Here is a 55384-nt window from a genome sequence, read left to right as displayed (position 1 = left end):
CCTGCTGGTGGTGCCGTGCGTGAGCCCCTGGGCGTACGAGCGGTTTCAGCGCTGGAACTTTGACGCCATCGACCCCAACCGGTCGTTCCGCGAGGGCTCGCCCGCGCAGGAGTCTGCGGCCCTCATGCGCCTGGTGGCGCCACTACACGGCCAGTTTGCCGCCCACATCGACCTGCACGAAACCACCGACACCGACGAATCCGAATACCGCCCCGCCGTCGCCGCGCGCGACGGCAAGGTGTTTGAGCCCGGCAGCATCCCCGACGGCTTTTACCTGGTGGACGACACCGACAACCCGCAGCCCGCCTTCCAGCAAGCCATCATCGAGGCCGTCAGCCGCGTCACGCACATTGCGCCTGCGGACGAGAAGAACGAAATCATCGGCTCGCCCGTGGTGGCGCCGGGCATCATCCACTACCCGATGAAGCAGTGGGGCCTGTGCGCGGGCATCAGCGGCGCGCGCTACACCACCACAACGGAGGTCTACCCCGACAGCCCCCGCGCCACGCCCGAGCAGTGCATTGAGGCGCAGGTGGCAGCTGGCTGTGCGGCGGTGGAGTTTGTGTGTGCACGGGCGCGTTAACGCCGTTGGCTGATCGTTTCGGTGTCAAATAGGTCTGTAGCGCTTGATGGGTAAGCGCTAGAAGCTACTAAATATGTAGCGGTTCTGCGCCGGAAACTGAGCGCTAAAAAGGCATGGCTCCGCGAGCCGCTACTGCGTCTCGAAATCACAGAGGCCCATGTCAAGCGTCAGGCACCACGCGCCGCAACGCCCGTACCTTTTGCCACAGCACCGCCTTGGGCATCTGCATGGCCATGGCCTGCATGCAGCGTTCCAGCCAGCCGGTGCGGTTGTGCAGCCGGTCAATCGCCTTGCCCAAGTCGCGTGCCACCGAGGGGCCATAGGCCTCGGTGGCTTTTGCCAGCGCGGCGCGCAATGCGGGCAGTTGCAAGTTCATCATGGCCAGGTCAATCACGTCGCGGCTGAAAACACCATCGTCGGCTTGCCGGTCCGAGTTGGCCAGCAGCTTTGAGGCTGCCAGGTCGAGGGATGTCAGGGTGCTTACGCCGCACAGGGTGTCATCAGGACCTGGTGCTTCCAGTGCGATGCGCGCCTCGCGCACGATCTCCAGCTTGATCGCCTGTCCATCCATCTGCACCTGGGTGCGAATGCCGTACTGGTCGGCCCGGATCTCGCGCAGCACCACCAGCGGCGGGGCGTGCAAGTGCGTAATGGCGGCCAGCCCATCGGGGCCGGTCAGCAAATGGCGCAACTCGCGGTAGCCCGCTGCGTCAGACACCAAAAAATCAATATCTACCGACTCTCGGTACTCGCCATGGCGCAGCGCAATGCACGTGCCGCCCCCAAACAGGCAGCCATGCTGCACAAGCGTTTCGCCGTTCAGCGCGCTCAGCACATGCGCAATGCGCTGGTGGTGCGGGCGTTCAAACTGCATCGCTGGCCCCTGTGCTTTGGGCTGTGGGCGGCAGCGCCAGCCGCAAGGCATCCAGCAGCGTCTTTTCGTGCGCGGGCATGGCCTCCATGTCCAAGTGCCGCGCATTGCGTTCGTAAATGCCCAGCGCTTCGGCAGGTGTGAGGATGTCCGTGCCGTGTACCTGCCACGCGAGCGCACGCAGTTGCGGGTAGTCCGCCAGCGCCACCCGCGCTGGAATCCATCCAGCGCGGTCGGGCGCCGCAGCGGGCGTCTCTTGCGTGCCCGTGCGTGCTTGCAAATCCATGCCCAGCGCCGCCATGGCATTGCACCACGCACCCATCGTCACCGAGGGCTCGCCCTTCTCAATGCGGTGCAGCGTCACCCGCGACAGCCCTGCCGCCTCTGCCGTCACCGTAGCGCTCAGCCGCAGGGCCTTGCGCTGCGTGCGAATTTGCTCACCCAACGCTTTCAGTTGGGTTGTGCACTGCTCGGGGCTAATAGGGGCTTGTGATGGCATAGTGTTTCTCATTATTGGCAAAATTGCGTTTTTGTCAAATATGAGAAACGCTTTTCATCTAGGCTATGAAGGACGCCGAAGTGCGATGGGCTCAACATTTATGAGTCATATCCGACTCCTGCGCCTTCAGTACAAACGCAAGCAGCTATAGAAATTGAAGCGAATTGGCTAGAAAAGATTCAAGCCGATACGTCCGGCCCATCGGTCAGCGCCCCCAGCAGCCTGGCGCTGACCTCGGCCTCATCGAGCGCGGCAAACGCCGTGTTGTGCTGCTCCGTCAGCGGCCCGTGGCCCGGCTCCATGCGGCCAGCGGCGTCGTAGCCCATGGCCTTGAACTTCCACACCCCGCCGACCAACTTGAGCGAGCCCACATGCGCGCCATCGGCCGTGTGCACGGACACCACGGCGGCGTTGATGGGCACCAGCTGCAACGGGCCAGCCACCTGGCCAGGCGGCACATGGGCAAAGGTGGGGGTGAACGGAGGCTTCATGGATGGGCGTTGGTGGTGCGGCAGCTTTTGGATGAAATTTGCCTCTAGCGCTTGATGGATAAGCGCTAACAGCTATCGAAATAGAAGCGACCTACAGCAAGAGCGCTGCTACTTGCGCCCTGAACGCTGGCAGGTCCTTCTGCACGGTTTGCCAGACGATTGCCAGGTCCACAGTGAAATAGCCGTGGGCCAGTGCATTGCGCATTTCATAAGCAAAGCCCCACGGCACATGAGCATGTTTCTGCGCAAAGTCGGGGTGGTTCTTGGCCACGTTGTTGCAGGCCTCGCCAATCACTTCCAGGTTGCGAATCACGGCATCGCAGGTCTTGCGGTCTGCCAAGAATGCTGCCAAATCCATGCCAGCCGTGTAGTCCTGAATGTTGCCGATAGCCTCCAGGATGTGCTGCAAGTAATCCGCCACCCGGAGCGGGTGCGCCCGGCTCATACGGTGATCGCCTCGCGCAGTACCTGATCCCGAAAGCTGGCGGGCAGGCTGTTGGGGGTGAGCACATCCACTTCCATGCCCAGCAGCTGCTTCAGTTCAAATCGGATCGCGCCAATGTCCATCAGCGTGGTTTGCGCGGTGGGCTCTACCAACAGATCCAGATCGCTGTCGGCTGTGTCGTCCCCATGCAGCGCCGAGCCAAAAACCCGCACGCTGCTCACGCGGTGGCGCAGTGCGATCTCGCGGATTTGCGAGCGGTGCAGTGAAAGGGCTTCGGAGGGGCGCATGGTTTGAAGTTTAGCGGCGCTGCGTGTTTACGAGCCAAATTGGCATCTAGCGCCTATAGGGATTGCGCCAACAGCTACAAAAAAGATAGCTAATCTTCGGCGGAAAAGATGATCGCGCGTTGCTGGTTGATGCTGGCCAGCACATAGGGGTTGCGCACCGCGCCCGGCTCTACCAAATCTACGCCCCGGCCCAGTAGGGCTTCCAGATCGGCTTTGGCTCCAAAAAAGGAGTTGAGCCCTGGCTCAACGCCCGGAGCAAACTCCACCAGAAAGTCGGCGTCGCTGTGGGCGGGGTCAAAGTCACTGGCACGTGCCGCCGAGCCAAACACCTCCAGCCGCCGAATGCCGTAGCGCTGGCAGATAGCGGCAATGCCGGAGCGGTATTGGGCGATGGCGGGATGCATGGGCGCAGTTTAATCGAGCACCTCATTGACCGCCATATTGGCCTGTAACGCTTGTTTGATAAGCGGGAAGTGCTATGAAGAATATAGCGAAATGGTGCGATGCCTAAAACGACGACCCCGGCTCGCTCAAAAACGCCAGTTCTTCGACCGTGGAGGTGCGGCCCAGCACCGCGTTGCGATGCGGGTAGCGCCCAAAGCGGTCGATGATGGCCTTGTGCCGGCGCTCAAAGTCCAGGTTGTTTTCCATGCCCGGCTGCGCAAACAGCTTGAGGGCTTGCTCATGAATCACGGCAGATTCGCTGTGCATGAACGGCATGTAGGCAAACACGCGCTGCGCCGTAGGCAGGCTGCGGTCCTGCCCGCTGGCCACCAGCTCTTGCGCCAGGGCGAGGGCCAATGCGTCTTGCGCAAAGGCGCGGGCGGTGTCGCGGTACACATTGCGCGAGAACTGGTCCAGCACCAGGATTTCTGCCAACCGGCCTTCTGGAGTGGCGCGCCAGGGGAACAGTTCACAGCGGGCTGCGGCATCCAGCGTGGGGCCGAAGCGGGTGCGGATGGATTCGTCGAGGGCAGCGTCTTTGACGAAGTGCTGCTGGGGAGTGAGTTCGGTGAACCAGAAGTGGATGACGGACTGCGGAGGCATGTTCAGACCAGACGGAAGTCTTGCGGCCATAAGAAATACGGGCCAAAGCGCGATTTGGCAACGAACTCCACGCCTGCTTTTTCGCCCTTAGGCGTGATGGTGTGTTTGTCGTCATCCGCTGCCAGATAACCCAGCTCTGTTGCGCGGTCCAAGAACTGTGCCGTTTTTAAGCCCAGCCTTTGCCCAATCTTGGAGGACGTTAGCTTGTCTGTTGGCGTATCGGTCGCACCTTTATCGTCGTCTTTGCCACTCGCATCGCTATCACTGGTAACTCGTTCCAACGAAATGCGCACTTCATCGCTGATGCGAATGATGCGCTGTGCCTCTTCATAAGCGTCTTTGTAGAGCTGCCCGTCGTCGCTGCGCTGAATCAGGATGCCCATCTCGTTGTTATTCACCTGGCTGAATTCGTACAGATTCAGGCTGGTGATGATGCACATCTCTTCGTTCATGTAGCACTTGGCATGCAAGTTCTTGCAGAAGCTGGTGCGAATGTAGTTCAGGCTGCGCAGCCATTCAATCTCTTGCGGCTGCAACTCGCTTTTGCCGTAGACGATCCGGACGTCGATTTTCAGACGGTTTTTATCGGCCAGCAGTTCCTTCATCCGGTCGTTGAGCTTGAGGAAAGGGCTGATCAGTATCAAGCGGTCAGATGCGCATTTGATCAGTTCTTCAAGGTGGTAGTTGGTACCGGTGGTGGATAGAAACTTAGCCATATACGTATTGCCTGATGAACTTGCTATTTCGTGTTGTCAGCTTGTTGCATTCACGACTTGCCGCTTAGCACCATCCAACGTTTGTCCTTTGTCTGTTTTCCACTCCATCCAACCATTGGCTGAGCGCCCGAGCACAGCAATTGCTGCCATGCTGGGACTAGTGAATAAATAGTCTCGGGTGAATACATATTGCGTGCCTTGCAGCTGTAAGACACCGTCGGTCACTAGTTGCTCTCGGAAGCGTTCTTGCGAGGAGCCCTGAATGGATGCCACGTTACCAACGCGAGCCGTCGAGCCCTTGAGCACAACAAAGCCTTCAGACGTGTATTCACCTACACCATTGGCATCAGGGCCCTTGCAGTAGAACAGCTCGACGGGTTGCGGTTTGCCGTTGCTCGTTGTGGTTGTTTGAGTCAGCGGTTCAAACACCGGCTGGCCGAGTGTGGCCAGCAGAGTAGCTGCTGTCTCGTGAATCTCGTAGCAATCGGCTTGAAGCGGCGCAGGGGTGTAGGGCTGTGAGCCCGTATTGCCATTCTCCAAACTGTAGCGTCCAGCTTTGGTTGCCTCAGCGATGGCGAACCATTCCAGAAACATGGCATGTGTCTGGGTAAGACTGTTTGTAAGGGAGATAACTACAAGTGCGCGGTTCCAGAAATCTTTGTTCTGGTTGTGTTGTACCAGCCGGTTACCAACATTGCCAGATTGACCAACGTATGCGCGAGGCAGGCCAGCGTCTGATAGATCGCCCATCAAAAAATAGACGCCGACCTGTTGCGATTCTGGCAGCTTAAGAAAGTCTGCCAATTGGCTGCGCGGTACCTCGACTACCCGAACAATGCGGGTAGTGATCTCTGCCACACGCATGCCACGCGGGTCTCCCGTAGGCAGGAAAATCTGGATGGTTTGAGGGCGCGACATCACTTGCCCCAAGAATCCTTCAACCCCACCGCCAAGTTAAACACCGGTTTCTCCGCCCGGTGATCTACCCGGTCCGCCACAAAGTACCCATGCCGCTCAAACTGAAACTTGTCATCTGGCTTGGCGTTGGCCAATGACGGCTCCACGATGGCGGTCACTACCTTCAGGCTGTTCGGGTTCAGGCTTTCGATGAAGTCCTTGCCGCCCGCGTCGGGGTGGGCGTCCAGGAACAGGCGGTCGTACATGCGCACTTCGGCGTTCACGCCGTCGGCCACACCCACCCAAGTGATGGCGGCTTTAACCTTCACGCTGTCGGCGCCGGGGGTGCCGCTCTTGGTGTCGGGCACCACGGTGGCCAGCACTTCGGTGATGTTTCCATCTGCATCTTTAGTGCAGCCGGTGCATTCGATGACGTAGCCGCCCTTCAGGCGCACCTTGTTGCCGGGGAAGAGGCGCTTGTAGCCCTTGGGGGGCACTTCTTCAAAGTCCTCGCGCTCGATCCACACTTCCTTGCCGATGGTGAAGTGGCGCGCAGGGCTTTCCACACCCTCAGGCGGGTGGGGCAGGGCGGGCAGGCTGCAGGGCTCCAGGTGGCCTGCGCCCATCACGTCGTCCCAGTTGGTGAGCACCAGCTTGACGGGGTTGAGCACGGCCATGCCACGGTGGGCCTTCAGCTCCAGGTCTTCGCGCAGGCAGCCTTCCAGGGTGCTGTAGTCGATCCAGCTGTCGGATTTGGTCACGCCAATGCGGTCGGCAAAGGTCTGGATGGCGGCGGGCGTGTAGCCACGGCGGCGCAGGCCCACGATGGTGGGCATGCGGGGGTCGTCCCAGCCGCTGACCTTGTGGTCGTACACGAGCTGGGCGAGCTTGCGTTTGCTGGTGATGACGTAAGTGAGGTTCAGGCGCGCAAATTCGTACTGGCGGGGGGGCGGGCTGGCCAGCAGGCCGCCTTCGGTCAGGCGCTCCAGCAGCCAGTCGTAGAAGGGACGCTGGTCTTCAAACTCCAGCGTGCACAGGCTGTGGGTGATTTGTTCCAGCGCGTCCTCGATGGGGTGCGCGTAGGTGTACATGGGGTAGATGCACCAGGTGTCGCCCGTGTTGTGGTGCGTGGCGCGGCGGATGCGGTAGATGGCCGGGTCGCGCATGTTGATGTTGGGGCTGGCCATGTCGATCTTGGCGCGCAGCACCATCGATCCGTCTTCGTGCTGGCCGTCCTTCATCTCACGGAAGATGCGCAGGTTCTCTGCCGGCGTGCGGCTGCGGAAGGGGCTGTCCACGCCGGGCTTGCTGAAGTCGCCCCGGTTCACGCGCATTTGTTCGGCGGTCTGTTCGTCCACGTAGGCGTGACCGGCTTCGATCAGGTATTCGGCTGCCCGGTACATGAAGTCGAAGTAGTCGCTGGCCTGGTAGGGGGCAGCGCTGCCGGGGGCCTGGCCGATCTGTGTCCAGTCAAAACCGAGCCACTTCACGGCGTCGATGATGCTGTTGACGTATTCGGTGTCTTCTTTTTCGGGGTTGGTGTCGTCAAAGCGCAGGTGGCACACGCCGCCGTAGTCACGCGCCAGGCCAAAGTTGATGCAGATGCTCTTGGCGTGGCCCACGTGCAGGTAGCCGTTGGGTTCGGGCGGGAAGCGGGTGCGGATCTTGGCGGGGTCGGGCTCGCCCTGGGCGTGGTGGGCGGCGTCGCCGGGGGTGCCGGCCCAGCGGCGGGTGGCGTAGGTGCCTTTTTCCAGGTCGTGTTCGATGATCTGGCGCAAAAAGTTGCTGGGCTTGACGGTTTCAGCGGCCGCAGAAGTGGCAGTGGCGGCGGTATTGGCGGGGGAGGGGGTGCTCATCCAGCCATTTTAGGCGGCGGTTTCGTGACGGTTTACGCATTAAAACCAGCGCGTGTACGTTCAGACACAACGTAAAGACGATTTTGTGCCATCCTTTTAGGCACTTGGTGCGTTGTGTACCGGTGAGGCGTGTCCTTTTGGCTGGCCGCCCTCATTCACTAGGAGATTTCCATGACGAAAACCCGTTCTGTTTCTACTGCGGCCGCTGTGGCGGGTGTGGCGCTGGCCCTGTTGGCCGGTGCTGGCTCCGCCCAGGCCCGCGATGTCAATTGGTCCGTGGGCATTGGCGTGCCCGGCGTGGTGGTGGGGGCAAGCAATGGCTACTACGCCCCCGCCCCGGTGTACGTGGCACCGCCCCCACCGGTGTACTACGCTCCCCCTCCACGCCCTGTGTACTACAACGCTCCCCCGGTGTACTACACGCCACCCCCGGCGGTGTATTACGGCGGTTATGGCTACGGCCATCGCCACCACGGGCACGGCCACGGTCGCCACTGGGACCGTTGATCAGCCCCCAGCGGCTGGTTTGTCACCAACCTCTTGGGCGCGAGTCGCTCACAGGCAGCGTTGCACAGGCTGCCTTTTACAGCGGTCCTTCGGGGCCGCTTTTTTATTGGGGCGGCCCCTGCGCTGTGGCGCCGCATAATCCCGCACTTTGGCCTGCCAGCGTGGCAGGCGCATTGCCCCGGAGACTTTGTCTGTGACTGCCAATAAAACCGTTTTTGTCCTCAATGGCCCCAATCTGAACCTGCTGGGCACGCGCGAGCCTGCCGTTTACGGCGCGGCCACCCTGGCCGATGTGGAAAAGCTCTGCACCGACGCCTGCCACCGCCACGGTTTTGCGCTGCGTTTTCACCAAAGCAACCACGAAGGCGCGCTGGTGGACTGGATTCACGAGGCGGGCCGCCTGCACGCAGCGGGCGAACTGGCGGGCGTGGTCATCAACGCCGGGGCCTACACCCACACCAGCATTGCGCTGCACGATGCCATCAAGGGCACGGGCATCACCCTGATCGAGCTGCACATCAGCAACGTGCACGCGCGCGAGGCCTACCGCCACCATTCGTACATGGCTGCCGCTGCCAAGGCGGTGATGTGTGGCTTTGGCGTGCTGGGCTATGGCCTGGCGATTGACGGGCTGGCGCAGTTGCTGGCCCAGCAGCCAGCGGCCTGATGGCTGGGCGCGGGGGACTCCACGGCCATGGCCCCGCTGCCCCTGCAGGTCTCTGAGGACGAGGTTGATATCACCGCCATGCGCGCGCAGGGCGCGGGCGGGCAAAACGTCAACAAGGTGTCCAGTGCCGTCCACCTGCGGTTTGACGTGGTGGCGTCGTCGCTGCCCGAGGGTGTGAAGGAGCGCTTGCTGGCCCTGCGCGACACCCGCATCACGCAAGACGGTGTGCTGGTCATCAAGGCCCAGCAGTACCGCAGCCAGGAGCAAAACCGTGCCGATGCCCTGGAGCGGCTCAATGCGCTGGTCAACAGCGTGGCCGTGCCGCCCCGCGTGCGCCGGGCCACCAAGCCCACCTATGGGTCGAAACAGCGGCGCTTGCAAAGCAAAACGCAGCGGGGCGAGACCAAGGCGCTGCGGGGCAGGGTGCGCGACGGCTCCTGACCTGCGGGCCAGAGCAGGCCTGCGTAGGGGCTGGTGGGCGTTGCTTGCTGTGCGCCAAGGGGCTGTCAATGTTTGATTGGCATCATCCGTAGAACAATCTGTCTGCTTTGCAGGGCTTGGTATCACGGGCTATCAGTCCTACATTCATGGTGTTCCTTGTTGGAGTTGTCATGTCTGCCTCTGCCCAAGCCCCCGTTCCTGTTTCTGCCGCAGTCCCTGCGCTGTTTGTGTCGCATGGTGCGCCCTTGTTTGCGCTGGATGCGGGCACCACCGGCCCGGCGCTCACGCAATGGGGCCAGAGCCTGAAGTCGCAGTACCCCGGCCTGCGTGGCGTGGTGGTCATGTCGCCACACTGGATGGCGCGCTCGGCGCAGGTGATGACCGGGCCGCAGCCTGCCACCTGGCACGACTTTGGCGGATTCCCTCCCGCGCTGTACCAGCTGCAGTACCCCGCTCCGGGCTCACCCGCTTTGGCGCAAGAAGTTCTGGGTCTGTTGCAGGCCGCTGGCGTGGCGGCCCAGGGCGACGCCGCGCGTCCCTTTGACCACGGCGCCTGGGTGCCGCTGATGCACTTGTTCCCGCAGGCCGACGTGCCTGTGGTGCAGGTGGCGCTGCCCGTGGGCGCAGGCCCGGCCGAGGTGTATGCACTGGGAGCCGCCTTGCGCAGCCTGCGCAGCCAGGGCGTGCTGGTGGTGGGGTCGGGCAGCATGACGCACAACCTGGCCGAGTTTTTTGGCGGCGAGCGCGCGCCCGCGCCCTATGTGCTGGAGTTCAGCCGCTGGATCGAGGACGCTCTGGCCCGTGGGGACATGGCAGCACTGCTCAACTACCGCAGCCAGGCGCCTCACGCCCACCGTGCGCATCCGACCGAAGACCACTTTTTGCCGATCTTCTTTGCACTGGGTGCAGCAGGCGACGACCTGCACGCAAACTACTTGAGCCGCGAGGTGATGTACAGCATGCTGTCGATGGACGCTTTTGCCCTGGAGCCGGCGCACTGACACGGAACTCCTTGCATTCCACCCGTTTTTGGCCCTAAACCATTCGAGGCGCACATATATGCTTACCTTGCCGCTCACATTTTTGCAGCGTCCCGCTGCCGCCACCGCACCCCGGCCCTGGCTGCTGGTGCTGATGCATGGCGTGGGCAGCAACGAGCAGGACCTGTTCAGCCTGGCCCCGCAGATCCCGGACCGGTTTCATGTGCTGAGCCTGCGTGCGCCGTTTCGCATGGGGCCGGGCTCACACGCGTGGTTTGATTTCTCCATCGAGCCCAGCGGCGAGCGCACCATCAACGAAGAGCAGGAGGCGCAAAGCCGCGCCCTGGTCGCCCAGGCGGTCGAGTCTGCTGCCGAGCAGCTGGGCATTCCGCCCGAGCGGGTGGTGGTGGGCGGCTTCAGCCAGGGGGGCATCATGGCGCTGTCGCTGTTGCTCACCCGGCCCGCGTTGATGCATGCGGGCCTGGTGTGGCACAGCCGCCTGCTGCCGCAGGTGGTGCCGCTCACCGCACCTGCCGATGCGCTGCGTGGCAAGCAACTGTGGCTGAGCCACGGCACCCACGACAACGTGATCCCGCTGGCCAACGCTCAGGCCATCGCCCACCACATGGCACCACTGCCGGTGACGGTGACTTACCGCGAGTTTCCCAGCGCACACGAGATTCGCCCCTCCGAGTTGGCCGCCACCGTGGCCTGGCTGGAGTCGCTGTCCACCACGCCCACGGCGTTTTAGGCAGATTTGTGGGCGGGCCAGCCCGATGCTGGCTACATCGCGTTACCAGGGCCTGGGCGTGTGGCGATCCAATCGGGCAAGTCGCCTTTGGGGGGACTGGCAGGGAACGCCTGACGCTGCATAGGCTCGGACAAGGGTTGTTCCTGTGTTGAAGGAGAGCCCATGCCCGATCAAGACACCGCAGAATTCCGCCCCGCGCCAGAGCGCACCTCCCCCGCACTCTGGGTCTTGCTGGCCACGCTGGTGTGCGCCGTGGCGGCTGGCGCGGCATGGTGGTTCTGGCTGCGGCCAGTGGAGCTCGCATTGGCGCCACCCCCGGTAGTGGCCGCTCCACCAGCACCGGCAGCGCCCACGCCCGCTCCCGAGGCGTCGGGGCCGCAGAACCCGGTGGATGCGCTGGCACCGCCCGACGCTGCCTTGCCTGCGCTGGCCGAGTCTGACCCTCGGGTTGCAGAGCTGTTGGCCGAGCTGCTAGGCCGCGACAAGCTGGCGATGTTTCTGCAGACCGACGGTTTTGTGCGTCGTGTGGTGGCCACGGTGGACAACCTGGGCCGCGCCCACGCGCCATCGCGCATTTGGCCGGTGCAGCCCACGGCGCAGCGGTTTGTGGTGGATGGCACTGGCAACGCGCCCACCACCATCGCAGCGGCCAATGCCGCACGCTACAGCGCCTTCTTTGCGTTTGCTGAAGCGGTACCGATGGAGCCCGCCGTGGCGCTGTACGCGCGGCTGTACCCGCTGTTTCAGCAAGCGTATGAAGAACTGGGCTACCCCCGGCGCTACTTCAACGACCGCCTGGTGGCGGTGCTGGACCAGCTGCTGCAGGCGCCAGAGCCCGCTGGCCCGCTGCAGGTCAAGCTCACGCCCGTGAATACCGACGTGCCCAACCTGCGCCCCTGGGTGCGCTACGAGTTTGTGGACCCCGCGCTCGAAGCGCTGCCCAGCGGCCAGAAGATCCTGCTGCGCATGGGCCCTACCAATGAGGCACGTGCCAAGGCGCTGATCCGCGAGCTGCGCAAGCGGGTGGCCACGAGCGGCGTGGCGCGCAAGTAAGGCCCTCTAGCCTGTCATGGGGTGGGAAGTGGCAGAGCCGTCTTGTAGCGCACCTGCTTGAGTGCAAAGCTCGACCGGATCTTCTCGACGCCCGGAATGGGCGACAGCTGCTCCAGAATGAAACGCTCCAACGCCCCAATGTCGGCAAGCGCTACGCGGATTAGGTAGTCGCTGTCGCCGCTCATCAGGTAGCACTCCATCACCTCATCGTGCTCGGCAATGCGGCGTTCAAAGTCGGCCAGGGCTTCCTTGCTTTGCGCCTTGAGGCTGATGCTGATGAACACATTCAGGCCCAGCCCCAGCGCCGCCGCATTGGCCAGCGCCACATAGCGGCTGATGACGCCTGCCGCCTCCAGTGCCTTCACCCGCGCCAGGCAGGGCGAGGGCGACAGGTGCACGCGCCGCGCCAGTTCCACGTTGGACAAAGATCCATCGGCCTGCAGCTCGGCCAGAATGCGCAAATCGAGGGTATCCAGTTTCATATGCCGCAGTTTATGGCTTTGGCGGCATAAAATGTCATAGGCGTGCGTCGCGAAAGGCAAAACGGCAACTCATTTGGAGCCAGCCTCGCTACAGTGGCCTCCATGAACGCCCTCACACCCCACGCCCTGCTGCAACAAGCCACCGGCGCCCCCCTGGACGCCGACCCCGAAGAAACCGCCGAGTGGCGCGATGCCTTCCTGGCGCTGGTCGCCACCGAAGGCCCCGAGCGGGCGCGGCACATGCTGCAAGAACTGGTGCGCATGGCACGCGCACATCGCATTGGCTGGCAGCCCGACCTGAACACGCCGTACGTGAACACCGTGGCGGTGCAGGACCAGCCTGTGTTCCCGGGTGACCTGGCCATCGAGGAGCGCGTGGCTTCCATCGTGCGCTGGAACGCGCTGGCCATGGTGGTGCGGGCCAACCAGGCGTATGGCGAGCTGGGCGGTCACATCGCCAGCTACGCCAGTGCGGCGGATCTGTTTGAGAGCGGCTTCAACCACTTCTTCCGCGCCCGCGAGGGCCTGGGCGAAGGGCAGCACCGGGGCGACCTGGTGTTCTTCCAGCCGCACAGCGCGCCGGGCGTGTATGCGCGGGCGTTTCTGGAAGGGCGCCTGTCCGAGCAGGACCTGATGCACTACCGCCAGGAGCTGACGGCGCCGGGCGCGGGCGCGCAGGGCCTGTCGAGCTACCCGCACCCCTGGCTGATGCCCGACTTCTGGCAGTTCCCCACGGGCTCGATGGGCATCGGCCCTATCAGCAGCATCTACCACGCGCGCATCATGCGCTACCTCACGCACCGCAACCTGCTTAACTGCGAGGGCCGCAAGGTGTGGGGCGTGTTTGGCGACGGCGAGATGGACGAGCCCGAGAGCATGAGCGCCCTGACCCTGGCCGCACGCGAGGGCCTCGATAACCTCGTCTGGGTGGTCAACTGCAACCTGCAGCGCCTGGACGGCCCCGTGCGTGGCAATGGCCGCATCATCGACGAGCTGGAGCGCTTGTTCGCCGGCGCGGGGTGGAACGTGGTCAAGCTGGTGTGGGGCAGCGACTGGGACGGCCTCTTCGCCCGCGACCTGACCGGTGCACTGGTGCGCACGCTCGAAGGCACGGTGGACGGCCAGATGCAGACTTTTGCCGCCAAGGACGGCCGCTTCAACCGCGACAACTTCTTCGGTCAGAACCCTGAGCTGGCGGCCCTTGCGCAGGGCATGACGGATGAGCAGATCGACCGCTTGAAGCGCGGCGGACACGACCTGGTGAAGATCCACGCCGCCTACGCTGCAGCTAGCGCCCACAAGGGCCAGCCCACGGTGATACTGGCTCACACCAAGAAGGGCTACGGCATGGGCACTGCCGGCCAGGGCAAGATGACCACGCACAGCCAGAAGAAGCTGGATGAGACCGACCTCATCGAGTTTCGCAATCGCTTCAACCTGCCGCTCAGCGACGAGCAGGCCACCAGCCTGGCCTTCTACAAACCCGCCGAAGACAGCTCGGAGATGCGCTACCTGCGCAGCCACCGCGACGCACTGGGCGGCTACCTGCCGCGCCGCGAGACGGCGTGCGACGCGCTGCCCGTCCCGTCCATCGATAGCTACGCGCAGTTCGCGCTGCAGGCCGATGGCAAGGAGATGAGCACCACCATGGCCTTCGTGCGCATGCTGGGCACGTTGCTCAAGGACGCCACGCTGGGCCCGCGCATCGTGCCCATCGTGGCCGACGAGGCGCGCACCTTCGGCATGGCCAACCTGTTCAAGCAGGTCGGCATCTACAGCAGCGTGGGCCAGCGCTACGCGCCCGAAGACATCGGCTCGGTACTGAGCTACCGCGAGGCGCTGGACGGCCAGATTCTGGAAGAAGGCATCAGCGAGGCGGGCGCCATCGCCAGCTGGACGGCGGCCGCCACCAGCTACAGCGTGCACGGCCTGGCCATGCTGCCGTTCTACATCTACTACTCCATGTTCGGCTTCCAGCGCGTGGGCGACGCCATCTGGGCTGCGGCGGACCAGCGTGCGCGGGGCTTCCTCTTGGGCGCGACCTCGGGCCGCACCACACTGGGCGGTGAGGGCCTGCAGCACCAGGACGGCAGCAGCCACCTGGTGGCCGCCACCATTCCCAACTGCAAGGCCTACGACCCGGCCTATGCGGGCGAGATGGCCGTCATCATCGACGCCGGCATGCGCGAGATGGTGACCGAGCAGCGCGACGTTTTCTACTACGTCACGCTGATGAACGAGAACTACGCACAGCCCGACCTGCCCGCCGGTGCGGCAGAAGGTGTGCTGCGTGGTTGCTATGTTTTCAGGAGCTATGCAGGCAATATGTACCAGCGCGACAGCGCGATTTCGTCTAAAAGCGTCACCCTGATGGGCTCTGGTGCCATCCTGACCGAGGTGGTCAAGGCCGCAGAACAACTTGCCAGCGAGGGCGTGGATGTGACCGTGCTCAGCGTCACCAGCTGGAGCGAACTGGCCCGCGACGGCGTGGCCTGCGAGCAGCGCTGGCTGGCGGGCGATGCCCAGCCTGCTCCCGCATGGCTGACTCAGCAACTGGCCTCAACCCGTGGACCGGTGATCGCCGCCACCGACTACGTGCGCGCCGTGCCCGAGACGGTGCGCGCCTTCATCCCCGAGGGCCGCAAGTATGTGACCCTGGGCACGGATGGATTTGGACGCAGCGACACGCGGGCAGCGCTCCGGCAGTTCTTTGGGGTGGATGCAGCCAGCGTGGCCCAGGCCGCGCGGCGAGCGCTGGCCGCCGGCTGATGGGGGCGGCGGGCGAGCGCAGGCGCCTGCCGTTGTTTTACCGTGCCTCCGCTCTGTCGCCTGATGGCAGCGGGGGTGGGGTGAACGCCATTGCCCAATTTCGCGCAGGCTTCCTACAATGGTCCAGCAACCGTGAGAGGGCGCCATGGCACATGTCATCTGGGACCATAACCCGCCGACCACCTGGATAGCCAACGTGGACGGGCAAGCACTTTGCTCCATCAAGCGCAAAGACATTGGCGGGTGGACCGCCGCCTGGGCAGACGACCGCCTGTGGCCGCCGCCCGCCCATTTGCCCAAGGCCATGCCGCAACCCACCCAGTTTTTCAGTAGTCTGGAAGAAGCCAAGCAGGCGGTGGAAAACGCGCTGGGCGCGTGAAGGCTGTGCGGTGGGGTGCTGCTGCAGCCTGAGTGACTGCAGGGATGGCTGGCCTGTGGCCTGCCACCGTACAAAAAGGGGCGGTGGCCCCCCCATGTGTACTGCCAGGCTCAGCTTGCAGGGCGCTGGAAGAACGCATCCAGCACCGGCATCAGCCCCGGAAACTCCTGGGCAAACCGTTCGCGATTCACAAAGTACGCCTCGCAGGCCACGGCAAAGAACTCGGAGGGCGAGGTGGCGCCGTACGCGTCCAGCCAGGGCCGTTCGGCGCCGAAGCGCTCGGCCATGATCACGCGTTCGCGAAACTGTTCGTAGGCGGGCTCCCAGGCTGCCCACCATGCCTCATACGCCGCACGGCCGGTGCGTGTGCCCATGAAGCCTGCGGGCAAGGGAGGGCAGCCGTTGGGTTGGCCGTTTTTCATGTCGAGCTTGTGCACGAACTCGTGCACCACCACGTTGTGGCCGCGCGCCGTGTTCTCGGTGGCGTTGGCCACGTGCTGCCAGCTGAGCATGATGGGGCCGCGCTCCATGGCCTCGCCCAGCAGCACCTGGGTGTGCTCGTGCACCACGCCCGCTTCGTCCGTTGTCTGGCGGCGGGCCACGGCCTCGCCGGGGTGCAGCACGATGCCCACAAAATCGTCGTACCAGTCGAGTGCCTTGGCGGGGTCGCCCCAGTGCAGCAGGGGCAAGCAGGCCTGGGCGGCAATGTCGATGGCCATGGCGTCGGTCACCACGAGGCCGTGGGCGCCGTGGAATTCCTTGTGGTGCAAGAAGAGGGCGCTCAGCACGCGCAGCTTGGCCTGGTCGTGCAGCGACAGTGTGGCCAGGAACGGGTAGCGCTGGATGGTCTGCAGCCACAACGTGGCGGAGATGTCCGGTACCGGGGCCACGGTGGCGCGCACGCGGCGCCAGAGGCGGTTGAGCAAGGGGGGCATGGCGATCGGGCTGCGGGAGGTGGGCCCGCTCAGTTCATGACCGCTGTTACTTGGGGGCCAGGGGCAGCCGTTCCAAGCCCGCGCTGGACAAACGCAGTGTTTCCAGCCGGGGGGGCGATGCTGCGGCATCCCAGTCGCTCAGCACCACGCGTTGCAGACCCGGAGCCAGCACATGGTCGGCCGGCCGGTGGGTGTGGCCGTGGATGAGGGTGTGGGCGCCTGCGGCCTGCAGCCAGGCGATGGCGGCGGGGCTGTCCACATCGGCGTACGTGGCCCCAGACTGCTTGCGCGCCTCGCTTTCCTGGCGGATGCCGCGCGCCTGCCCGCGGCGCGTGGCCAAAGGCTGGGTCAGAAATTGCTGCTGCCAGGCGGCGCTGCGGGCCTGCAGGCGAAAACGCTGGTAGTCCACATCGTCCAGGCACAGCAGGTCGCCGTGGCTCAGGACATACCGCTGGCCACCAAAGACCAGGACTGTGGGGTCTGCCAGGCCGGTGATGCCGCACCCAGCCAGGAAGGCAGGGCCCGCCAGGAAGTCGCGGTTGCCATGCATGAAGTACACCGGCAGGCGCTGCGCGGCGGCCCGAAGGAGGGCGCAGCCCCGGGCTTCGAAGCTGCTGGGCTCGCTCATCGCATCGTCGCCCACCCACACTTCGAACAGGTCGCCCAGGATAAAGAGGGCGTCTGCCGTGGTGCCTTCCAGATACTGCTGGAATGCGGCCACCGTGGCGGGCTCGCTGGCCTGCAGGTGCAGGTCCGAAATGAAATCGACCGTGCGCCAGTACGGTGGAGCAACAAGCTCCTCGAACGGGGGCACGGTCGTCAACGGGGCGGCAGTCAAGGCCCGGGTCAGGCGGTGGAGTTAAAGGGCCACGGCCTTGTCGATCACGACGGCGTCAAAAGGCACGTCGTCATGGAAGCCCTTGCGGGTGGTGCGCACGGCCTTGATGGCGTCCACAACGTCCTGGCCCTTCACGACCTTGCCGAACACGGCGTAGCCCCAGCCTTGTGCGGTGGGCGAGCTGTGGTTCAGGAAGGCGTTGTCCACCGTGTTGATGAAGAACTGCGCGGTAGCGCTGTGGGGGTCGCCAGTGCGGGCCATGGCCACGGTGTACTTGTCGTTCTTCAGGCCGTTCTTGGCTTCGTTCTCGATGGGGGCCTGGGTTTCCTTTTGCTTCATGTCGGCCGTCATGCCGCCGCCCTGGATCATGAAGTTCTTGATCACGCGGTGGAACACGGTGCCGTTGTAGAAACCGCTGTTCACATAGCTCAGGAAGTTGGCGGTGGACTTGGGGGCTTTCTCGGCGTCCAGTTCCAGGGTGATCACGCCCTGGGTAGCGGTCTCGGCCACGTTGATGGTCACGTGGAGTTCAACTTGTGGATTGCTCATTGCAGTGCTTTCTTCAAAAAATTACTTCACCACGGTGGCGGAGTTGATGGTGATAGGGGTGTTGGGCACGTTCTGGTGCGGGCCCTTGTTGCCGGTGGCCACAGCCTTGATCTTGTCCACCACGGCGGTGCCTTCGACCACCTTGCCGAACACGGCATAGCCGTGGCCGTCGGGGCTGGGGGCGTTGAGCATGGCGTTGTCCTTCACGTTGATGAAGAACTGCGAAGTGGCCGAGTTGGGATCACCGGTGCGCGCCATGGCGATGGTGTAGGTGTCGTTCTTGAGGCCGTTCTTGGCTTCGAGCGGAATGGGTGCCTTGGTGGGCTTTTGCTGCATGTCGGGGGTGAAGCCGCCGCCCTGGATCATGAAGCCGTCGATCACACGGTGGAAGATCGTGCCGTCGTAGTGCTTGCTGTTCACATAGGCCAGGAAGTTCTCGACCGTCTTGGGAGCCTTGGCCGCATCGAGCTGCACGACGATGTCGCCCATCGACGTGGCCAGCTTGACCTTGGGGGCATCTTGGGCCTGCGCCGGTGCTACTGTAAACATAGCAGCCAGGGCAATACTTGCTAGCGCTACCGTCGAATTTCTTCTGGAAATCATCCAATCACTCCTTCGAAAAATATCTGCCATTGTTGGCCGCGGCGCGTCCAGTACTGGCGCTTGACCGGCCCCGTGCGTGCGCCTTCGGCGACTTCGCCGAACGTTACCACCATGGTGTCGGCCGAGTCTGTCCACCGCAGGTAAGACTTGTCCTTGAGCTGGAGTTCCCGTCCCTTGAGGGCGCGGGCCTCGGCCTGCAGCACCTGGGTCCACTCCTCCAGCGGCTTCTTGCGGTAGCTCTGGAAGTCGGGCGCATAAAAGCCCAGCAGGCGCTTCATGTCGCCCTCGGTCTTGGCGGTGCGCCAGGCGTTGAGCACCGCGTCGAACGATTTGCGGTCGGCCGCCACGCTGTGGGGCTGCACCCATTGCAACTGGCGCGCAATGACCACGGGGGTGGAGCGGGGCTCCACCGTGCGCAGGATGCGTTCGAGGTCGGGGTTGGCAAGCACGAGGCAACCGTCGGTCGCCAGTGGCGCGCGCGAGAATTGGTCGGGCGGCGTGCCATGCAGCCAGATGCCGCTCCCCGTCTTGCCCCGGCTCTGGTCCAGGGGATTGGGATAGTTGATGGGCAGGGCGCCCGCGCCGTAGAAGTCCTTGAGCTTGGCCGGGTCCAGGCGGCTGGTGATGAAGTACACCCCCAGCGGTGTGCGCTGGTCACCCTCCACCTCTTTTTCGATGCCCAGCTTGCCCACGGAGGCATAGTAGTCGGCCACCAGCCGCAGGCCCTGGGCGGTGTTTTCAAAGAGATACAGGCGAGAGCGCGAGGTGTCCACCGCAATGGCGTGGCGCGAGCGGGGTGACAGCTCCAGGAACTGCGCGGGGATGGCGTTGGCGGGGGGGCGGCTGCGTTGCGCATCCACACGCTGGCGCGATTCGGTGCGCAGCTCGGCCAGCGCCGCTGCTGCCTGGATGCTGCGGGCCGAGTCTGGCTCGGGGGCGACATCGCCCAGGTGCCGCAGAGGGCGCGTGCGCGACATCAGCAGGTCGCCCACCGCGAGTTGGGCCAGCTGGAAGTTGGGGTAGTCGCGCGCCAGGCTTTCTGCCTGTGCCAGGGCTTCCCGCCCGCGCCCTTCGGCTACCAGCTTGTAGACCGCCATGAGGCGCGTCTCCGCTTGGCCGTCGCGCAGCTCAGCGGGTGTGGGCGCCACTGGGGGCGTGGTGGATGCCGCATGCGCGGCGGCCGCCCGGCGGGCCTTGGCACCCTGCGGCAGGGCTGGCGTGGCCAACGAGAGGCCCAGCAGCAACAGCACCGCCGATGCTGCCCTGCGGCCTGCGTTGGTCAGGGGCACAAACATGCAAACCATCTATCAGCTGACTGTCAGGGCAAAAAAAAAGCCCGCGCGGAAGGCGCAGGCGCCGCATCGGGGGCCATGGTCAACCGCCTGTGGATTCGCGAACGATGGTCCAGCGGCCGTTGTTATTGACGAGGTCCAACGTCTTGCGGCTGCTCACGTTGAGCGAGTCGGCACTGTATGCCTGGCGAAACCGGGCCGTGGCCTTGTCACCTTGTACGGACACGGTGATGTCAGAAAGCTTCACGCTGATCTTGGATTTGCCGACGATGCGCGCCTCGCGTTCCTTCTCCCAGGCAGCGCGGCCTTGGCGACCAGGTGGATCGAACGACTTGTCGTACGCGCCCAGGTACCCCTTCATGTCCTTGGACGACCAGGCCGCAGCCCAGGCCTGTACGGCGGAGGTAACGGCCTGGGTGGACGCGTCGCTGGCAGCTGCAGGAGCTGGGGCAGGTGCCGGAGCCGTTGCAGCGGGAGCGGGAGCGGGGCTGACAGTTGGAGCTGGAGCGGAGGCAGGCGCTGGCGCTGCAGCTGCTGGCGCTGGAGCGGGTGCAGGGCGCTGGGTTACCACCACGGCGGGCGCGGGCGCTGCGGCGGCAGGGCGACCGGTTTTGCTGCCGGGTTCGTTGGAGAACAGCTCGCGGATCAGCGCCAGCTTGGGTTTGACGGAGTTGGCGTTGTTGGCATCCAGCTGCAGCGCCTTGTTGTAGGCCTGGCTGGCCAGCTTGGCGTAGATGTCGCCCAGGTTTTCCTGCGCGGTGGCGTAGCTGGGGTTGGTGCGGATCGCCATTTCCAGCGCTGTGCGTGCCTTGTCCAGCTGGTTCTGGTTGGCGTACAGCACCGCCAGGTTGTTGTAGGGCTCGGGCAGCTCTGGGTACTCTTCGGTGAGCTTGGTGAAGGTGGCGATGGCGTCGGCCTGCTTGCCCGAGTCGGTCTGGGCCACGCCACGCAAGAAGCGCAGCTGCGGGTCACGTGGGCTGGCGGCCAGGCGCTGGTCGGCCTTGGCCAGCGCCTCGGACGCCTTGCCTGCCTTGAGCAGCTGGGTGATGTCGGCATAGTCGTCCGCGTGGACCACACCCGTGCCCATCAGGGCGGTCAGTGCCAGAAGGCGCAGGAGGCGTGGGAGTGTGCGTCGGACTTGCTTCATGGGGGTACAAAGGAGTTGGGCGGCAGCCAGCCCGGGCGGGGGCTTATACTGCGGCGGATTGTAGCTGAGGGGGTTGTCATGACGGTACGCTGTTGCCGCTGGTGATTTTGCTGGACGCCCCTTGCCGGGCCACCCCCTTCCCAGGGCTGAGTTCCGCTGCTGCCGGGTGAGTCTCAGGCGCTCACCCACCCCCATCAAGTCTCCCGTTACTGAAATCCCATGAGTTTGCGCATCTACAACACGCTGTCGCGTGCATTGGAGGACTTTTCCCCGCTCGAACCTGGCCATGTGCGCATGTATGTGTGCGGCATGACCATCTACGACCTGTGCCACATCGGCCACGCCCGCATGATGATGGCGTTTGACGTGGTGCAGCGCTGGCTCAAGGCCAGCGGCCTGCGCGTGACTTATGTACGCAATATCACCGACATCGACGACAAGATCATCAAGCGCGCGCTGGAGCGGGGCATCACCATCCGCCAGCTCACTGACGAGATGATTGCTGCGATGCACCAGGACATCGGCCTGCTGGGCATCGAGCCACCCTCCGTCGAGCCGCGTGCCACCGAGTACGTGCCGCAGATGCTCTCGCTCATCGGCCAGCTGGAAGGCAAGGGCCTTGCTTACCGGGCGAGCAACGGCGATGTGAACTACTCCGTGCGCAAGTTCGATGGCTACGGCAAGCTCTCGGGCAAGTCGCTCGACGAGCTGCGCGCCGGCGAGCGCGTAGCAGTGCTGGACGGCAAGGAAGACCCGCTCGACTTTGTGCTGTGGAAAGCCTCCAAGCCCGAGGAACCCCCCGAGGCCAAATGGGACAGCAGCTTTGGCTCGGGCCGACCCGGCTGGCATATCGAGTGCTCGGCTATGTGCGGCGCCACGCTGGGCGAAACCTTTGACATCCACGGCGGCGGCGCGGACCTGCAGTTCCCCCACCACGAGAACGAAATCGCCCAGAGTGAAGGTGCCACGGGCAAACCGCTGGCCAAGTTCTGGGTGCACAACGGCTTTGTGCGCGTGGACAACGAGAAGATGTCCAAGAGTCTGGGCAACTTCTTCACCATCCGCGATGTGCTCAAGACGTATGACACCGAGACGGTGCGCTTTTTCATCGTGCGGGCCCATTACCGCAGTGCGCTGAACTACAGCGATGCCCACCTGGACGACGCACGCCAGGCGCTCAAGCGTCTGTACACCGCGCTCAGCCTGGTGACCCCCACGCAGGTGGCGTCCATCGACTGGACCGGCCCCTACGCAGCCCGCTTCAAGGCCGCGATGGACGAGGACTTTGGCACGCCCGAGGCGGTGGCCGTGCTGTTTGACCTGGCGAGCGAGGTCAACAAGACCCGTTCTTCCGAGTTGGCCGGGCTGCTGAAGGCGCTGGGCGGCTGCCTGGGCATCTTGCAGGGCGACCCGCAAGCGTTTCTTCAGTCCGGTGCGGCGGGGGTGGATGAGGCCGAGATTCAGGCGCAGATTGCTGCCCGGGCCGCAGCCAAGGCGGCCAAGAACTTTGCCGAGGCCGACCGCATCCGCAACCACTTGCTGGCCCAGGGCATCGTGCTCAAGGACTCTGCCGCCGGTACCACCTGGGAAGCTGCCCAATGAGCATGGTTTTGAAGCCAAATATGCCAGTAGTGCAGGTGGAATAAGCGGTGGCAGCTTCTAAAAAGATAGCAAGCGACGCCGCGGCGCCGCCACTGGTGCTGGCCACGCCCGACTACTGGGCCGAGGCCTGTAAGCACCTGGTGAAAAAAGACCGGGTGATGAAGCGCCTGATCCCGCAGTTTGGCGACGCCGCGCTGCAGACCAAGGGCGACCCCTTCATCACCCTGGCGCGTTCCATCGTGGGCCAGCAGGTGTCCGTGGCTTCAGCGCAGGCCGTGTGGGAGCGTTTTGTGGCGCTGCTGCCGCGCGGCCTGAAGCCCGCCAGCGTGCTCAAGCTCAAGATCGATGACATGCGGGCCGCAGGCCTGTCTGCCCGCAAGGTGGACTACCTGGTGGACCTGGCCATGCACTTTGAAGGCGGCAAGCTGCACGTCAAGGACTGGGCCGCCATGGACGATGAAGCCATCATTGCCGAGCTGGTGGCCATCCGTGGCATCGGCCGATGGACGGCCGAGATGTTTTTGATCTTCTATTTGATGCGGCCCAATGTTTTGCCCCTCGATGACGTGGGGTTGATCAGCGGCATCAGCCAGAATTACTTCTCTGGCGACCCCGTGAGCCGCAGTGACGCCCGCGAGGTGGCCGAGGCCTGGAAGCCCTGGTGCAGCGTCGCGACTTGGTATATTTGGCGGTCTCTGGACCCCCTGCCTGTAACCTATTGACACCACTGCAGGCACGCCGGTTACAGTGCGTGCCATTCGTGGCAACCCCGCCGGGTGCGATCCCCCTAGGAGAAAAACGTTGGCGAAAAAGACCTTTCTGGATTTCGAACAGCCCATTGCCGAGCTGGAGTCCAAAATTGAAGAACTGCGCTACGTGCAGACCGAGAGTGCCGTCGATATCTCGGAAGAGATCGACCAGCTGAGCAAGAAGAGCCAGCAGCTCACCAAAGACATTTACAGCGAACTGTCGCCCTGGCAGATCACCAAGATCGCCCGCCACCCTGAGCGTCCCTACACGCTCGACTACGTGCGCGACATCTTCACCGACTTCGTCGAGCTGCACGGCGACCGCCACTACGCGGACGACCTGTCCATCGTGGGCGGCCTCGCGCGCTTCAACGGCCACGCCTGCATGGTGCTGGGCCATCAGAAGGGACGCGACACGAAGGAGCGCGCCATGCGCAACTTTGGCATGAGCAAGCCCGAGGGCTATCGCAAGGCCCTGCGCCTGATGAAGACGGCCGAGAAATTCAAGCTGCCCGTGTTCACCTTTGTGGACACGCCCGGCGCCTACCCGGGCATTGACGCCGAAGAGCGCGGCCAGTCCGAGGCCATTGGCCGCAACATCTTCGAGATGGCGCAGCTCGAAGTACCCATCATCACCACCATCATTGGCGAAGGCGGCTCCGGCGGCGCCTTGGCCATCAGCGTGGCCGATCAGGTTGTGATGCTGCAATACGCCATCTACTCGGTCATCAGCCCCGAAGGCTGTGCGTCCATCCTCTGGAAGACCAGCGACAAGGCGCAAGAGGCCGCTGACGCCCTGGGCATCACCGCCCACCGCCTCAAGGCCCTGGGCCTGGTGGACAAGATCGTGAGCGAGCCCGTGGGCGGCGCCCATCGCGATCACAAGCAGATGGCCGCATTTTTGAAGCGCGCTTTGGGCGATGCCTTCCGCCAGGTGGCAGACCTCAAGACCAAAGACTTGCTGGACCGCCGCTACGAGCGTCTGCAGAGCTACGGCCGCTTCAGCGACACCAAGGCGGACGCCCGCTAAGCCCGCTGAGGGCAGGTTCAGGCCTGTCGTTGCTGGCACTGAACGCACCAGCTTGGTGCGGTTTCAACGGCCCTTCGGGGCCGTTGTTGTTTTTCTGGCCGACTCCTTGCAGGGGCGCACAAACCCGCACTGGCGCATGGACTGCTACCGGATGTAACATGCCTGCAGACCGCCTGCGCGGGCGGTTCAAGGAGGGCTTCATGTCGCTTCTGAAGACGCTCAAGGGCCAGATCCTGGTCCTCTCTGCCACCTGCATGGTGGCCGCCCTGATGGTGTTGACGTTGGTCAACTACCTGTCGGCGCGTGCACAGGCGCAGGTTTCACTGGCCGAAGAGGGCATGGCGACCGCCAAGAGCCATGCAGAAACCATCGAGGAGTGGGCGCGGGCCAAGGCCACGATCATTGCGGCCTCCGTCGCCGCCTTTGAAGATCCCGAACCTGCCAAGTCTCTGGCCATGCTGCGCGACGCGGGCAAATTCAGCACGGCGTATTTTGGCTACGCGGACAAGAAGTACGTTTTTTCAGAGACTCGCAGCCTGCCCGCCGACTACGACCCCACCGCACGCCCCTGGTACAAGCAGGCCGCGCAAGCGGGCGGGTCTGTGGTCACGCCGCCCTACATCTCGGCGTCCGACCAGAAACTGGTGGTGACTTTTGCGACCCCGGTGGGCGCTGGCGCAGCGCTCAAAGGCGTGGCTGCTGGTGATGTTTACATGGAGTCAGTGGTTGCCAATGTGGCTTCCATCCAGCCCACGCCGCAGAGTTTCGGGTTTCTGGTGTCTGCCGACGGCAAGATCATCGCCCACCGCGACCAGGCGCTGACCCTCAAGCCCATTGCCGATTTGTCCAAGGACCTCGTGACCGACAAGCTGCTCGCTGCATCCAAGGACAAAAGCTTGCTGCAGGCGGACATCGCGTCGCGCAGCCGGTTACTCAGCGTGGTGCCGATCGCGGGCACCTCATGGATGCTGGTGGTGGCCCTGGATGAAAGCGAGGCCATGGCACCGATCCGGGCCATGCTGGCCACATCGCTGATCTCCAGCGTTTTGGTGTTGGTGGTGGCCGTGGGGCTGCTGGGCGTGGTTCTGACGCGACGCCTGCGCCAGCTCACGCTGGTGCGTGACGCGATGCACGAAATCGGCGCCGGTGACGGCGACCTGTCGCGCCGCATCGACGCCCACGGTGAGGACGAGCTGGCCCAGATCGCCGGTAGCTTCAACAGCTTTGCGGGCAAGCTCTCCGGTGTGCTCTCGCAGATCCGTGACGCCAGCAGCTCGGTACGCGTGGCCGCCGAAGAGATTGCCACCGGCAACCATGACCTGAGCGGGCGCACCGAACTCACGGCATCCAGCCTGCAGCAGACGTCAGCCTCCATGCAGCAGCTGACCGAGACCGTCCGGCACAACGCAGACTCGGCACGCCAAGCCAACCAGCTGGTGGCCCAGGCGTCCAGCGTGGCGCAACATGGTGGGCAGGTGGTGGGCAATGTGGTGACCACCATGGACCAGATCAATGCGGCCTCGCGCAAGATCAACGACATCATTGGCGTCATCGACGGCATTGCCTTCCAGACCAACATCCTTGCGCTCAATGCTGCGGTGGAAGCCGCCCGCGCGGGCGAGCAGGGCAGGGGCTTTGCGGTGGTAGCAGGCGAGGTGCGCAGCCTCGCCCAGCGCAGCGCCGAGGCCGCACGCGAGATCAAGACCCTGATCAATACCTCGGTCGAGCAGGTGGAAAACGGCTCGCGGCTGGTACACGACGCGGGCACTACCATGACCGAGATCGTGACCTCGGTGCAGCGTGTGACGGACATCATGGCCGAGATCACGGCGTCCACCAATGAGCAAAGCACCAGCATCAACGAGGTCGGCCAGGCCGTGGCCCAACTCGACCAGATGACCCAGCAGAACGCAGCGCTGGTGGAGGAGAGCGCTGCTGCGGCACAGAGCCTCAAGGACCAGTCGGTGCGGCTGTCGGAGGTGGTGGGTACCTTCCGCCTGTCCACCGACCCTGCCCACGCTGCGCCACGGCTGTCCTCGCCGGGCGGTTAAGTTGCCAGGGGCGGGGCGGCGCCCCCCATGCACCTTACTGTCGGAGTGCGGGGCACTGTGATAATCGGCGCCCATGCGCCGCCATTTCTCCCTTGTTCTCTACGCCCTCCGGGCACGTCCGGCGGTTGTGACGGGTTCAGGTACAGGGCCTGAAGGGCGGATGCGATGACGCAATCAATGGACGCCGCCCTGCGGGCCTTTGCGCCCGCGTTGCCGATGGCCGTGGCGTTGAGCGGGGGCGCAGACTCGACCGCATTGCTCTTGGGCTGTGCACGCCGCTGGCCCGGGCAAGTGCTGGCGATCCATGTGCACCATGGGCTGCAGGCGGCCGCCGATGGGTTTGAGCAGCATTGCGTGGCCTTGTGTAGCAAGCTGGGCGTGCCCTTGCGTGTGCAGCGGCTGGACGCGCGCCCCGCGCCCGGCCAGAGCCCCGAGGATGCCGCTCGGCAAGCCAGATACCAGGCTTTGACGGCAGTAGCGCTAGAAGATCATGCCTTGGGTGCTATTCAATCCATAGCAATTGCACAGCACGCCGACGATCAGGCCGAAACCCTGTTGCTCGCCCTGTCGCGCGGAGCGGGCGTGGCCGGCCTGGCCGCCATGCCCGCCCAGTGGACGCGTGCTGGTCTGGTCTGGCAGCGCCCCTTGTTGCAGGTGTCAGCGGCGGACGTACGCGATTGGATGAAGGCACAAGGCCAGGCGTGGGTGGAAGACCCCACCAACTCCGATGAGCGCTTCACGCGCAACCGCATTCGGGCGCAACTGCTGCCTGCGCTGCATGCCGCATTCCCGTCCTTTCGCGATACCTTTGCACGGTCGGCCGCCAATGCAGCCCAGGCTGCTGAGCTGCTGAACGAGATGGCACAGCAGGACCTGTCCTTGGTGGGCGTGCCCCCCGGTATCAAGGCGCTGCAGGGGCTCACCCGCGCCCGCCAGGCCAACGTGGTGCGCCACTGGCTGCGCCATGCCCACCAAACCACCCCGGGAGCCGCGCAATTGGGCGAGCTGCTGGATCAGATCCAGGCCTGTACCACACGGGGTCACCACATCCGCATCAAGGTAGGAAGCGGCTTTGTCGTGCGGTCTGGTCTTACGCTGGAATGGCTCAGGCAGTAGCTCTCAGGTGTCTTTTTGCCCGCGTCACGGGGCGACACCCACAAACACGGGAGCAAACCGCCGCATCCGTCACGTTGGCCAATCGCGAAGATTGCCAGCTCTATGAGCTCGGCGCGTCCAATAGAAAGCCCGAGTCCGTCCTTGCCCCCTGTCCAACAGGCTCAACACACAAGCCATCCGCGCTCGAATGGCCTCCATTTGCGACATCAAAACCTGAGCGGCAATCGGCAAAAAAGTGAATCCAGCTATTTGCGCCCGGCGTGCACGAGGACTTTGGACCAGCCCACCTATGCTGCTGCAACCAGCGGAACAGCCTCTGAAATGAGGCATAATAGCGGGATTGGAAACGTGACCGAGTGGCCGAAGGTGCTCCCCTGCTAAGGGAGTATGGGGTGTAGAGCCTCATCGAGGGTTCGAATCCCTCCGTTTCCGCCAAGATAAGCCCCAAGCGCTCAAGGCGCTTGGGGCTTTTTCTTTTGAGTTTTTCAGCCGCCTAGTTATATCTGACGCCGCCTGCGAACTGTCCGAACTCCTCGCGCAGTCACTCGTCGATGGACGCACTCCACCGGCTGCCCCAATCGTTTCCCTTGTTGCTCACCTTGTCGATCTCGCGACGGTCGCGTTTGGTTGGGCGACCTTCTTGCAATGTCGCCGCTGGCTCGGGGGCCAAGCGGCGCAGTTCTGCGGCCTTTTCGCGGGCGGCGATGCTGTCAGGGGTTTCTTCGTACAGTTGCTGGGCCACTGGCGCGGGGCCCCGGGCACCGCTCAGGCCCCGTACGAGCACGGTGCGTGCCACGGGGCCCTGGCGCAGCGCTACGGTGTCGCCGCAGCGCAGGTCGCGTGCAGGTTTGGCCAGCTGGCCATTGACAGTGACCCGGCCCTTGCCGATCTCTTCGGTGGCGAGGCTGCGGGTCTTGTAAAAGCGGGCGCACCAGAGCCACTTGTCCAGGCGCATCGTCTCCAAGGTATTCATGGGCGAGATTGTGCCGTCTAGGCCACGGGTGTGCTGTCGGTCAAGGGCGCAGGCAGTGGCAGGCGAACCACGGCGTCCAGCCCTGTCACCTTGTGGCCTTGCACCTGGTTTGTCAGTGTGATGTTGCCTTCCAGGGCCTGCACGATCTCATGGCAAATGGCCAGGCCCAGGCCGCTGCCGGTGCGCACGTCTCCTGCAGAAAAGGGCTGGAACAGGCGTGCCGCCAGCTCGTCATCAATGCCGGGGCCGTGGTCGCTGATCGTCAGCGCCGCATGCCGCCCGTCGCTGCGCAAGTCCACGGTCAACTCACTGCCGGGCGGTGCGTGGCGCACGGCGTTGTGCAGCAGGTTGCGGCTCAGTTCGCGCAGCATCCATTCATGCGATTGCACCAGGGTTGGCTCGGTGTGGATGCCAAAGTCCAGATCGCGCTGAGCAATCAGTGGCGAAATCTCCAGCGCCACGGCACGCAGAATGTCATCAAAGCGGGTGGCTGGTGGAGCGCTTTGTTGGCGCAGCTGCTCCACCTTGGCCAGGGCCAGCATCTGGTTGGCGAGCTGGGTGGCGCGGTCCACGGTGTCGCTGATCTCGTGCAGGGCTTGTTGCGGCTCTACGTCGCCGCGCAGGGCCGATTGCACCTGGGTCTTGAGCACGGCCAGCGGTGTGCGCAGCTGGTGGGAGGCATCGCGCACAAAGCGCTTTTGGTGCCGCAGCAGGTGACGCAGGCGCTGCATGACCTCATTGGTGGCGTCCACCAGCGGCTGCAGCTCGCGTGGGGCGAGCGGGGCCGCGATGGGGCTCAGATCGCCCTCGCGCCGGGCCTGCAGCTGCTGGCTGAGCTGCCGCACGGGCTGGGTGGCGCGCTGCACCACCAACACCACGGTAAAGGCCACCACGGCGATCAAAAGCGCCTGTCGCAACAGGGTGTTCCACAGGATCTGCAGTGCCAGGGTTTCGCGCACCTCCAGCGTCTCCGCCACCTGGATCACGGCCATCGCCCGGCCTTCGGAGCTGGCCACCGGTTGCAGCAGCACCGCCACGCGCACATCGCGGTCACGAAATCGGTCATCGTAAAAGTCCACCAGAGCCGCATAGGGAGGGCGGGCAGGGATGCTGCCGTGCCACACCGGCAGGTCCTCAAAGCCCGACACGATCTCGCCCTTGAGGGTCGAAACGCGGTAGAACATCTGGCTCTGGTTGTCGGCCTCAAAGGCCTCCAGGGCCGAATAAGGAACGATGGCGCGCAGCTGCGCTGCGTCGTCAAAGCCTTTCACATCGAGCTGTTCGCTGATGCTTTTAGCGGATGCCAGCAGGGTGCGGTCATACGCGGTGTTGAGCGATGCCAGCGTCTGGTGGTACAGGCTCCAGGTGTTGAAACCGATGAACAGGGCTACAGGCAGCAAGATGCCCAGCAGCAGGCGCCGCCGCAGCGAGTGGTGGCGCACTCCATCCTCGCTCATGCGTCGGCCCGCAGCAGGTAGCCCAGGCCGCGCAGTGTCATCAGGGTCAGGCCTGTGCCTGCCAGCTTCTTGCGCAGCCGGTACACCACGACCTCGATGGCTTCGTACTGCACGTCGAGCTGGCCCGGAAACACCAGCTCATACAGTCGTTCCTTGGTCACGGCATGCCCGGGCTGCGCGAGCAGGGCGTGCATCAGTGCCAGCTCGCGCGGGGTCAGCTCCATCACCTCGCCGTTCAGGTACAGCGCGCCGCTGTCCTTGTCGTAGCGGATGGCTCCGATCTGCACGGTGCTGGGTGCCAGCGGCGCTGCGGCGGGATCTGCGCTGCGGCGCACCAGCGCGCGCAGGCGTGCCTCCAGCTCGTCCAGATCGAACGGTTTGGGCAGGTAGTCGTCGGCGCCAGCGTTCAGCCCCACTACGCGGTCGCCCACGGTGCCACGTGCCGTCAGGATCAGTACGGGGGTGCGCAGGCCACGTGATCGCGCCTGCTGCAGCACCTGCAAGCCGTCCAGACCCGGCAGGGTGAGGTCCAGGATGACGGCGTCGGGCTGCAGGGCGGTCCATTGGCTCAGCGCTGCGCGTCCGTCGCCCACTGCGGTCACTTCCATGCCACGCCGGGTCAGTGCGCGGTGCAGCGTGGCCTGCATGGTGGGGTCGTCTTCTACAAGGAGCAATTGCATGCGCGGCACCATAGCACCGTCTCATTGGGCCGGGTGCATGAGTGTTTTCCCTGAGTCTGAGGACAGCCGTTTGACAGGCAGCGCGCGCATCATCGGGCGGTTCGCAAACCTTATCAGGAGACAGACACCATGCGTCGCGATACCTTTCTGAAATCACTGGCCGCCCTGGCCGCTGCGGGTGCGTTGCCCGTGTCGGCCCAGTCGGCAGCGGCCCTCAAGATGATGATTCCCGCCAACCCTGGGGGCGGTTGGGATTCCACCGGTCGCGCGCTGGGCAAGGCGATGCAGGATGCGGGCGCCGCATCGTCGGTGTCCTACGACAACAAGGGCGGCGCAGCGGGCGCGATTGGCCTGGCCCAGTTCGTCAACGCCAGCAAGGGCGATCCGAACGCGCTGATGGTGATGGGCGCCGTGATGCTGGGCGGCATCATCACCGGCAAACCACCGGTGGGCTTGGACAAGGTCACGCCCCTGGCGCGCCTGACCAGCGAATACAACGTGTTTGTGCTGCCCGCCAACTCGCCTTTCAAGACCATGAAGGATGTGGTGGAACAGCTCAAGAAGGACCCCGGCAGCGTGAAGTGGGGTGGCGGCTCGCGCGGCTCTACCGAGCACATTGCCGCCGCCATGATCGCCCGTGAAGTGGGCGTGGACCCCGCCAAGATCAACTACGTGGCGTTCCGTGGGGGCGGTGAGGCCACTGCCGCCATCCTGGGTGGCAACGTGACCGTAGGCGGCAGCGGCTACAGCGAGTTCTCCGAGTACATCTCTGCCGGCAAGATGCGCGCAGTGGGCGTGACCTCGGGCACCCGCCTCAAGGGCGTGAACGTGCCCACGCTCAAGGAGCAGGGCATCAACGTGGAAATCGGCAATTGGCGCGGCGTGTACGGCGCGCCTGGCATCACGCCAGAACAGCGCAAGGCCTTGATCGATGCGCTGGCCAAGACCTTCAAGCACAAGGCCTGGCAGGACGCGATGGAAAAGAACGGCTGGACCCCCGCATGGATGGCCGGCGACGAGTTCGGCAATTTCGTGGATGCCGAGTTCGCCAGCATGCGCGCCACGATGGCCAAGTCCGGAATGATCTGATCCCGAAGCAAGGCGCGGCAGCCGTCATTTCTGCCTCTGAGCAGGCGGCCTGACCGTGCATTGGTTGGTGCGAAGGAAAAAACATGACACAACAACATTCATCGCGCTCCAAGCCCTTGCAGACCCTGATCGGGGTCGGGCTGGTGGTGCTCGCGCTGGGTCTGGCCTGGGGGGCCAGCTCGGTCAGTTCAGAAGCGGGCTATGGTGGCGTGGGCCCCAACTTCTTTCCCTGGGTGGTCAGCATTGCCATCCTGATCTGCGGCGTGCTGTGCGTGGCACATGCGCTGAGCGGGGGGTTTCGGGAGCTGGAAGAGGGCTCCGGCGACGAGCGCGCCCACTGGAAGGGCTTCATCTGGGTGTCGGCAGGGCTGCTGCTCAACGCCCTGCTCATCACCACGCTGGGCTTCATCCTGAGCTGTGCGTTGTGCTTCGTGCTGTCGGTGCGGGGTTTCAAGAGCTCGGAAGGTGAACTCGACCTGCGCCTGCAGGCCTGGATCAAGGATTCCTTCATCGGTATCGCGGTAGCGGCCCCGGTGTACTGGATGTTTACGCAACTGCTGGCCATCAACCTGCCCGGCCTGACCAACACGGGGTGGCTGTAAAGCCTGCACGCCATGGAAACCTTAAACCTTTTGATGCAGGGTTTTGCCACCGCGGCAACACCCATCAACCTGATGTGGGCCTTTGTGGGTTGCATGATCGGCACCGCCGTGGGCGTGTTGCCAGGCATCGGCCCTGCAGTGGCTGTGGCCATGCTGCTGCCCATCACCGTCAAGGTCGAGGCCACGGCCTCGATGATCTTCTTTGCAGGCATCTACTACGGCGCCATGTATGGCGGCTCCACCACGTCCATCCTGCTCAACACCCCGGGTGAGGCCGGGTCCATGGTCACGGCCATGGAGGGCAACAAGATGGCCAAGCATGGCCGCGCCGGTGCGGCCCTGGCCACGGCCGCCATCGGTTCGTTTGTGGCGGGCACCATCGCCACGGTGCTGGTGACCTTCTGCGCGCCGCTGGTGGCCGAATACGCCATCCGCCTGGGCCCACCTGAGTATTTCATGCTGATGGTGCTGGCCTTCACCACCGTGAGTGCGGTGCTGGGCAAGAGCACGCTGCGTGGCATGGTGGCGCTGTTTGTGGGCCTGGCCATGGGCTTGATCGGCATCGACCAGATCACGGGCCAGGCGCGCTACACCGGGGGTGTGCCTGAGCTGATGGATGGCATCGAAGTGGTGTTGATCGCCGTGGGCCTGTTTGCGGTGGGCGAGGCGCTGTACAACGTGATGTACGAAGGCAAGTCCGACGAGACCCAGAACCGCCTGACCAGCACCCACATGACCAAGGAAGAGTGGAAGCGCTCCTGGCCCGCGTGGTTGCGCGCCACGGCCATTGGGTTTCCGTTTGGCACCGTGCCTGCCGGTGGCAGCGAGATTCCAACCTTCCTGAGCTATGCCGCCGAGAAGAAACTGAGCAAGCACAAGGAAGAGTTTGGCACCACGGGCGCCATCGAAGGTGTGGCAGGCCCCGAGGCCGCCAACAACGCGGCCATCACGGCCACGCTGATCCCGCTGCTGACGCTGGGCATCCCCACGTCGAACACCACGGCCATTTTGTTGGGCGCGTTCCAGAACTATGGCATCCAGCCCGGCCCGCAGCTGTTCGACACCAACGGCGCGCTGGTGTGGGCGCTGATCGCGTCGATGTACATCGGCAACGTGATGCTGCTGATCCTGAACCTGCCCCTGGTGGGCCTGTGGGTGAAACTGCTGAACATCCCCAAGTCGTACCTGTACGCGGGCATTCTGGTCTTCTCCACCCTGGGTGTGTATGGCATGCGCCAGAGCGCATTCGACCTGGTGCTGCTGTACGCGATCGGCCTGCTGGGTGTGGTGATGCGCCGCTTTGACTTCCCCGCCGCGCCGGTGGTGGTGGGCATGATCCTGGGCCCCTTGGCTGAGGCACAGATGCGCAATGCGGTGTCGATTGGCGAAGGCAAGTGGACGATTTTCCTGGAGCGCCCCGGTTCGGTGACCCTGATCGTCATCGTGCTGGCCGTGCTGATCGTTCCGCGCCTGCTGCGCCGTTGGGCTGCCCGCAAGATGGCGCTGGCAGAGGCCTGAAACCGTGGCGAGGCCCCAGGCTCGCACCCATAAAAAAACCGCGCCATCGGGCGCGGTTTTTTTTCGTCCAGACGGCGCGGGCAGATCCGTGCCGACGATTTTCTTGGCAAGCCAGACCCCCAGGCGCTGTGCTCCCGGAGCCCTCCCCACCAGGTGGCTTGCTGTGAACTCGGGCTGAATCGTACCATAAAATGAGAATAGTTCTTATTTGCAGGATGGCGCATGTCTTCATTTCCGCAGGAGTTTCTGGTGCTTTGTCGTCAGTGGGGCGAAGCCCAGCGGCGTTGCAGCGCGGCCCTGACGGCGCAGGCCGCCGAGATCCAGGCGCTGCAGGCCGAGGTGGTGCGGCTGCGTGGGGCACTGGTGGTGCGCGATACGCGGCTGGTCATGGCGTACGACGAGCTGGCGCAGCTACGGGCTGCTGTGCCGGGACTCTCCCGCCGTCAGACCATGGCACGCCACATCGCCGTGCTGGCGGAGCGCATTGCCACCTTGTCGCGGGAATGCCTGCGCTGGCGACTGGCGGCGCAGTCAGACACCAGGGCAGTGAGCCACCCGGGGCAGGGTGGGGCAGCCAGCGCCGCGCCCCCGGATGCTTCGGCACACCCCCGCAGGGTGCGCGTGCCCGTGGTGGTCGAGGCCCACCCGGACGCAGATGCGGGTGCGGCGTTCGACGCCAGCCTGGCCGCCGCTGACCTGGTGATTTGCCAGACGGGCTGCATCAGCCACGACGCCTACTGGCGGGTGCAGGACCAGTGCCGTCGCACGGGCAAGCCCTGCATCTTGGTGGACCAGCCGCTGGCAGCATGTGAGGCATCCCTGTACACCTCTTTGACTCCGGTTTTGGATAAAAACGCCTGATAGCGCTAGTTCCATTTGCCTAGGTAGCTATCTAATTTGTAGCGTCATGGCTCCATGCCGGGCGTCTGCTGCCTGTGGGGGACAGATCCTGCGCCCCGCCGGCGCGCTACCATCCGCAGATGCCTTTGCTCGCTGATGACGCCCCCGCACTGCCGCTGGATGCCCAGGGCATTCTGGAACTGGCGGCACGCTCCATGTTCCAGCTGTTCTCCAGCGTCAGCCAGGGCATGTTCCTGGTGGATCGCAGTGGGCGCATCGTGTGGGTGAATGAGGGCTACCAGCGCTTTCTGCCGGACCTGGGTTTTTCGTCGGTGGACCAGTTCGTGGGCCGCACGGTGGAAGAGGTCATCCCCAACACACAGATGCGCCGCGTGCTCGAAACGGGCCAGCCCGTGCTGATCGACCTGCTGACCAACAAGGCGGGCACCTTTGTGGTCAGCCGCATTCCGCTGCGCGACGACGCGGACCGCGTGATCGGCGCCATTGGCATCGTGCTGTTCGACCATCCCGAGACCACGCTGCAGCCCCTCATCAGCAAGTTTGCGCTGTTGCAGCGCGACCTGGATGACGCCCGGCGCGAGCTGGCCAGCCAGCGCCGCCGCAGCCTGGCGGTGGCGGGCGACGGCGAGCGGCGGTCCAAGTACACCTTTGCCAGCTTCATCGGTTCCAGCCCCGCGGCGGCCGAGGTCAAGCGCCAGGCGCGCCGTGCAGCGCAGTCGAGCAGCCCTGTGCTGCTGCTGGGCGAGACGGGGACCGGCAAGGAGCTTCTGGCCCATGCGATCCACGCAGCGTCCAGCCGCGCCAGTGGCCCGTTCGTCAGCGTCAACATCGCCGCCGTGCCCGACACGCTGCTCGAAGCGGAGTTCTTTGGCGTGGCGCCGGGCGCCTACACCGGCGCCGACCGCAAAGGCCGCGACGGCAAGTTCAAGCTGGCCGACGGCGGCACGCTGTTCCTCGACGAAATCGGCGACATGCCGCAGAGCCTGCAGGCCAAGCTGCTGCGCGCGCTGCAAGAGGGCGAGATCGAGCCGCTGGGCAGCAACAAGCTTGTGCCCTTCAACGTGCGCATCCTGGCCGCCACCTCGCGCGACCTGGCCGCGCTGGTGCGCGAGGGCAAGTTTCGCGAGGACTTGTTCTACCGCCTGCATGTGTTGCCCGTGCGCGTGCCGCCGCTGCGCGTGCGACGCGGCGACATTCCTGCGTTGGTCGAAGCCCTGGGCGAAGACCTGGCCCTGCGCAACGGCACCGCACCGCCCGAGTTGCTGCCGGACGCCATGGCCCTGCTGGCGGGCCAACCCTGGCGCGGCAACATCCGCGAGCTGCGCAATGTGCTGGAGCAGGCGGTCATGCGCAGCGACTCCCAGTCCATCGACGCCGCGCAGCTGGAGCGCATCCTGCGCGAGGCCGGCGTGGAGCCCGCCGCCCCCGCCCCGGTGCAGGACCCGGGCCACGCCGCCGACGCCGATGACGAAAGCCGCTACCTGCGCCCGCTTGCCGAACAGGTGGCCGAGCTGGAGCGCAAGGCCATCGCCGCCACCCTCAAGGCCCATGGCGGCAACAAGCTGGCCACTGCGCGGCAGCTGGGCATCTCGCGCGCCACGCTCTATGGACGTCTGGAAAACCCTGAATAAAAATCAGACAAATGTCTAATACTTGGACATTTAATGTGTATTGAAATTAGTCAGTGTCGCCAGGGTGTCAGTAAAAGTATCTTTGAAATCAAGCACTTGGATGCTGGCACAGACTGTGCAATAAAGAAGCATCACAACAGGAGACATCGCCATGCAACGTCGCACTCTGGTCGCCCTCGCTTCCGCAGCCGTTACCGCCGCCACACTTTCTGCCCCCGCGTTCGCGCAGACCGGTGAAATCCGCATTGCCCACATCTACAGCAAGACGGGCCCGCTGGAAGCCTACGGCAAGCAGACCCAGACCGGCCTGATGATGGGCCTCAACTACGCCACCGGCGGCAGCATGACCGTCAATGGCAAGAAGCTCGTCGTGATCGAGAAGGACGACCAGGGCAAGCCCGACCTGGGCAAGAGCCTGCTGGCCTCCGCCTACTCGGACGACAAGGCCGACATCGCCGTCGGCCCCACCTCCAGCGGCGTGGCCCTGGCCCTGCTGCCGGTGGCTGAGGAATACAAGAAGATCCTGCTGGTCGAGCCCGCCGTGGCCGACGCCATCACCGGCGACAAGTGGAACAAGTACATTTTCCGCACTGGCCGCAACAGCAGCCAGGACGCCATCTCCAACGCCGTTGCCATCGACAAGGCCGGCGTCACGGTAGCCACGCTGGCGCAGGACTACGCCTTTGGCCGTGACGGTGTGAAGGCCTTCAAGGACGCACTGAAGAACGCCAAGCTGGTGCACGAGGAATACCTGCCCACCACCACCACCGACTTCACCGCCGGTGCCCAGCGCCTGATCGACAAGCTCAAGGACGTGCCCGGCCGCAAGGTCATCTTCATCATCTGGGCTGGCGCGGGCAACCCGTTCAAGATCGCTGACATGGACCTCAAGCGCTATGGCATCGAGATCGCCACCGGCGGCAACATCCTGCCCGCCATGGCTGCGTACAAGAACTTCCCCGGCATGGAAGGCGCCACGTACTACTACTTCGGCATCCCCAAGAACCCCGTGAACGAAGCCATGGTGGCCGCGCACTACAAGGAGTTCAAGACCCCGCCAGACTTCTTCACGGCCGGGGGCTTCAGCTCCGCCATGGCGCTGGTCACGGCCCTCAAGGCCACGAACGGCGACACCAACACCAACAAGCTCATCAAGACCATGGAAGGCATGAGCTTCGAGACGCCCAAGGGCAAGATGACCTTCCGCAAGGAAGACCACCAGGCCATGCAGAGCATGTACCACTTCAAGATCAAGGTGGACCCGGCCTTTGCCTGGGGTGTGCCCGAGTTGGTGCGCGAGATCAAGCCTGAAGAGATGCAAGTTCCGATTCGCAACAAGCGATAAACGGTTTGCGTGGCCCCGCTGGCTGACGATTGTTCAGCCCAGCGGGGATCCATCCTCGCGGGGGCGGCCGCCCCTTTTTTTCCAGTGAATTGATGCATGAACCCCCGGGTGTACACGGGGGCTGGGTCGGTTTTTCTCAAAAATTATTTGGAGACAAGACAACATGGCTTTCAATTTCATCCGGGCGGCTGCGGCAGGGGCTGCGATGGCACTGTGTGGGGTGGGCAGTGTTCACGCTGCCGTCAACCTGCCAGCACTCAAGATCGACAAGACACAGACCACGGTGTCGGGCCTGTCCTCGGGCGGCTTCATGGCCGTGCAACTGCACGTGGCGTACTCGGCCACGTTTGGCAAGGGCGCGGGCGTTGTGGCGGGCGGCCCGTTCTATTGCGCCGAAGGGTCCATCGTCAACGCCACCGGGCGCTGCATGGCCAGTCCTGCAGGCATTCCCACCAGCACGCTGGTCAGCACCACCAACACCTGGGCCAGTCAGGGAGTCATCGACCCCGTGGCCAATCTGCAGAACTCCAAGGTCTACCTGTTCTCGGGCACGCTCGACAGCGTGGTCAAGACCGGGGTGATGGACGCGCTGCGCACCTACTACAACAGCTTCGTGCCCGCCGCCAACGTGGTCTACAAGAAGGACATTGCGGCCGAACACGCGATGGTGACGGACGACTACGGAAACGCCTGCTCCACCAAGGGCGCGCCCTACATCAGCGACTGCAACTTCGACCTGGCCGGCGCCATGCTGCAGCACCTGTACGGCACGCTGAACGCCCGCAACAACGCCACCTTGCCCACCGGCAATTACATCGAGTTCAACCAGAGCGAATTCATCACCAACCACGGCATGGCCACCACGGGCTGGGCCTATGTGCCCCAGGCCTGCCAGGCGGGCGGCACGGCCACCTGCAAGCTGCACGTGGTGCTGCATGGCTGCAAGCAGAACATCAGCGATGTGCAGCAGCAGTACGTGCGCAACACTGGCTACAACCGCTGGGCCGACACCAACAACATCGTGATGCTGTACCCGCAGACCAGCACCGCAGCCACCAACAGCTGCTGGGACTGGTGGGGCTATGACAGCGCCAACTACTCCAAGAAGTCCGGCCCGCAAATGGCGGCCATCAAGGCCATGGTGGACCGCGTCTCCAGCGGCACGAGTGGCACCACGCCCCCCGACCCTGTAGCCCTGCCAGCCCCCACGGGCGTGAGCACCTCGGGCGCCACGACCAGCAGCATGGCCATCGGCTGGGCCGCCGTCACGGGCGCGGCCAGCTACAACGTGTACCGCAACGCCAACAAGGTCAACGCGCTGCCTGTGACCGCCACCAGCTATACCGACACCGGCCTGGCTGCCTCCACCACCTACAGCTGGACGGTGCGCGCTGCCGATGCCAACGGGGCCGAAGGCGCCACATCGGCCGCTGCATCGGGCACCACGCTGGCCGCATCGGGCGGCGGCACGGCCACCTGCACCACGGCCAGCAACTATGCACACACCCTGGCCGGGCGCGCGTATGCCGCCGGGGGCTACACCTATGCGCTGGGCTCCAACCAGAACATGGGCCTGTGGAACGTGTTCGTCACCAACACCCTGAAGCAGACCAGCACCAACTACTACGTGATCGGAACCTGCTGAAATATGTACAACCCCCTGAGCCGCTTCGCGTCTTCCCCCTTTCCCGAATGGCTGCGCCATTCGGGAAAGGGGACACCGCCAGCGCGGCGGGGCGGCCCTTGCGCGGCGGTCGCAGGCTGCGACCGCGCCAGTTGCGGAGACTGTTGACGATGGAAACCCAGGGAAGGTCTTGGCACCCCGCCGCAGGGCAGGGTTGCAGGGCTCTTTGAATGAAATGACTCAGACCGTGAAAGTGAACCCCCACCCATGAGCACCTTGGCCACCAAGGACTTGACCATCCGCTTCGGCGGCCATGTGGCGGTCAACGGCGTGACCTGCTCTTTCGAGCCCGGCACGCTGACCGCCATCGTGGGCCCCAACGGTGCGGGCAAGACCACCTACTTCAACCTGATTTCGGGGCAACTCAAGGCCACCAGCGGCAGCGTGATGCTGGGCGGGCAGGACCTCACAGGCCAGTCCGTTTCGGCACGCACGCACGCGGGCCTGGGCCGGGCGTTCCAGCTCACCAACCTGTTCCCCAACCTCAGCGTGCTGGAGAACGTGCGCCTGGCCGTGCAGGCCACACAAGAAGGCAAGCACCGCCGGGGCATGAACCTGTGGAGCATCTGGAGCGACCACAACGCGCTGACCCAGCGCGCCCGCGTGATTCTGCAGGCCGTGGCCATGACCGACCGGGCCGATACGCCCGTGGCCAGCCTGCCGCACGGCGACCAGCGAAAGCTCGAAGTGGCACTGCTGATGGCGCTGGAGCCGCAGGTCTACATGTTCGACGAGCCCACGGCCGGCATGAGCCATGACGAAGCGCCCGTGATCCTGAACCTGATCCGCGAGCTGAAGAAGGACAAGACCAAGATCATCCTGCTGGTGGAGCACAAGATGGACGTGGTGCGCGAGCTGGCCGACCGCATCATCGTGCTGACCAACGGCACGCTGGTGGCCGACGGCCCGCCGGCCGAGGTGATCGCATCGCCCATGGTGCAAGAGGCCTACCTGGGCGTCTCCAAGGACGCAGAGAAGGAGGCCGCATGAGCACGACGCCAACGACCAACCTGCTCGAACTCAAGGGCGTGCACACCCACATCGGCGCGTACCACATCCTGCACGGTGTGGATCTGGCCGTGCCCAAGGGGCAGCTCACCATGCTACTGGGCCGCAACGGCGCGGGCAAGACGACCACGCTGCGCACCATCATGGGCCTGTGGCATGCGTCGAAGGGCTCCATCCACTTTGGCGGCAAAGACATCACGGCGATGAACACCCCCGCCATTGCGGGCATGAACATCGCCTATGTGCCCGAGAACATGGGCATCTTTGCCGACCTCACGGTGAAGGAAAACATGCTGCTGGCCGCCCGCAGCGCGCGCAACGCCGCGCAGATGGACGAGGCGCGGCTGCAGTGGATCTTCAAGCTCTTCCCGGCGGTGGAGAAGTTCTGGAACCACCCCGCCGGCAAGCTCAGCGGTGGTCAAAAGCAGATGGTGGCCGTGAGCCGCGCCATCGTCGAGCCGCGCGACCTGCTCATCGTCGATGAGCCCAGCAAGGGTCTCGCGCCCGCCATCATCAACAACATGATCGATGCGTTCGACCAGCTCAAGAAGAGCGGCGTGACCATCCTGCTCGTCGAGCAGAACATCAACTTTGCCAAGCGGCTGGGTGACACCGTGGCCGTGATGGACAACGGCCAGGTGGTGCATGCGGGCAGCATGGCCGCACTGGCGCAAGACGAAGAACTGCAGCGCTCGCTGCTGGGGTTGGCGCTATGAGTCTTATGAGCAATTTCAGGTGTTTTCGGACGGTAGCGCAGGTATCTATTGCCTTGGCAGCTATTAAATATGTAGCTGATGTGCGTGGTGCGGCAGTAGCTGCTGGAGGTCGGGTATGAGCATCACCCGCGATTTCGACTGGAAGCCCCTGGCGCTGGTGCCGGCGCTGGCGCTGCTGGTGTTGCCCTTCATCGGCTCGCCCAGCACCTGGCTCACGCTCACGGTGGCGGGGCTGGCCATGGGCATGATCATCTTCATCATCGCCTCGGGCCTCACGCTGGTGTTTGGCCTGATGGACGTGCTGAACTTCGGCCATGGCGTGTTCATTGCACTCGGCGCCTTTGTGGCCACTAGCGTGCTGGGCGCCATGGGCGACTACACCCAGAGCGCCGAGCTGTGGCGCAACCTGATGGCCGTGCTGCCCGCCATGGTGGTGGCCATGGCGGTGGCGGGGGCCGTGGGCCTGGCGTTCGAGCGCTTCATCGTGCGCCCCGTGTACGGCCAGCACCTGAAGCAGATTCTCATCACCATGGGCGGCATGATCATTGGTGAAGAACTCATCAAGGTCATCTGGGGGCCTGCGCAGATCCCGCTGCCGCTGCCTGAGGGCATGCGCGGCTCGCTGCTGGTGGGCGATGCCGCGATTGAAAAATACCGCCTGGTGGCGGTGGCCGTGGGCCTGCTGGTGTTTGGTGTGCTGGCCTGGACGCTGTCGCGCACCAAGGTCGGCCTGCTCATCCGCGCTGGCGTGCAGGACCGCGAGATGGTCGAAAGCCTGGGCTATCGCATCCGCCGCCTGTTTGTGGGCGTGTTCGTGGTGGGCTCGGCCCTGGCGGGTCTGGGCGGCGTGATGTGGGGTCTGTACCAGCAGAACGTGGTGCCCCAGATGGGCGCACAGGTCAACGTGCTGATCTTCATCGTGATCATCATCGGCGGCCTGGGCAGCACGGGTGGCGCGCTCATCGGCGCGCTGCTGGTGGGGCTGATGGCCAACTACACCGGCTTCCTGGTGCCCAAGGTGGCGCTGTTCTCCAACATCGCGTTGATGGTGGCCATTCTCTTGTGGCGTCCGCAGGGCGTCTATCCCGTGGCCAACCGCTGATGAGGAGCCGACTGACATGCTGAACCGACTTCTCTCCGGCGACTATCCGCGCAGCAAGGTGCTGGCGGTGATTCTGGTGGCCATCTTTGTTGGCCTGGCGTTCGCGCCGTTCCTCTTCCCTGGCGTCAAGGCGCTGTCCGTGGCGGCCAAGGTACTGATCTTTGTGGTGCTGGTCGCCAGCTTCGATCTGCTCTTGGGCTACACCGGCATCGTGAGCTTTGCGCACACCATGTTCTTTGGCATCGGGGCCTACGGCATTGCCGTGGCCACCACCCGCATGGGGCCCACTTGGTCGGCGCTGCTGGTGGGGCTGGCCGGGGCGCTCGTGCTCTCGCTGCTGCTGTCGCTGGCGGTGGGGCTGTTCTCGCTGCGTGTGCGGGCCATCTTCTTTGCCATGATCACGCTGGCCGTGGCTGCTGCGTTCCAGACGCTGGCCTCACAGCTGTCGGACATCACTGGCGGCGAAGACGGCCTGACCTTCAAGGTGCCCGAGTTCCTGTCGCCCAGCTTCGAGCCGTTTGACGACCCCTTCCTGGGCGTAAGCATTGATGGGCGGCTGATCTGCTATTACCTGCTCTTCGTCACGGCCGTGGCGCTGGTGCTGGCGCTGCTGCGCATCGTCAATTCGCCCTTCGGCCGCGTGCTGCAGGCCATCCGCGAGAACGAGTTCCGCGCCGAGGCCATTGGCTACCGCGTGGTGGTGTACCGCACCACGTCCAGCGTGCTGTCGGCACTGTTTGCCACCATGGCGGGTGCCATGCTGGCGCTCTGGCTGCGCTACAACGGGCCGGATACGTCCCTGAGCTTCGAAATCATGATGGACTGCCTGCTCATCGTGGTGATCGGCGGCATGGGCACGATCTACGGCTCGGCCATTGGCGCCGTTCTCTTCCTGGTGGCGCAAAGCTACCTGCAGGATCTGCTGCGCCTGGGCAGCGAGGCCGCCTCAGGCCTGCCCTGGCTGTCTGCGCTGCTGTCGCCCGACCGCTGGCTGCTGTGGCTGGGCGTGCTGTTCGTTCTGTCCGTTTACTACTTCCCCACCGGTGTGGTGGGGCGCCTGCGCGCGGCAGCTGCGCGCAAGGTGGGGTGAGTGGCCCGGCCGCGCCGGGTGACTGGCGTGGCCTGGGTGTGTGGGTGAGCTGTGCAACAAAGACGCAAAGAAAAAACTCCAGGAGACAAGCACATGAAGATGAGCATGAAGAACCCGCGTTTTCGTCCCTTTTCTCGTCCGTTCGTTCCCGCAGTGCTGGCCGCTGCGGTGTTGACTGCCTGCGGCGGCAGTGATGGCGACAGCGCCGCACTCAACACCAAGCCCACATACCTGGGCACCATCAGCGAGATCACGTACGACGGCACCAGCAACGACCTGCTGACGGCTGGCCTGGGCGCCACGGGGCTGGCGGCGGCCGTGCCACCGGCCTATGCCGACCCGCTCAAGCCCACCGCAGCCGAGTTGCGCCGCACGGCCATCCACACCAACTACCGCGCCATGCTCGACATGACGGCGGCCGGTGGCTACGGCACGCTGTATGGCCCCAATGTGGACGCGCAGGGCAAGGTCACTACCGGCGAAGGCAAGGTGGCGGGCACTGAGTACATCGCGTTTGCCGATGACGGCACAGGCCGCAAGAATGTCACCCTCATGGTGCAGGTGCCTGCCAGCTTCGACCCCAAGAAGCCCTGCATGATCACCGCCACGGCATCGGGCTCGCGCGGTGTGTACGGCGGCATCTCCACGGGCGAGTGGGGCCTGAAGAAGGGCTGCGCCGTGGCGTACTCTGACAAGGGCACGGGTGGTGCACCGCACGACCTGCAAAACGACACCGTACCGCTGATGGACGGCACGCGCACCACGGCCACGGCAGCGGGTAAGGCGGCAGCCTTCAACGCGGGCCTCACGGCTACCGAGCTGGCCGCCTTCAACACCGCTACGCCCAACCGCTTTGCATTCAAGCACGCGCACTCGGGCCAGAACTCTGAAAAGGATTGGGGCACCACCACCTTGCAGGCCGTGGAGTTTGGCTACTACGTGCTCAACCAGCGTTATGGCGCCACCGATGCAGCGGGCCAGCGCATCAAGACGCTGACCCCGGCCAACACCATCGTCATCGCATCCAGCATCTCCAACGGTGGCGGTTCAGCGATTGCTGCGGCCGAGCTGGACACGCAGGGCCTCATCAGCGGCGTGGCCGTGTCCGAGCCTGCCATCGAGATGCCTGCCAACTCCGGTGTCACCGTGCGCCGTGGCAGTGCTGAGGTGGCCGTCACCGGCAAGACGCTGGTGGACTTCACGACCTACGCCAACCTGTACCAGGCCTGCGCATCGCTGGCGCCGTCGGTCAGCACCAGCCCTTATGCCGCCGCTTTTGCCGCCGGCTTTGGCAGTGCGGCCCTGCCGATTGCGCCCAATCGCTGCGCTTCGCTCAAGGCGGCAGGCCTGCTCACGGCCTCCACCACGGCCACGCAGGCCGAGGAGGCTTTGCAAAAGCTGCGCGCCTACGGCTGGGAGCCGGAGTCCAACGACTTGCATGCGTCGCTGGCTGCTTTTGAAGTCGCTCCGGCGGTCGCCGTCACCTTCGCCAACAGCCTGTCGCGCGCCAGCGTCAAGGACCACCTGTGCGGCTTCAGCTACGCGGCCACGGCGGCTACAGGCGCGGTGACAACACTGGCCCCCGCAGCGCTCGCTGGCATGTTTGCCACGGGCAATGGTGTGCCCCCATCGGGCGGCATCAACCTGGTCAACAACCTGGGCAAGCTGGGCCCGGCACGCGACTTCCTGTCGGTGTCGGACGCGGGTGTGGCCGACTGGAACCTGAGCGGTGCGCTGTGCCTGCGCAACCTTGTCACCGGCAACGATGCCGCCGCCAAGAAGCTGCAGGCCGGTGTAGACGAAACCCGCCGCAACGGCAACCTGCGTGGCAAGCCTGCCGTCATCGTGCATGGCCGTGCGGATGCGTTGCTGCCCGTCAGCCACACCTCGCGCCCCTACGCCGCGTTGAACAAGAAGGTAGAAGGCGTTGCCAGCAAACTCAGCTATGTGGAAGTGGCCAACGCCCAGCACTTCGACAGCTTCATCGGCCTGCCCACCGTGCTGCCGGGTTATGACAGCCGCTATGTGCCGCTGCACGTGTACCTGAACCACGCACTCGACGCCGTGTACGACCACCTCGCCAGCGGCAAGGCATTGCCCGCCAGCCAGGTGGTGCGCACGGTGCCACGTGGCGGCACACCGGGCAGCGCCCCGGCCATCACCGCCGCCAACGTGCCGCCGCTGGTCACCACGCCCGCTGCCGCCAACGCCATTGCCATCACGGCGGGCGCCATCTCCATCCCTGACTGACCAGGACGCTGAACGACCTCTGTGGAAGCCCGGGACCCGTGCACTGCAGGTGCATGCCCCGGGCCATTCCAGGCGCAGTCATCACAAGGACGGAAGCAATGAACACTGTGAAGAGTTGGGTACGCCGCATGTCGGCCACCCTGCGGTGGGGTGGACCGATGGCGTTGGCACTGGCCGTCGGGGCGGTGGCCCCCGCGCGGGCCGCCGAGGTGGTGGTGGGGCAGGTGGCCCCGCTGTCGGGCGTGCTGGCCAGCACCGGCGCGCAGATGGTGCTGGGCGGCAAGATTTACTTTGACTGGGTCAACGCACAAGGCGGCGTGCACGGCGCCAGCATTCGCCAGGCGGTGGCCGACGATGGCTACAAGGTCGCAGACACGGTGACCCGCACCCGCGAGCTGCTGGCCAAGCCCGAAGTGGTGGCCCTGTACGGCTTCGCGGGCACGGCCAACATCACCCAGCTGCTGGCCGATGGCGTGCTGGAGCAGGGCGGCGCCGCACTGGTGGCGCCGTACACGGGGGGCGAGTCGCTGCGCAACCCGTTCAACCCGTGGATCTTTCATGTGCGTGCCGGTTATGCCGACGAAACGGAGCACATGGTGCAGCAGCTCACCACGCTGGGCATGAATCGTGTGGCCGTGATGTACCAGGACGACGGCTTTGGCAAGGCAGGCCTCGCGGGGGTGGAGGCTGCGCTGGCCAAGCGTGGCCTCAAGCTCGTGGTGTCTGCGGGCTACGAGCGCAATACAGACAAGGTGGACGACGCCGTCAAGGCCATCAAGGCCGCCGATGTGCACGCGGTCATCATGATTGCGGTGAACAAGCCCGCGGCGGCCTTCATCCAGCGTTACCGCGAGCAGGGCGGCGGCGCGCAGCTGTACAACATCTCGGTGGTGGACCCGACGGAGCTGGTCAAGCTCGCGGGCCTCAAGAACGCGCACGGCCTGGGCATCAGCCAAGTGGTGCCCTACCCCTACAGGCCGCAGCTGCCCGTGGTGCGCGAGTACCAGACGCTGCTGAAAAAGTACGCGCCCGACGCCGAGGTCAACTACACCAGCTTCGAGCAGTTCCTAGGTGCCAAGGTGCTGGTCGAGGCCCTGCGCCGCGCCGGGCCGGCGCCCACACGCGCCAAGGTCGTGAAGGCGCTGGAGTCACTGCAAAGCTATGACCTCGGCGGCATCACGCTGGGCTATTCGCCCACCAACCGCATCGGCTCGCGCTATGTCGAGGTTACCGTCATCGGCAGCAACGGCCGCCTCATGAAGTGAGCCGCCGACGCTTCACTTTTTTCTTCTCTGTTCCACAAGGTCGCCATCATGTCCCCCACCTCGCGCTACGCCACCTGTGCTGGCTATGAAATCCACTACATGGAGTGGGGTGCGCGTGACGCGCCCGTGGTGATTGCATGGCATGGTCTTGCGCGCACCGGGCGCGACATGGACGAGCTGGCCGCGCACCTGGCACCGCGCTACCGCGTGATCTGCCCCGACACCCTGGGCCGGGGCCTGAGCCAGTGGGCGCGCGCCCCGCAAGACGAGTACCGCCTGTCGTTCTACGCGCGCATCGCGGCCGACCTGTTTGACCAGCTGGGCATCGAGACAGCGCACTGGGTGGGCACATCGATGGGCGGGGCCATCGGTACGGTGTGCGCATCGGGATTGCTCGAGCCGCAGCTTAAGGGCCGCATCCAGAGTCTGCTGCTCAACGACAACGCCCCGCGCCTGGCCGACGCCGCGCTGGAGCGCATCAAGGCCTATGCAGGCCATCCGCCTGCATTCGATACGGTGAAGGAACTGGAGGCGTTCTTTCGGCAGGTATACAAGCCGTACGGCTGGCTCAGCGATGAGCAGTGGCGCCTGCTCACCGAGAGCAGCACCCGCCGCCTGCCAGACGGCCGTGTCACGCCGCATTACGACCCCGCCATGGTGCAGCAGTTCACCCACCACACCAACGACTACCTGATCTGGGATCACTACGACGCGCTCGACATTCCCGTGTTGTGCCTGCGCGGGGCCGAGTCCGATCTGGTGTTGCCAGACGTCGCGGCCGAAATGTTGACCCGGGGCCCGGGATCACGCGGCCAGGCGCAGGTGGTGGAGGTGGCCGGCTGCGGCCATGCCCCGGCGCTCAATGTGCCCGAGCACTACGCGCTGGTGGACGGGTTTCTGGCCAGTGCGCGAGGCGGGCAATAGCCCGTTTGCCCGTCCGCAGACCCGGCCGCGCTGAGGCCGTCAGCGTGGCACGCCGGGCCCGCAGCCCAAGGCCTGGCTCAGCTGCTCGGCAGGGATGGCCCAGTCGGCATCCGCCGCAATCGCTTCGCGCAAGAACTTGGCCTGGGCGGGCGACCACACCGCCACGTCCGGCAGCGTGAAGTTGACAGCCGTCGTGCGGTGCGTTGCGATGAACGTGGTCATCGACGCCTCGTCGGACGGCAGTCCCAGTTGGTCAAACAGGTCGGACATGGTGTGAATACCGGTTTCCATGGGTGCATCCTTGGTGTGTGGGGTGAAGATCGATCACGCGGCGGCTATCGCCCGCCTCCGTGGCCCGAGCGCTATTGCAGCATGGGCCGGCCCGGCGGAATGTAGGACGGTCTCGGAGTTGTTGGGCTGTCTCTATGCCGCCTGAGGCATGAGACCGATTGGGGGGCGCTGACCCACGGCCAGCGCCAGCGTAAGCTGTCGCCAAGTTGCAGCGCTGCCGGTGGTTTGCCCGGGCCGTCAGAGGCCCAGTTGTGTCAGCGCAGCTTGCAGGCCAGCCAGCCCGCCCACACGCTGGTCGTTGATGAAAATCTGCGGCATCTGCCGCACCGAGGGGCCGCACTTGGCATAAAACGCCAGGCGCTCGGCATCGTCATCGATCTTGATTTCTTCGTAGGGCAGCGAACGGGATTTGAGGAGCATCTTGGCCGACTCGCACTGCGGGCAGGCAGACTTGGAATACACGGTGATTTGAAGGGTCATGGTGCGAGTTTACGGGGCGTGGGGCGGGTGCCTCGGCACGGCAACTCACAGGCCCGCACCCTGACGTGGGTGGAGTGGTTTACCATTCGGTTTGTTTTGTGACTGATTGGTAATTTATGTCCTTGCTATTCCCTTGGGTGCGCCGTTCTGTGCTGCTGCTGTCCACAGCTCTGGTGCTCGCGTTGGTCGGTTGCTCCTCCAGCACTCCGCCCTCCGGCATCACCCCCGTCACGCCATTTGACCTGGCGCGGTACGAGGGCCGCTGGTACGAGGTGGCCCGGCTCGACCACTCTTTTGAACGTGGCATGACCGACGTGAGCGCTACGTACCAGCGCCAGAGCGACGGCAGCGTGCGTGTGTTGAACCGGGGTTTTGACGTTGGCAAGAACGACTGGCGGCAGGCCGAAGGCAAGGCCAAGTTCACCGGCGATACCAACACGGCGTCGCTCAAGGTCTCGTTCTTTGGCCCGTTCTACGGCGGCTACCACGTGGCCGCGCTCGATGCCGACTACCAATGGGCGCTGGTGGTGGGGCCAGACCGCAGTTACTGCTGGATTCTGTCGCGCACCAAGCAACTGGCCCCCGGTGTGCGCGAGCAGCTCATCGCCCGCGCCCAGGCACTGGGCATTGATACGCAGGCCCTCATCTGGGTGACCCACGACCGCACCGATCCGCAGCCATGAGCGCATCCAACAAAACACTCCCTATCGCTGTCATCGGTGCAGGCCTGGCGGGCCTGTCTTGCGCACAGGCCCTGCTGCAGGCAGGGCACGCCGTGCATGTGTTCGACAAGAGCCGGGGCCCCTCGGGCCGCATGAGCACGCGCCGCGCTGAAGACGAGGCAGGTCCTTGGCAGTGCGACCACGGCGCGCAGTACTTCACCGCACGCGATCCGCAGTTCCGCGCTGAAGTCGCCCGCTGGCGGCAGGCTGGTGTCGCCGCTCTGTGGGACGCACGCATGGCCAGCTTTGACGGCACAGCGTGGACCACGCCCGCCACCCCGCTGGAGCGCTTTGTGGGCACCCCCCGCATGACATCGCCCGCGGGCTGGCTGGTGCAAAGCCTGCAGCAGGCGGGCGATAGAGCGCTGGCGCAGTGGCAAACCACCGTACAAAAGCTGGAGCGCCATGCCGATGGCTGGGCCATTACCTCGGCCGAGCATGGCCTGCACCCGCAGCGCTTTAGCGCCGTGCTGCTGGCCGTGCCCGCCCCGCAAGCTGTGCCCTTGCTGCACCCCGTAGCCCCCACAGGCGCTGCGGTGGCTTCTAGCGCACGCATGCGCGGCAGCTGGGCCGTGATGGTGCGTTGCCCCGCACCCTTGACCTTGCTGTGGGACGGTGCCTTCATCAACACCGGCCCGCTGCGCTGGGTGGCGCGCGACAGCAGCAAGCCCGGCCGCACAGCCCCCGCGGGCACGGAGACATGGTTGTTGCACGCCAGCCCCGAGTGGAGCGATGCCCATATTGAAGACGCTGCCGACAGCGTGACCGCCACCTTGCTCGCCGCCTTCCAGGCACTGGGCGGCCCCGCACCTACGCAGGTGCAAGCCACGGCCCACCGCTGGCGCTATGCCGACACCGAGCCCGCCCTCACGCTGGGCTACTGGCGGGATGCTGACGCGCAGCTGGGCATGTGCGGCGACTGGATCAGCGGCGGCAAGGTCGAGGGCGCATGGCTCAGCGGCCAGTCGCTGGCCCGCGCCGTGGCGGGCTGATCGCGGGCTGACGGGGCCAGAGCGGCGCAGGGCAAAGCAGGGCATGAGCTACACCGTCGTCTGGTTCAAACGCGACTTGCGCGTGCATGACCACGCGCCGCTGCACCACGCTGCCGCCAGTGGCCCGGTGCTGTGTCTGTATGTGATTGAGCCCAGCCTGTGGGCGCAGCCCGATGCGGCCCTGCAGCACTACCACTTTGTGCAAGAAGGCCTGCACGACCTGGCCCAAGCCCTGCACCGGCGGGGTGCCACGCTGCAAGTGGCCGTGGGCGAGGTGGTGGACGTGCTGGCCCGCCTGCACGCGCTGGCCCCCTTCCACACAGTGGTGGCACACGAAGAAACGGGCAACGCCCACACCTACGCACGAGACGTGGCCGTGGGGCGCTGGTGCCGCACGCAGGGCGTGGCCTGGCGCGAATGGCCCCAGCACGGCGTGGTGCGCCGCCTGCGCTCGCGCAATGACTGGCAACAGCACTGGCAAACCTTCATGCATTCGCCCGTGGTGCTCGCCCCCGCAGCAGGTGCACTGCAAAGCCGCACGCTGCCGTGGCCCTCACAGCCCTGGCCCAGCGGGGCCGCGCTGGGCTTGGCTGCGCACGACCCACCCCAGCGCCAGCGCGGCGGCCGAAAGGAAGGTCTGCGCGTGCTGCAAGAATTTTTGGCAGAGCGCAGCCAGGGCTATCGGGGCGGCATCTCATCGCCGCTCACCTCGCCCAGTGCCTGCTCGCGCCTCTCGCCCTACCTGGCCCTGGGCTGCTTGGGCATGCGCGAGGTAGTGCAGGCCACCCAGCGCCGCCAGCAGCAACTCAAATCCAGCACCGAGCCTGGAGCCGCATGGCAGCGCAAGGGGCTCACCGCCTTCATGAGCCGCCTGCACTGGCACTGCCATTTCATTCAGAAGCTCGAATCCGAACCCGCGCTGGAGCACCACAACCTGCACTGGGGCTACAACGGCCTGCGCGAAGCGGAATGGAACCCCGCTCACTTCGAGGCCCTGGTGGCTGGGCGCACCGGCTGGCCCATGGTCGATGCCTGCGTGGCCATGCTGCGCGAGACGGGATGGATCAACTTCCGCATGCGCGCCATGCTGGTGTCGGTGGCCTCGTACCCGCTGTGGCTGCACTGGCGGCCCGTGGGCGAATGGCTGGCCCGCCAGTTTCTGGACTACGAGCCCGGCATCCACTGGAGTCAGATGCAAATGCAGGCGGGCACCACGGGCATCAACACCACCCGCGTCTACAACCCCATCAAGCAGGCGCAAGACCACGACCCCCACGGCCACTTTGTGCGCCAGTGGCTGCCCGCCTTGCGCCGCGTGCCCGATGCCTGGCTCCTGGAGCCCTGGCGCATGCCGCCCGATGTGCAGGCCCGCTGCGGCGTCCGTGTAGGCCACGACATTGCCGTGCCGCTAGTGGAGTTGGACACCGCCACCCGCACCGCCAAGGCCCGCGTGCACGGCCTGTGCGCCCAGCCAGCCGTGCGCGCCGCCCAGGCTGCGATTGTGGAAAAGCACGGCTCCCGCCAGTTTCGCGATGGCGGCAGCCCCCAGGCGCGCGCCCGGGATCGCGCACGCAACGCCGCCCAGCATCCCCAGCAGCAAACCCTGGACTTTTGAACCATGCGCATGCGCAAAAAAACCGACCTGCCGCAAAAGACCTGCCAACACTGCGGCCTACCCTTCACCTGGCGCAAGAAGTGGGAGAAGGTATGGGACGAGGTGAAGTACTGCTCCGACCGCTGCCGCAGCGAACGCAAACGCACCGACAAGGCCTCAGGGGAGGGCGCTGCATGAGCACCGTGCTGTTCTGGTTTCGTAACGACCTGCGCCTGCACGACCAACCCGCGCTGCGTTCAGCCCTCACCAGCGGTGCCACCCACCTGCTACCCGTGGTGTGCTTGCCTGCGCCTGATGAATCCACACCCTGGGGCTTTGCCCGCGTGGGGGCGCACCGCCGGGCCTTCACCGCCGCCGCACTGCGCGGGCTGCAAGGGCAGATGAGCACACTGGGCAACCCACTGCTCATCTGCCAGGCCCCGCCTGCCACCGCCTTGCTGCAACTGGCCCAGGCCGTGGGTGCCACCACCGTGGTGTGTGAAGACATTGCCGCCCCCTACGAACAGGCCGAGGTGGCCGCACTGCGCGCAGCAGGTCTGCAGGTGCGCGCTGTGTGGCACAGCAGCTTGCTGCCCCCGGCGCGCATGCCGTGGCCCGTGGACCAGTTGCCCGGTGTGTTCACCAGCTTTCGCCAGAAGGTAGAGCGCGCGGGCATTACCCCCGCCGCACCATTGCCGCTACCGACCAAATTGCTCCCGCCACCCGATGTGCCCGCGCACGTGCTGCAGGCCGTGGGGGCAGAGCAGGGCACCGCAGCCATCCTGCAACCCGCGCCGCCGCAGGGCAGCGATGCCCGCTCTTCCTTCCCCTACGGCACGCCTGCCTGTGATGGCAGCGAGGCCGCCGCACTGGCCCACCTGGCGCAGTACCTGGCCCGCAAGCTGCCCCACAGCTACAAGGCCACGCGCAACGGGCTCACGGGGCTGGATTACTCCAGCAAGTTCTCGCCCTGGTTGGCTACGGGCGCGCTGTCTCCGCGCCAGATTGATGCCGATCTGAAAAATTTCGAGCGCGACCACGGCGCCAATGACGGCACCTACTGGTTGTGGTTTGAGCTGCTGTGGCGCGATTACTTCCGGCTGCTGCACCTGCAATACGGTGCAGCGCTGTACCGGGCGCGCGGCCTGTCAGAACTGCCGCCCGCCCCGCACAACCCGCGCGGTTTTGATCGCTGGTGCCGGGGCGATACGGGCCAGCCCCTTGTCGATGCCGCCATGCGCGAGCTGGCTGCCACAGGCTACCTCAGCAACCGCCTGCGCCAGGTGGTGGCCAGCTACCTCATCTACGACCTGCGGGGTGACTGGCGCGCGGGCGCGGCGTGGTTTGAATCGCAATTGGTGGACTACGACGTGTACAGCAACCAGGCCAACTGGCTCTACATCGCCGGGCGCGGCACCGACCCGCGCGGGGGGCGGCGCTTCAACCCCATCAAGCAGGCGCAAGACCACGACGCCGACGGCAGCTACCGCCGCATGTGGGGCACGGCATGACCACGCCACAACCCTCCACCCTACAGCGCACCCACACCCTGCGTCTGCTGCTGGGCGACCAGCTCAACCCCGAGCATTCATGGTTTGCCACGCTGGACGACGGCGTGGTCTACGTGCTGATGGAAGTGCGGCAAGAGACCGACTACGTGCTGCACCACGCGCAAAAAATCCTCGCCATTTTTGCCGCCATGCGCGACCTGACCCGCCACCTGCGCGAGGCCGGGCACCGCGTGCGCTACGTGGCGATTGACGACGCCAGCAACCGCCAGTCGATGCCCGACAACCTGGCCGCCCTCATGGCCCACTACGGTGCGCACACGCTGCAATACCAGCACCCCGACGAATGGCGGCTGGACGAGCAACTGCGCACCTGGGGTGCAGAGCAAGCCTTTGCCGTGCAGGCCGTCAGCAGCGAGCACTTCTACACCACCCGCACCGAAATGGCCGAGGTGTTCCAAGGCCGCAAACAGTGGCTCATGGAGCACTTCTACCGCCGCATGCGCCAGCGCCATAGCGTACTGATCGACGCAGCGGGTGAGCCCGAAGGTGGGCAGTGGAACTACGACCACGACAACCGCAAGCCCTGGCCCGGCACACCCGCGCTGCCGCCCGACGCGCGCCCCACGCACGACCACAGCGCCCTGTGGGCCACCATCCAGGCCGCAGGCGTGCAAAGCTTTGGCAACCCGCAGGCCCATGCACTGCGCTGGCCCCTCAACAGGGCCGAGGCAATGGCGTGGCTGGAGTACTTCATCACCACCACGCTGCCGCACTTTGGCGCGTATGAAGACGCCATGAGCACAAAGAGCAGCAGGCTCTTTCACTCCCTGCTGTCCTTTGCCCTCAACACCAAAATGCTGCGCCCGCAAGAGGTGGTGCAACGCGCCGCTGCCGCCTACCACGCAGGCGCCGCGCCCCTGCCTGCGGTGGAGGGCTTTGTCCGCCAGATCCTCGGCTGGCGCGAATATGTCCGCGGCATCTACTGGGCCCACATGCCCGGCTACGACGAGCGCAACGCCCTGGGCCACAGCACGCCGCTGCCGGAGTGGTTCTGGACGGCCAACACCCGCATGCGCTGCATGCAGCACGCCGTGGGCCAGTCGCTGGAGCAGGCGTATGCCCACCACATCCAGCGCCTCATGGTCATCGGCAACTTTGCGCTGCTGGCGGGGCTCGACCCCGCTGCCGTGCACCGCTGGTACCTGGGCGTGTATATCGATGCCTTTGAATGGGTGGAAGTGCCCAACACCGTGGGCATGAGCCAGTTTGCCGACGGCGGCCTGCTGGCCACCAAACCCTATGTGAGTAGCGCCGCCTACATCGACCGCATGAGCGACTACTGCAGCGGCTGCCACTACGACAAAAAGCAAAAGGTGGGTGAGCGGGCGTGCCCATACAACGCGCTGTATTGGGACTTCTTCGCGCGCAACGAGGGCACGCTGGGCAACAACTTCCGCTTGGGCATGGTGTTCCGCCAGTTGCAAAAGATGCAGGGCCCGCAGCTGGATGCGTTGCGTGAGCATGCGACCAGCCTGCGCACGCGGCTGGATGCGCTGTAGCCCGCTTGCCGAACCACCCCACGACACCCTCACCGCAGGACCGCGCCATGTCTCAAGCACAACCCACCGCAACGCCGTTCACTTCTTTGCAGTCGCTGCCTGATGGCTACCGCGCCCTGGTCATCGGCTCCACCGGCGCCATCGGCAGTGCCTTCCTCGCCCACCTGCAGGCCGATCCGCGCTGCGCCTTGGCCGTGGGACTGGGCCGCCACACCCATCTGGCGGTCGATTTGGACGACGAAGCTACCATCGCCGCCGCCGCCCACCAGCTCAAGGCCCAGGGGCCGTGGCACTGCATCATCCACGCCGCTGGCATGCTGCACGGCCCCCATGGCATGCCTGAAAGGCGCCTGGGCCAGTTGAACTACGCGCAGATGGAAGCCACCTTCCGCACCAACACCTTCGGC

The 55384-nt window shown here is 64.9% G+C and carries 57 protein-coding genes and 1 tRNA gene (2 of these 58 cut by a window edge); 36 read left to right on the top strand and 22 right to left on the bottom strand.

Annotated elements, in window-relative coordinates; genetic code table 11:
* On the top strand, positions 1-583 hold the 3' portion of the coding sequence (locus C8C95_RS02475) for a M14 family metallocarboxypeptidase (RefSeq protein ID WP_116747524.1). The gene continues 356 nt to the left of window position 1, outside the view; only the last 583 of its 939 coding nucleotides appear in the window; its start codon lies beyond the left edge, outside the window; the stop codon is at positions 581-583.
* Positions 584-743: 160 nt separating this feature from the next.
* Here the strand turns inward: C8C95_RS02475 and C8C95_RS02470 are convergent, their stop codons facing one another.
* From C8C95_RS02470 to C8C95_RS02425, 10 genes are all read right to left on the bottom strand, one after another.
* Complete coding sequence (locus C8C95_RS02470; RefSeq protein ID WP_116747523.1) at positions 744-1457, bottom strand: nucleotidyl transferase AbiEii/AbiGii toxin family protein; 714 nt, start codon at positions 1455-1457, stop codon at positions 744-746.
* On the bottom strand, positions 1447-1953 hold the full coding sequence (locus C8C95_RS02465; protein WP_116747522.1) for a helix-turn-helix transcriptional regulator: 507 nt from the start codon (positions 1951-1953) through the stop codon (positions 1447-1449). The genes C8C95_RS02470 and C8C95_RS02465 overlap by 11 nt, the downstream gene beginning before the upstream one ends.
* A gap of 179 nt (positions 1954-2132) precedes the next feature.
* Positions 2133-2444 (bottom strand): hypothetical protein, encoded by a 312-nt coding sequence (locus C8C95_RS02460; protein ID WP_116747521.1) that lies wholly within the window; start codon positions 2442-2444, stop codon positions 2133-2135.
* A 91-nt stretch (positions 2445-2535) separates the two neighbouring features.
* Positions 2536-2889 carry a DUF86 domain-containing protein gene (locus C8C95_RS02455; RefSeq protein ID WP_116747520.1) on the bottom strand — a complete coding sequence of 118 codons (354 nt, stop codon included), beginning with the start codon at positions 2887-2889 and terminating at the stop codon, positions 2536-2538.
* Complete coding sequence (locus C8C95_RS02450; protein ID WP_008906417.1) at positions 2886-3176, bottom strand: nucleotidyltransferase family protein; 291 nt, start codon at positions 3174-3176, stop codon at positions 2886-2888. The genes C8C95_RS02455 and C8C95_RS02450 overlap by 4 nt, the downstream gene beginning before the upstream one ends.
* A gap of 89 nt (positions 3177-3265) precedes the next feature.
* On the bottom strand, positions 3266-3580 hold the full coding sequence (locus C8C95_RS02445) for a nucleotidyltransferase domain-containing protein (RefSeq protein WP_116747519.1): 315 nt from the start codon (positions 3578-3580) through the stop codon (positions 3266-3268).
* 103 nt (positions 3581-3683) lie between these two features.
* Positions 3684-4223 carry a DUF924 family protein gene (locus C8C95_RS02440; protein WP_116747518.1) on the bottom strand — a complete coding sequence of 180 codons (540 nt, stop codon included), beginning with the start codon at positions 4221-4223 and terminating at the stop codon, positions 3684-3686.
* 2 nt (positions 4224-4225) lie between these two features.
* A complete protein-coding gene (locus C8C95_RS02435; protein ID WP_116747517.1) occupies positions 4226-4939 on the bottom strand; it encodes a phospholipase D family protein in 714 nt (237 codons plus the stop codon).
* Positions 4940-4975: 36 nt separating this feature from the next.
* Complete coding sequence (locus tag C8C95_RS02430; RefSeq protein ID WP_116747516.1) at positions 4976-5857, bottom strand: GIY-YIG nuclease family protein; 882 nt, start codon at positions 5855-5857, stop codon at positions 4976-4978.
* Positions 5857-7692: a glutamine--tRNA ligase/YqeY domain fusion protein gene (locus C8C95_RS02425; RefSeq protein ID WP_116747515.1), complete on the bottom strand. Its 1836-nt coding sequence runs from the start codon at positions 7690-7692 to the stop codon at positions 5857-5859. Before C8C95_RS02425 ends, C8C95_RS02430 begins: the two co-directional genes overlap by 1 nt.
* Before the next feature lie 171 nt (positions 7693-7863).
* Between C8C95_RS02425 and C8C95_RS02420 the strand changes: the two genes are divergently transcribed.
* The 6 genes from C8C95_RS02420 to C8C95_RS02395 all read left to right on the top strand — a co-directional run bounded on the left by C8C95_RS02420 (position 7864) and on the right by C8C95_RS02395 (position 12091).
* Entirely contained in the window at positions 7864-8199 is a 336-nt protein-coding gene (locus tag C8C95_RS02420; RefSeq protein ID WP_056064701.1) for a hypothetical protein, read from the top strand.
* Positions 8200-8392: 193 nt separating this feature from the next.
* A complete protein-coding gene (aroQ, locus tag C8C95_RS02415; protein WP_116747514.1) occupies positions 8393-8866 on the top strand; it encodes a type II 3-dehydroquinate dehydratase in 474 nt (157 codons plus the stop codon).
* A gap of 27 nt (positions 8867-8893) precedes the next feature.
* A complete protein-coding gene (arfB, locus tag C8C95_RS02410; protein WP_116747513.1) occupies positions 8894-9307 on the top strand; it encodes an alternative ribosome rescue aminoacyl-tRNA hydrolase ArfB in 414 nt (137 codons plus the stop codon).
* Between the two features lie 170 nt (positions 9308-9477).
* Entirely contained in the window at positions 9478-10308 is an 831-nt protein-coding gene (locus C8C95_RS02405) for a class III extradiol ring-cleavage dioxygenase (protein ID WP_116747512.1), read from the top strand.
* 58 nt (positions 10309-10366) lie between these two features.
* The gene (locus tag C8C95_RS02400; RefSeq protein WP_056064687.1) at positions 10367-11038 is read left to right on the top strand and encodes an alpha/beta fold hydrolase; all 672 of its coding nucleotides are present in this window, start codon (positions 10367-10369) and stop codon (positions 11036-11038) included.
* Positions 11039-11200: 162 nt separating this feature from the next.
* On the top strand, positions 11201-12091 hold the full coding sequence (locus C8C95_RS02395; RefSeq protein ID WP_116747511.1) for a DUF3014 domain-containing protein: 891 nt from the start codon (positions 11201-11203) through the stop codon (positions 12089-12091).
* A 14-nt stretch (positions 12092-12105) separates the two neighbouring features.
* Here C8C95_RS02395 and C8C95_RS02390 read toward each other — a convergent pair whose 3' ends face one another.
* A complete protein-coding gene (locus tag C8C95_RS02390) occupies positions 12106-12573 on the bottom strand; it encodes an Lrp/AsnC family transcriptional regulator (RefSeq protein ID WP_056064679.1) in 468 nt (155 codons plus the stop codon).
* 102 nt (positions 12574-12675) lie between these two features.
* On the opposite strand from C8C95_RS02390, the gene mdeB reads away from it, so the two are divergent.
* Positions 12676-15342, top strand: coding sequence for an alpha-ketoglutarate dehydrogenase (gene mdeB / locus C8C95_RS02385; protein ID WP_116747510.1), 2667 nt, complete (start codon positions 12676-12678; stop codon positions 15340-15342).
* A 145-nt stretch (positions 15343-15487) separates the two neighbouring features.
* The gene (locus tag C8C95_RS02380) at positions 15488-15721 is read left to right on the top strand and encodes a hypothetical protein (protein WP_108498826.1); all 234 of its coding nucleotides are present in this window, start codon (positions 15488-15490) and stop codon (positions 15719-15721) included.
* Positions 15722-15831: 110 nt separating this feature from the next.
* Here C8C95_RS02380 and C8C95_RS02375 read toward each other — a convergent pair whose 3' ends face one another.
* The 6 genes from C8C95_RS02375 to C8C95_RS02350 all read right to left on the bottom strand — a co-directional run bounded on the left by C8C95_RS02375 (position 15832) and on the right by C8C95_RS02350 (position 21085).
* On the bottom strand, positions 15832-16656 hold the full coding sequence (locus C8C95_RS02375; RefSeq protein WP_116747509.1) for a M90 family metallopeptidase: 825 nt from the start codon (positions 16654-16656) through the stop codon (positions 15832-15834).
* 46 nt (positions 16657-16702) lie between these two features.
* Positions 16703-17494, bottom strand: coding sequence for a UDP-2,3-diacylglucosamine diphosphatase (locus tag C8C95_RS02370; protein ID WP_243415612.1), 792 nt, complete (start codon positions 17492-17494; stop codon positions 16703-16705).
* Between the two features lie 21 nt (positions 17495-17515).
* Complete coding sequence (locus tag C8C95_RS02365) at positions 17516-18043, bottom strand: peptidylprolyl isomerase (protein ID WP_015014968.1); 528 nt, start codon at positions 18041-18043, stop codon at positions 17516-17518.
* Positions 18044-18064: 21 nt separating this feature from the next.
* Positions 18065-18646: a peptidylprolyl isomerase gene (locus C8C95_RS02360; protein ID WP_060987110.1), complete on the bottom strand. Its 582-nt coding sequence runs from the start codon at positions 18644-18646 to the stop codon at positions 18065-18067.
* Positions 18643-19941 (bottom strand): L,D-transpeptidase family protein, encoded by a 1299-nt coding sequence (locus tag C8C95_RS02355; RefSeq protein WP_165836505.1) that lies wholly within the window; start codon positions 19939-19941, stop codon positions 18643-18645. The genes C8C95_RS02360 and C8C95_RS02355 overlap by 4 nt, the downstream gene beginning before the upstream one ends.
* 79 nt (positions 19942-20020) lie before the next feature.
* Complete coding sequence (locus tag C8C95_RS02350; RefSeq protein WP_116747506.1) at positions 20021-21085, bottom strand: nuclear transport factor 2 family protein; 1065 nt, start codon at positions 21083-21085, stop codon at positions 20021-20023.
* Between the two features lie 219 nt (positions 21086-21304).
* Between C8C95_RS02350 and cysS the strand changes: the two genes are divergently transcribed.
* From cysS to C8C95_RS02320, 6 genes are all read left to right on the top strand, one after another.
* Positions 21305-22687, top strand: a complete 1383-nt coding sequence (gene cysS, locus C8C95_RS02345; protein WP_116747505.1) for a cysteine--tRNA ligase — start codon at positions 21305-21307, stop codon at positions 22685-22687.
* A gap of 47 nt (positions 22688-22734) precedes the next feature.
* Positions 22735-23409, top strand: coding sequence for a DNA-3-methyladenine glycosylase (locus C8C95_RS02340; protein ID WP_207780559.1), 675 nt, complete (start codon positions 22735-22737; stop codon positions 23407-23409).
* 79 nt (positions 23410-23488) lie between these two features.
* A complete protein-coding gene (locus tag C8C95_RS02335) occupies positions 23489-24466 on the top strand; it encodes an acetyl-CoA carboxylase carboxyltransferase subunit alpha (protein ID WP_056747083.1) in 978 nt (325 codons plus the stop codon).
* A 200-nt stretch (positions 24467-24666) separates the two neighbouring features.
* A complete protein-coding gene (locus C8C95_RS02330) occupies positions 24667-26517 on the top strand; it encodes a methyl-accepting chemotaxis protein (protein WP_056747209.1) in 1851 nt (616 codons plus the stop codon).
* A 165-nt stretch (positions 26518-26682) separates the two neighbouring features.
* On the top strand, positions 26683-27633 hold the full coding sequence (tilS, locus tag C8C95_RS02325; RefSeq protein ID WP_116747504.1) for a tRNA lysidine(34) synthetase TilS: 951 nt from the start codon (positions 26683-26685) through the stop codon (positions 27631-27633).
* A gap of 342 nt (positions 27634-27975) precedes the next feature.
* A tRNA-Ser gene (locus C8C95_RS02320) sits at positions 27976-28068 on the top strand.
* 106 nt (positions 28069-28174) lie between these two features.
* On the opposite strand, the gene C8C95_RS02315 is transcribed toward C8C95_RS02320, so the two are convergent.
* From C8C95_RS02315 to C8C95_RS02305, 3 genes are read right to left on the bottom strand one after another with little or no spacing between them, the layout of a single operon-like run.
* The gene (locus C8C95_RS02315; protein WP_116747503.1) at positions 28175-28606 is read right to left on the bottom strand and encodes a S4 domain-containing protein; all 432 of its coding nucleotides are present in this window, start codon (positions 28604-28606) and stop codon (positions 28175-28177) included.
* 17 nt (positions 28607-28623) lie between these two features.
* The gene (locus C8C95_RS02310; RefSeq protein WP_116747502.1) at positions 28624-30063 is read right to left on the bottom strand and encodes a sensor histidine kinase; all 1440 of its coding nucleotides are present in this window, start codon (positions 30061-30063) and stop codon (positions 28624-28626) included.
* Positions 30060-30743 carry a response regulator transcription factor gene (locus C8C95_RS02305; protein ID WP_116750106.1) on the bottom strand — a complete coding sequence of 228 codons (684 nt, stop codon included), beginning with the start codon at positions 30741-30743 and terminating at the stop codon, positions 30060-30062. Before C8C95_RS02305 ends, C8C95_RS02310 begins: the two co-directional genes overlap by 4 nt.
* A gap of 129 nt (positions 30744-30872) precedes the next feature.
* Between C8C95_RS02305 and C8C95_RS02300 the strand changes: the two genes are divergently transcribed.
* The 14 genes from C8C95_RS02300 (at position 30873) to C8C95_RS02235 (ending at position 47828) form a co-directional block, all read left to right on the top strand.
* The gene (locus C8C95_RS02300) at positions 30873-31832 is read left to right on the top strand and encodes a tripartite tricarboxylate transporter substrate-binding protein (protein WP_116747501.1); all 960 of its coding nucleotides are present in this window, start codon (positions 30873-30875) and stop codon (positions 31830-31832) included.
* Positions 31833-31915: 83 nt separating this feature from the next.
* Positions 31916-32434: a tripartite tricarboxylate transporter TctB family protein gene (locus tag C8C95_RS02295; RefSeq protein WP_056064616.1), complete on the top strand. Its 519-nt coding sequence runs from the start codon at positions 31916-31918 to the stop codon at positions 32432-32434.
* Positions 32435-32446: 12 nt separating this feature from the next.
* Positions 32447-33952, top strand: coding sequence for a tripartite tricarboxylate transporter permease (locus C8C95_RS02290; RefSeq protein WP_056064614.1), 1506 nt, complete (start codon positions 32447-32449; stop codon positions 33950-33952).
* Between the two features lie 222 nt (positions 33953-34174).
* Positions 34175-34813: a DUF2325 domain-containing protein gene (locus C8C95_RS02285; protein WP_116747500.1), complete on the top strand. Its 639-nt coding sequence runs from the start codon at positions 34175-34177 to the stop codon at positions 34811-34813.
* 119 nt (positions 34814-34932) lie between these two features.
* Positions 34933-36444: a sigma 54-interacting transcriptional regulator gene (locus C8C95_RS02280; protein ID WP_116747499.1), complete on the top strand. Its 1512-nt coding sequence runs from the start codon at positions 34933-34935 to the stop codon at positions 36442-36444.
* 151 nt (positions 36445-36595) lie between these two features.
* The gene (locus tag C8C95_RS02275) at positions 36596-37789 is read left to right on the top strand and encodes a substrate-binding domain-containing protein (protein ID WP_116747498.1); all 1194 of its coding nucleotides are present in this window, start codon (positions 36596-36598) and stop codon (positions 37787-37789) included.
* 163 nt (positions 37790-37952) lie between these two features.
* Positions 37953-39434: a PHB depolymerase family esterase gene (locus tag C8C95_RS02270; protein ID WP_116747497.1), complete on the top strand. Its 1482-nt coding sequence runs from the start codon at positions 37953-37955 to the stop codon at positions 39432-39434.
* 246 nt (positions 39435-39680) lie between these two features.
* Positions 39681-40463: an ABC transporter ATP-binding protein gene (locus C8C95_RS02265; RefSeq protein WP_116747496.1), complete on the top strand. Its 783-nt coding sequence runs from the start codon at positions 39681-39683 to the stop codon at positions 40461-40463.
* On the top strand, positions 40460-41197 hold the full coding sequence (locus C8C95_RS02260) for an ABC transporter ATP-binding protein (protein WP_060986967.1): 738 nt from the start codon (positions 40460-40462) through the stop codon (positions 41195-41197). Before C8C95_RS02265 ends, C8C95_RS02260 begins: the two co-directional genes overlap by 4 nt.
* A 115-nt stretch (positions 41198-41312) precedes the next feature.
* Positions 41313-42299, top strand: coding sequence for a branched-chain amino acid ABC transporter permease (locus C8C95_RS02255; protein WP_056640195.1), 987 nt, complete (start codon positions 41313-41315; stop codon positions 42297-42299).
* Between the two features lie 16 nt (positions 42300-42315).
* Entirely contained in the window at positions 42316-43389 is a 1074-nt protein-coding gene (locus tag C8C95_RS02250; RefSeq protein ID WP_015014946.1) for a branched-chain amino acid ABC transporter permease, read from the top strand.
* A 93-nt stretch (positions 43390-43482) separates the two neighbouring features.
* Positions 43483-45639, top strand: coding sequence for a D-(-)-3-hydroxybutyrate oligomer hydrolase (locus C8C95_RS02245; protein ID WP_116747495.1), 2157 nt, complete (start codon positions 43483-43485; stop codon positions 45637-45639).
* Positions 45640-45737: 98 nt separating this feature from the next.
* Positions 45738-46904 (top strand): ABC transporter substrate-binding protein, encoded by a 1167-nt coding sequence (locus C8C95_RS02240; protein WP_116747494.1) that lies wholly within the window; start codon positions 45738-45740, stop codon positions 46902-46904.
* 48 nt (positions 46905-46952) lie between these two features.
* On the top strand, positions 46953-47828 hold the full coding sequence (locus tag C8C95_RS02235; protein ID WP_116747493.1) for an alpha/beta hydrolase: 876 nt from the start codon (positions 46953-46955) through the stop codon (positions 47826-47828).
* Between the two features lie 39 nt (positions 47829-47867).
* Here the strand turns inward: C8C95_RS02235 and C8C95_RS02230 are convergent, their stop codons facing one another.
* Complete coding sequence (locus C8C95_RS02230; protein WP_015014942.1) at positions 47868-48119, bottom strand: DUF2789 family protein; 252 nt, start codon at positions 48117-48119, stop codon at positions 47868-47870.
* Between the two features lie 237 nt (positions 48120-48356).
* Complete coding sequence (locus C8C95_RS02225; protein ID WP_116747492.1) at positions 48357-48599, bottom strand: glutaredoxin; 243 nt, start codon at positions 48597-48599, stop codon at positions 48357-48359.
* A gap of 116 nt (positions 48600-48715) precedes the next feature.
* On the opposite strand from C8C95_RS02225, the gene C8C95_RS02220 reads away from it, so the two are divergent.
* The 7 genes in view from C8C95_RS02220 to C8C95_RS02190 are tightly spaced (at most 47 nt apart) and all read left to right on the top strand, a layout consistent with a single transcriptional unit that may run on beyond the window.
* Entirely contained in the window at positions 48716-49282 is a 567-nt protein-coding gene (locus C8C95_RS02220) for a lipocalin family protein (protein WP_116747491.1), read from the top strand.
* Positions 49279-50313, top strand: a complete 1035-nt coding sequence (locus tag C8C95_RS02215) for an NAD(P)-binding protein (RefSeq protein ID WP_116747490.1) — start codon at positions 49279-49281, stop codon at positions 50311-50313. Before C8C95_RS02220 ends, C8C95_RS02215 begins: the two co-directional genes overlap by 4 nt.
* 43 nt (positions 50314-50356) lie before the next feature.
* Positions 50357-51928 (top strand): FAD-binding domain-containing protein, encoded by a 1572-nt coding sequence (locus tag C8C95_RS02210; RefSeq protein ID WP_116747489.1) that lies wholly within the window; start codon positions 50357-50359, stop codon positions 51926-51928.
* A 3-nt stretch (positions 51929-51931) separates the two neighbouring features.
* Complete coding sequence (locus C8C95_RS24045; protein ID WP_116747488.1) at positions 51932-52105, top strand: DUF2256 domain-containing protein; 174 nt, start codon at positions 51932-51934, stop codon at positions 52103-52105.
* Positions 52102-53418 carry a DASH family cryptochrome gene (locus tag C8C95_RS02200; protein WP_116747487.1) on the top strand — a complete coding sequence of 439 codons (1317 nt, stop codon included), beginning with the start codon at positions 52102-52104 and terminating at the stop codon, positions 53416-53418. Before C8C95_RS24045 ends, C8C95_RS02200 begins: the two co-directional genes overlap by 4 nt.
* Entirely contained in the window at positions 53415-54977 is a 1563-nt protein-coding gene (locus tag C8C95_RS02195; protein ID WP_116747486.1) for a cryptochrome/photolyase family protein, read from the top strand. The genes C8C95_RS02200 and C8C95_RS02195 overlap by 4 nt, the downstream gene beginning before the upstream one ends.
* A gap of 47 nt (positions 54978-55024) precedes the next feature.
* Positions 55025-55384: the start of an SDR family NAD(P)-dependent oxidoreductase gene (locus C8C95_RS02190; protein WP_116747485.1), read on the top strand. The gene runs 378 nt beyond the window's last position; only the first 360 of its 738 coding nucleotides appear in the window; it begins with the start codon at positions 55025-55027; its stop codon lies off the right edge, out of view.

The organism is Acidovorax sp. 99 (genome assembly GCF_003096455.1).
Lineage (GTDB): Bacteria > Pseudomonadota > Gammaproteobacteria > Burkholderiales > Burkholderiaceae_C > Acidovorax > Acidovorax delafieldii.
The sequence above is the reverse complement of the archived record's forward strand: the minus strand, read 5'-3'. Positions and strand labels throughout refer to the sequence as shown.

Coding starts and splice junctions, on each gene's coding strand:
- C8C95_RS02450 (WP_008906417.1), bottom strand. CDS start 3,176: ATGCGCCCCTCCGAAGCCCTTTCACTGCACCGCTCGCAAATCCGCGAG.
- C8C95_RS02310 (WP_116747502.1), bottom strand. CDS start 30,063: ATGAGCGAGGATGGAGTGCGCCACCACTCGCTGCGGCGGCGCCTGCTG.
- C8C95_RS02380 (WP_108498826.1), top strand. CDS start 15,488: ATGGCACATGTCATCTGGGACCATAACCCGCCGACCACCTGGATAGCC.
- C8C95_RS02260 (WP_060986967.1), top strand. CDS start 40,460: ATGAGCACGACGCCAACGACCAACCTGCTCGAACTCAAGGGCGTGCAC.
- mdeB (WP_116747510.1), top strand. CDS start 12,676: ATGAACGCCCTCACACCCCACGCCCTGCTGCAACAAGCCACCGGCGCC.
- C8C95_RS02230 (WP_015014942.1), bottom strand. CDS start 48,119: ATGGAAACCGGTATTCACACCATGTCCGACCTGTTTGACCAACTGGGA.
- cysS (WP_116747505.1), top strand. CDS start 21,305: ATGAGTTTGCGCATCTACAACACGCTGTCGCGTGCATTGGAGGACTTT.
- tilS (WP_116747504.1), top strand. CDS start 26,683: ATGACGCAATCAATGGACGCCGCCCTGCGGGCCTTTGCGCCCGCGTTG.
- C8C95_RS02240 (WP_116747494.1), top strand. CDS start 45,738: ATGAACACTGTGAAGAGTTGGGTACGCCGCATGTCGGCCACCCTGCGG.
- C8C95_RS02195 (WP_116747486.1), top strand. CDS start 53,415: ATGACCACGCCACAACCCTCCACCCTACAGCGCACCCACACCCTGCGT.
- C8C95_RS02200 (WP_116747487.1), top strand. CDS start 52,102: ATGAGCACCGTGCTGTTCTGGTTTCGTAACGACCTGCGCCTGCACGAC.
- C8C95_RS02250 (WP_015014946.1), top strand. CDS start 42,316: ATGCTGAACCGACTTCTCTCCGGCGACTATCCGCGCAGCAAGGTGCTG.
- C8C95_RS02355 (WP_165836505.1), bottom strand. CDS start 19,941: ATGTTTGTGCCCCTGACCAACGCAGGCCGCAGGGCAGCATCGGCGGTG.
- C8C95_RS02375 (WP_116747509.1), bottom strand. CDS start 16,656: ATGCCCCCCTTGCTCAACCGCCTCTGGCGCCGCGTGCGCGCCACCGTG.
- C8C95_RS02235 (WP_116747493.1), top strand. CDS start 46,953: ATGTCCCCCACCTCGCGCTACGCCACCTGTGCTGGCTATGAAATCCAC.
- C8C95_RS02315 (WP_116747503.1), bottom strand. CDS start 28,606: ATGAATACCTTGGAGACGATGCGCCTGGACAAGTGGCTCTGGTGCGCC.
- C8C95_RS02435 (WP_116747517.1), bottom strand. CDS start 4,939: ATGGCTAAGTTTCTATCCACCACCGGTACCAACTACCACCTTGAAGAA.
- C8C95_RS02300 (WP_116747501.1), top strand. CDS start 30,873: ATGCGTCGCGATACCTTTCTGAAATCACTGGCCGCCCTGGCCGCTGCG.
- C8C95_RS02280 (WP_116747499.1), top strand. CDS start 34,933: ATGCCTTTGCTCGCTGATGACGCCCCCGCACTGCCGCTGGATGCCCAG.
- C8C95_RS02330 (WP_056747209.1), top strand. CDS start 24,667: ATGTCGCTTCTGAAGACGCTCAAGGGCCAGATCCTGGTCCTCTCTGCC.
- C8C95_RS02245 (WP_116747495.1), top strand. CDS start 43,483: ATGAAGATGAGCATGAAGAACCCGCGTTTTCGTCCCTTTTCTCGTCCG.
- C8C95_RS02295 (WP_056064616.1), top strand. CDS start 31,916: ATGACACAACAACATTCATCGCGCTCCAAGCCCTTGCAGACCCTGATC.
- C8C95_RS24045 (WP_116747488.1), top strand. CDS start 51,932: ATGCGCATGCGCAAAAAAACCGACCTGCCGCAAAAGACCTGCCAACAC.
- C8C95_RS02460 (WP_116747521.1), bottom strand. CDS start 2,444: ATGAAGCCTCCGTTCACCCCCACCTTTGCCCATGTGCCGCCTGGCCAG.
- C8C95_RS02215 (WP_116747490.1), top strand. CDS start 49,279: ATGAGCGCATCCAACAAAACACTCCCTATCGCTGTCATCGGTGCAGGC.
- C8C95_RS02290 (WP_056064614.1), top strand. CDS start 32,447: ATGGAAACCTTAAACCTTTTGATGCAGGGTTTTGCCACCGCGGCAACA.
- C8C95_RS02305 (WP_116750106.1), bottom strand. CDS start 30,743: ATGCAATTGCTCCTTGTAGAAGACGACCCCACCATGCAGGCCACGCTG.
- C8C95_RS02420 (WP_056064701.1), top strand. CDS start 7,864: ATGACGAAAACCCGTTCTGTTTCTACTGCGGCCGCTGTGGCGGGTGTG.
- C8C95_RS02225 (WP_116747492.1), bottom strand. CDS start 48,599: ATGACCCTTCAAATCACCGTGTATTCCAAGTCTGCCTGCCCGCAGTGC.
- C8C95_RS02350 (WP_116747506.1), bottom strand. CDS start 21,085: ATGAAGCAAGTCCGACGCACACTCCCACGCCTCCTGCGCCTTCTGGCA.
- C8C95_RS02440 (WP_116747518.1), bottom strand. CDS start 4,223: ATGCCTCCGCAGTCCGTCATCCACTTCTGGTTCACCGAACTCACTCCC.
- C8C95_RS02470 (WP_116747523.1), bottom strand. CDS start 1,457: ATGCAGTTTGAACGCCCGCACCACCAGCGCATTGCGCATGTGCTGAGC.
- C8C95_RS02395 (WP_116747511.1), top strand. CDS start 11,201: ATGCCCGATCAAGACACCGCAGAATTCCGCCCCGCGCCAGAGCGCACC.
- C8C95_RS02430 (WP_116747516.1), bottom strand. CDS start 5,857: ATGTCGCGCCCTCAAACCATCCAGATTTTCCTGCCTACGGGAGACCCG.
- C8C95_RS02405 (WP_116747512.1), top strand. CDS start 9,478: ATGTCTGCCTCTGCCCAAGCCCCCGTTCCTGTTTCTGCCGCAGTCCCT.
- C8C95_RS02210 (WP_116747489.1), top strand. CDS start 50,357: ATGAGCTACACCGTCGTCTGGTTCAAACGCGACTTGCGCGTGCATGAC.
- C8C95_RS02285 (WP_116747500.1), top strand. CDS start 34,175: ATGTCTTCATTTCCGCAGGAGTTTCTGGTGCTTTGTCGTCAGTGGGGC.
- C8C95_RS02220 (WP_116747491.1), top strand. CDS start 48,716: ATGTCCTTGCTATTCCCTTGGGTGCGCCGTTCTGTGCTGCTGCTGTCC.
- C8C95_RS02360 (WP_060987110.1), bottom strand. CDS start 18,646: ATGATTTCCAGAAGAAATTCGACGGTAGCGCTAGCAAGTATTGCCCTG.
- C8C95_RS02465 (WP_116747522.1), bottom strand. CDS start 1,953: ATGCCATCACAAGCCCCTATTAGCCCCGAGCAGTGCACAACCCAACTG.
- C8C95_RS02425 (WP_116747515.1), bottom strand. CDS start 7,692: ATGAGCACCCCCTCCCCCGCCAATACCGCCGCCACTGCCACTTCTGCG.
- C8C95_RS02455 (WP_116747520.1), bottom strand. CDS start 2,889: ATGAGCCGGGCGCACCCGCTCCGGGTGGCGGATTACTTGCAGCACATC.
- C8C95_RS02255 (WP_056640195.1), top strand. CDS start 41,313: ATGAGCATCACCCGCGATTTCGACTGGAAGCCCCTGGCGCTGGTGCCG.
- C8C95_RS02400 (WP_056064687.1), top strand. CDS start 10,367: ATGCTTACCTTGCCGCTCACATTTTTGCAGCGTCCCGCTGCCGCCACC.
- C8C95_RS02390 (WP_056064679.1), bottom strand. CDS start 12,573: ATGAAACTGGATACCCTCGATTTGCGCATTCTGGCCGAGCTGCAGGCC.
- arfB (WP_116747513.1), top strand. CDS start 8,894: ATGGCCCCGCTGCCCCTGCAGGTCTCTGAGGACGAGGTTGATATCACC.
- C8C95_RS02265 (WP_116747496.1), top strand. CDS start 39,681: ATGAGCACCTTGGCCACCAAGGACTTGACCATCCGCTTCGGCGGCCAT.
- C8C95_RS02445 (WP_116747519.1), bottom strand. CDS start 3,580: ATGCATCCCGCCATCGCCCAATACCGCTCCGGCATTGCCGCTATCTGC.
- C8C95_RS02365 (WP_015014968.1), bottom strand. CDS start 18,043: ATGAGCAATCCACAAGTTGAACTCCACGTGACCATCAACGTGGCCGAG.
- C8C95_RS02275 (WP_116747498.1), top strand. CDS start 36,596: ATGCAACGTCGCACTCTGGTCGCCCTCGCTTCCGCAGCCGTTACCGCC.
- C8C95_RS02270 (WP_116747497.1), top strand. CDS start 37,953: ATGGCTTTCAATTTCATCCGGGCGGCTGCGGCAGGGGCTGCGATGGCA.